Origin of the sequence: Streptomyces sp. NPDC057307, from assembly GCF_042667665.1 — a bacterium.
Taxonomy (GTDB): Bacteria; Actinomycetota; Actinomycetes; order Streptomycetales; family Streptomycetaceae; genus Streptomyces.
Map to the genome: position 1 here is coordinate 1 of NZ_JBHUZM010000053.1, position 45982 is coordinate 45982.

General features: G+C 71.2%; 37 protein-coding genes. 22 read left to right on the top strand and 15 right to left on the bottom strand.

Translation table 11 applies throughout. The annotated features are described in order from the left end of the window. Positions 1-119 precede the first annotated feature (119 nt). From ACFUN8_RS19570 to ACFUN8_RS19595, 6 genes are all read left to right on the top strand, one after another. Positions 120-500 (top strand): PPOX class F420-dependent oxidoreductase, encoded by a 381-nt coding sequence (locus ACFUN8_RS19570; protein WP_383638860.1) that lies wholly within the window; start codon positions 120-122, stop codon positions 498-500. Positions 501-726: 226 nt separating this feature from the next. Continuing rightward, positions 727-2346 (top strand): hypothetical protein, encoded by a 1620-nt coding sequence (locus tag ACFUN8_RS19575; protein ID WP_383638863.1) that lies wholly within the window; start codon positions 727-729, stop codon positions 2344-2346. Positions 2347-2588: 242 nt separating this feature from the next. Further along, positions 2589-3431: a nitrilase-related carbon-nitrogen hydrolase gene (locus ACFUN8_RS19580; RefSeq protein WP_383638866.1), complete on the top strand. Its 843-nt coding sequence runs from the start codon at positions 2589-2591 to the stop codon at positions 3429-3431. A gap of 80 nt (positions 3432-3511) precedes the next feature. Beyond that, complete coding sequence (locus ACFUN8_RS19585) at positions 3512-4798, top strand: aspartate aminotransferase family protein (protein WP_383638963.1); 1287 nt, start codon at positions 3512-3514, stop codon at positions 4796-4798. Between the two features lie 145 nt (positions 4799-4943). Beyond that, complete coding sequence (gene hydA / locus ACFUN8_RS19590; protein ID WP_383638869.1) at positions 4944-6347, top strand: dihydropyrimidinase; 1404 nt, start codon at positions 4944-4946, stop codon at positions 6345-6347. 20 nt (positions 6348-6367) lie between these two features. Continuing rightward, the gene (locus ACFUN8_RS19595) at positions 6368-7369 is read left to right on the top strand and encodes a TIGR03842 family LLM class F420-dependent oxidoreductase (protein ID WP_383638872.1); all 1002 of its coding nucleotides are present in this window, start codon (positions 6368-6370) and stop codon (positions 7367-7369) included. Between the two features lie 12 nt (positions 7370-7381). Here the strand turns inward: ACFUN8_RS19595 and ACFUN8_RS19600 are convergent, their stop codons facing one another. Both ACFUN8_RS19600 and ACFUN8_RS19605 read right to left on the bottom strand, forming a co-directional pair. Beyond that, positions 7382-8206: a class I SAM-dependent methyltransferase gene (locus tag ACFUN8_RS19600; protein WP_383638875.1), complete on the bottom strand. Its 825-nt coding sequence runs from the start codon at positions 8204-8206 to the stop codon at positions 7382-7384. Continuing rightward, positions 8203-9210 carry a carboxymuconolactone decarboxylase family protein gene (locus tag ACFUN8_RS19605; RefSeq protein WP_383638878.1) on the bottom strand — a complete coding sequence of 336 codons (1008 nt, stop codon included), beginning with the start codon at positions 9208-9210 and terminating at the stop codon, positions 8203-8205. Before ACFUN8_RS19605 ends, ACFUN8_RS19600 begins: the two co-directional genes overlap by 4 nt. Before the next feature lie 167 nt (positions 9211-9377). Here ACFUN8_RS19605 and ACFUN8_RS19610 point away from each other — a divergent pair, with 167 nt between their 5' ends. Continuing rightward, entirely contained in the window at positions 9378-10523 is a 1146-nt protein-coding gene (locus ACFUN8_RS19610) for a sensor histidine kinase (protein ID WP_383638880.1), read from the top strand. Then, entirely contained in the window at positions 10520-11230 is a 711-nt protein-coding gene (locus ACFUN8_RS19615) for a response regulator (protein WP_383638883.1), read from the top strand. Before ACFUN8_RS19610 ends, ACFUN8_RS19615 begins: the two co-directional genes overlap by 4 nt. 271 nt (positions 11231-11501) lie before the next feature. On the opposite strand, the gene ACFUN8_RS19620 is transcribed toward ACFUN8_RS19615, so the two are convergent. From ACFUN8_RS19620 to ACFUN8_RS19630, 3 genes are all read right to left on the bottom strand, one after another. Then, positions 11502-12554, bottom strand: a complete 1053-nt coding sequence (locus tag ACFUN8_RS19620) for a biotin/lipoate A/B protein ligase family protein (protein ID WP_383638886.1) — start codon at positions 12552-12554, stop codon at positions 11502-11504. A 125-nt stretch (positions 12555-12679) separates the two neighbouring features. Beyond that, positions 12680-13348, bottom strand: coding sequence for a permease prefix domain 1-containing protein (locus tag ACFUN8_RS19625; RefSeq protein WP_383638889.1), 669 nt, complete (start codon positions 13346-13348; stop codon positions 12680-12682). 14 nt (positions 13349-13362) lie between these two features. Continuing rightward, the gene (locus ACFUN8_RS19630) at positions 13363-13716 is read right to left on the bottom strand and encodes a PadR family transcriptional regulator (protein WP_382566873.1); all 354 of its coding nucleotides are present in this window, start codon (positions 13714-13716) and stop codon (positions 13363-13365) included. Positions 13717-13801: 85 nt separating this feature from the next. Between ACFUN8_RS19630 and ACFUN8_RS19635 the strand changes: the two genes are divergently transcribed. Then, on the top strand, positions 13802-14263 hold the full coding sequence (locus ACFUN8_RS19635) for a hypothetical protein (protein ID WP_383638892.1): 462 nt from the start codon (positions 13802-13804) through the stop codon (positions 14261-14263). An 896-nt stretch (positions 14264-15159) separates the two neighbouring features. Here the strand turns inward: ACFUN8_RS19635 and ACFUN8_RS19640 are convergent. From ACFUN8_RS19640 to ACFUN8_RS19660, 5 genes are all read right to left on the bottom strand, one after another. After that, positions 15160-15843: an SGNH/GDSL hydrolase family protein gene (locus ACFUN8_RS19640; RefSeq protein ID WP_383638895.1), complete on the bottom strand. Its 684-nt coding sequence runs from the start codon at positions 15841-15843 to the stop codon at positions 15160-15162. Positions 15844-15968: 125 nt separating this feature from the next. Then, positions 15969-17288: a glycoside hydrolase family 71/99-like protein gene (locus ACFUN8_RS19645; RefSeq protein ID WP_383638898.1), complete on the bottom strand. Its 1320-nt coding sequence runs from the start codon at positions 17286-17288 to the stop codon at positions 15969-15971. Between the two features lie 128 nt (positions 17289-17416). Next, positions 17417-18160, bottom strand: coding sequence for a GDSL-type esterase/lipase family protein (locus ACFUN8_RS19650; protein WP_383638901.1), 744 nt, complete (start codon positions 18158-18160; stop codon positions 17417-17419). Between the two features lie 348 nt (positions 18161-18508). Beyond that, the gene (locus ACFUN8_RS19655) at positions 18509-20479 is read right to left on the bottom strand and encodes a heparinase II/III family protein (RefSeq protein WP_383638904.1); all 1971 of its coding nucleotides are present in this window, start codon (positions 20477-20479) and stop codon (positions 18509-18511) included. A gap of 72 nt (positions 20480-20551) precedes the next feature. Next, positions 20552-22774: an ROK family protein gene (locus tag ACFUN8_RS19660; RefSeq protein WP_383638906.1), complete on the bottom strand. Its 2223-nt coding sequence runs from the start codon at positions 22772-22774 to the stop codon at positions 20552-20554. Between the two features lie 288 nt (positions 22775-23062). Between ACFUN8_RS19660 and ACFUN8_RS19665 the strand changes: the two genes are divergently transcribed. From ACFUN8_RS19665 to ACFUN8_RS19690, 6 genes are all read left to right on the top strand, one after another. Further along, positions 23063-24031, top strand: a complete 969-nt coding sequence (locus ACFUN8_RS19665) for an ABC transporter permease (protein WP_383638909.1) — start codon at positions 23063-23065, stop codon at positions 24029-24031. Then, positions 24028-24957, top strand: a complete 930-nt coding sequence (locus ACFUN8_RS19670) for a carbohydrate ABC transporter permease (RefSeq protein WP_383638912.1) — start codon at positions 24028-24030, stop codon at positions 24955-24957. Before ACFUN8_RS19665 ends, ACFUN8_RS19670 begins: the two co-directional genes overlap by 4 nt. A gap of 59 nt (positions 24958-25016) precedes the next feature. Continuing rightward, a complete protein-coding gene (locus ACFUN8_RS19675; protein ID WP_383638915.1) occupies positions 25017-26642 on the top strand; it encodes an ABC transporter substrate-binding protein in 1626 nt (541 codons plus the stop codon). Positions 26643-26735: 93 nt separating this feature from the next. Beyond that, the gene (locus ACFUN8_RS19680) at positions 26736-29855 is read left to right on the top strand and encodes an alpha-mannosidase (RefSeq protein ID WP_383638918.1); all 3120 of its coding nucleotides are present in this window, start codon (positions 26736-26738) and stop codon (positions 29853-29855) included. An 819-nt stretch (positions 29856-30674) separates the two neighbouring features. After that, positions 30675-31082: a phenolic acid decarboxylase gene (locus ACFUN8_RS19685; RefSeq protein ID WP_383638921.1), complete on the top strand. Its 408-nt coding sequence runs from the start codon at positions 30675-30677 to the stop codon at positions 31080-31082. Positions 31083-31215: 133 nt separating this feature from the next. Then, positions 31216-31974, top strand: coding sequence for an alpha/beta fold hydrolase (locus ACFUN8_RS19690; RefSeq protein WP_383638924.1), 759 nt, complete (start codon positions 31216-31218; stop codon positions 31972-31974). A gap of 336 nt (positions 31975-32310) precedes the next feature. Here ACFUN8_RS19690 and ACFUN8_RS19695 read toward each other — a convergent pair whose 3' ends face one another. Beyond that, a complete protein-coding gene (locus tag ACFUN8_RS19695) occupies positions 32311-32664 on the bottom strand; it encodes a hypothetical protein (protein WP_383638927.1) in 354 nt (117 codons plus the stop codon). Positions 32665-33639: 975 nt separating this feature from the next. Further along, positions 33640-33831, bottom strand: coding sequence for a hypothetical protein (locus ACFUN8_RS19700; protein WP_383638930.1), 192 nt, complete (start codon positions 33829-33831; stop codon positions 33640-33642). A gap of 278 nt (positions 33832-34109) precedes the next feature. Here ACFUN8_RS19700 and ACFUN8_RS19705 point away from each other — a divergent pair, with 278 nt between their 5' ends. The 6 genes from ACFUN8_RS19705 to ACFUN8_RS19730 all read left to right on the top strand — a co-directional run bounded on the left by ACFUN8_RS19705 (position 34110) and on the right by ACFUN8_RS19730 (position 41710). Further along, positions 34110-35921 carry a gamma-glutamyltransferase family protein gene (locus ACFUN8_RS19705; protein WP_383638933.1) on the top strand — a complete coding sequence of 604 codons (1812 nt, stop codon included), beginning with the start codon at positions 34110-34112 and terminating at the stop codon, positions 35919-35921. Positions 35922-36087: 166 nt separating this feature from the next. After that, a complete protein-coding gene (locus tag ACFUN8_RS19710; RefSeq protein ID WP_383638936.1) occupies positions 36088-36978 on the top strand; it encodes an inositol monophosphatase family protein in 891 nt (296 codons plus the stop codon). A 108-nt stretch (positions 36979-37086) separates the two neighbouring features. Next, on the top strand, positions 37087-38505 hold the full coding sequence (locus ACFUN8_RS19715; RefSeq protein ID WP_383638939.1) for a phytoene desaturase family protein: 1419 nt from the start codon (positions 37087-37089) through the stop codon (positions 38503-38505). Between the two features lie 270 nt (positions 38506-38775). After that, complete coding sequence (locus ACFUN8_RS19720) at positions 38776-39597, top strand: alpha/beta fold hydrolase (RefSeq protein WP_383638942.1); 822 nt, start codon at positions 38776-38778, stop codon at positions 39595-39597. Positions 39598-39693: 96 nt separating this feature from the next. Continuing rightward, positions 39694-41178, top strand: a complete 1485-nt coding sequence (locus ACFUN8_RS19725; RefSeq protein ID WP_383638945.1) for an AlkA N-terminal domain-containing protein — start codon at positions 39694-39696, stop codon at positions 41176-41178. A 13-nt stretch (positions 41179-41191) separates the two neighbouring features. Next, positions 41192-41710 (top strand): methylated-DNA--[protein]-cysteine S-methyltransferase, encoded by a 519-nt coding sequence (locus ACFUN8_RS19730; protein ID WP_383638948.1) that lies wholly within the window; start codon positions 41192-41194, stop codon positions 41708-41710. A 21-nt stretch (positions 41711-41731) separates the two neighbouring features. On the opposite strand, the gene ACFUN8_RS19735 is transcribed toward ACFUN8_RS19730, so the two are convergent. The 3 genes from ACFUN8_RS19735 to ACFUN8_RS19745 all read right to left on the bottom strand — a co-directional run bounded on the left by ACFUN8_RS19735 (position 41732) and on the right by ACFUN8_RS19745 (position 44506). Next, the gene (locus tag ACFUN8_RS19735; RefSeq protein ID WP_383638951.1) at positions 41732-42457 is read right to left on the bottom strand and encodes an NAD-dependent deacetylase; all 726 of its coding nucleotides are present in this window, start codon (positions 42455-42457) and stop codon (positions 41732-41734) included. 81 nt (positions 42458-42538) lie between these two features. Beyond that, complete coding sequence (locus tag ACFUN8_RS19740) at positions 42539-43819, bottom strand: hypothetical protein (RefSeq protein WP_383638954.1); 1281 nt, start codon at positions 43817-43819, stop codon at positions 42539-42541. A 189-nt stretch (positions 43820-44008) separates the two neighbouring features. After that, positions 44009-44506, bottom strand: a complete 498-nt coding sequence (locus ACFUN8_RS19745; protein ID WP_383638957.1) for an NUDIX domain-containing protein — start codon at positions 44504-44506, stop codon at positions 44009-44011. A gap of 177 nt (positions 44507-44683) precedes the next feature. Here ACFUN8_RS19745 and ACFUN8_RS19750 point away from each other — a divergent pair, with 177 nt between their 5' ends. Beyond that, complete coding sequence (locus ACFUN8_RS19750; RefSeq protein ID WP_383638960.1) at positions 44684-45838, top strand: glycerate kinase; 1155 nt, start codon at positions 44684-44686, stop codon at positions 45836-45838. The last annotated feature ends 144 nt before the right edge of the window (positions 45839-45982 follow it).

The following is a 45982-nucleotide window of genomic DNA, read 5'->3' on the forward strand; positions in this document are numbered from 1 at the left end:
GCCCCCGAGTTCCCGGGGCGGCGCCGGACGCGCGTTACGGCGGCCCACGCGGGGCTTCCGGGGCCCGGCCGACGCGGTCGCGGCGGCCGCGGTTCCGGTCGCGGCGTATGGTCGCGGACATGACTCTCGACGCCCTCGGACGCAGCCGCTACGTCAGCCTCACCACCTACCGCAAGGACGGCAGCGGGGTCGACACCCCGGTCTGGCACGCCGTGGACAACGGCGAGTTGTACATCTGGACCCGCAGCGACTCCTGGAAGGTCAAGCGGATCCGTAACAACAGCCATGTCGTCGTGACCGCGTGCGACGTGCGCGGGCGCATCGCGCCGGGCGCGGCGAGCGCCGAGGGGACGGCCCGGCTGCTGGAGGGCGACGAGATCAAGGGGATCAGCAAGCTCCTGGCCCGCAAGTACACCTGGCAGTTCTGGTTCGTCGAGAAGCCGGCCGCGCTCGTACGGCGCGGCAAGCGCGTGCACACCGGAATCGTGGTGACTTTCTGACGCCTTGTCGGCGCGCCGACTTGTGAAACAACCTTGACCTGTAACCAGTTCTTTTCCTGGGAAACGTGACGTCGGCCACTCGCTGAAGCCATACTTGAGTGATCGCACCGCACCGTGCGCGACAATCCCGCGTAGCCGTCACGTAACACGGCTGCGGTTTCATGCCGGCGGGCCGGACGGTTCCCTTACGGCAGTGCGCAGCAGGGCAGGGGCGGGAAAGACAGCGATGACAAGGCATGAACTTCCGGCGGAGATCGGGGCTTTCGCGCGGTACTTCCGTGGGATGACGGCGCTCCTCGACCCGGACGGCGGCTGGTACGCGGTGTTCAGGCAGCGCGATCCCGAAGGACTCCGGGCCTGTCTCGACGGCGCCGAGGTGCCGCCCTGGGACGTGGTCGAGTCCCTGCTCCACGATCTCGCGGCGAGCCACGAGAACCGGCCCGTCGACCGGGAGACCGCCCGCGCGAGCAGACTGCACGCCGCGTCCGCCGCCGCGCACGACCGGCTCCCGGGCGGCCTCGACGCGCTCCGTGAGCGGCTGCGGCTGATGCAGCACGAACAGGCCACGGCCGCGGGCCGCGCCGACGAGGTGATGCGCCGTCTCAGGCTGGTCGCCGAGGGCTCGCCCGAGGCGGACCAACTGGAGTACGACCTGGCCTGGGTCCGCGACGACTACGCGCGCGCCACGGCCCGCTGCACCGAGCTGCGCGAACGCCTCGCGGTCGTCGCCGAGCCGTCGAACGCGCCCGCCTCGCACTCCACCCACGGCGCGCACGGCGCACCCACCCCGCGCTCGTCCTCGCCGGCGCACGCCGCGCCGGAGGCGAGACCCACGGCCGCCGACGGGTGGTACCGCGCCGAGGAGCCGGTGGCCGACGACCAGTCGGTTTTCGGCCGTTCTGACGGCGGCCGGCCTACCGCGCCCGACGAGTGGTTCCGGCCGGAGCCCGGCCGGGGCGGCGAGCCCCGCTCCGGCGACGGCGGCGACCGCGGACGCGACTCCGAGGGCTGGGGCGGCCCGGACAGCCGCCGGGGCACCGGGGACCCGGGCAACCCGGGCGACACGGGCTCCAACCCCGCCGTACGCCAGGACGATTCACAGGAAATGGCGCAGGTGCCCGGCCAGCGCCGCAAGCAGCGCAAGCAGCGGGGCGCGCGCTACGCCTTCACCGACGCCACCGATCCGTCGGCGGCCACGCCCATCACCCCGCCCGCCGCCACCGCGGCACCGCGCGGCGCCCGCTTCGGCGGCGCGCAGGGCTCCGGCAAGGCCCGCGACGGGGACTCCGAGGGCGGTATGACCCGGCAGCAGTCGGAGGCGCGCCGCGCCGCGCTGGACACCGTGGCCGTGCTCGTACGGCTGCGAGCGGCCGGTCGCAGCGGCGAGGCGCACGTGGTGCTCTACGAGGCGGCGGCCGGACCCGCCGAGCAACTGCCGTTCCTCGCCGCCGAACTGCACCGCGCCGAGCTGGGCGCCGACTGGGCGTCGGTGCTGTGGGAGGTGTCGTCCCTGCCACCCGACAGACTCGCCGCGGCGGCGGGCGCGCTCGCCATGGCCGGCCGTGACGCGGACTGCGGTGTACTGCTGCGCCAGGGCATATCCCGCTCCGCCGAGGACATCGGCGAGGTGGTCTCCGCCCTCGGCGACGCGGGCCGCGCCCAGGAGGTCCAGGCGCTGCTCGGGGCCTTCGTCCGGGCCCGTACGCCCGAGGACGCGGCGCGGATCGCGGCGGTCGACCCGCCGCGGCTGGTCCCGCTGCTGCTGGAGGCGGCCCGGGGTGTCTCCACCACCAACGAGCGCGATCTGGCCCGTGCGCTGCGGAGCGCGGGCATCGGCGGCGGCTGACCCGGGCGACGCCGGTTCCCGGCCGCTCCACGGTGCTCTGTGGACCGGCCGGGTGCGAATCATGATCGACTCTGCGGCTTAACAGCGATGGTCTTGCCCCCGTGGGACGGCGGGCTTAGGTTCTCCTCCTACGCACCGTGTCTACGGGCGTAGAAAGTGCTCGGAAAGCACCCGGGAAGCACTGGGGACGACCTCGTGACCAGCCCGGGAAAACGCTCGACCTTCCGCCGAAGGAGCAGCTCGTGGCCAGAGTCGTACGCGCCGCACTCGTCCAGGCGACCTGGACCGGCGACACCGAATCCATGATCGCCAAGCATGAGGAGCACGCCCGCGAGGCGGCCCGGCAAGGCGCCCAGGTCATCGGTTTCCAGGAGGTGTTCAACGCCCCCTACTTCTGCCAGGTGCAGGAGCCCGAGCACTACCGGTGGGCCGAGGCGGTCCCCGACGGGCCCACCGTGACCCGGATGCGGGACCTCGCGCGCGAGACCGGAATGGTCGTCGTCGTCCCGGTCTTCGAGGTCGAGCAGTCCGGGTTCTACTACAACACCGCGGCCGTGATCGACGCCGACGGTTCGTACCTCGGCAAGTACCGCAAGCACCACATCCCGCAGGTCAAGGGCTTCTGGGAGAAGTACTACTTCAAGCCGGGCAACGCCGGCTGGCCCGTCTTCGACACCGCCGTCGGCAAGATCGGCGTGTACATCTGCTACGACCGGCACTTCCCGGAGGGCTGGCGCCAACTCGGCCTGAACGGCGCCGAACTGGTCTACAACCCGTCGGCCACCTCGCGCGGCCTCTCCAGCTACCTGTGGCAGCTGGAACAGCCCGCCGCCGCCGTCGCCAACGAGTACTTCGTCGCCGCGATCAACCGCGTCGGCCAGGAGGAGTACGGCGACAACGACTTCTACGGGACGTCGTACTTCGTCGACCCGCGCGGCCAGTTCGTCGGCGACACCGCGAGCGACAAGGCGGAGGAACTGGTCGTCAGGGACCTGGACTTCGGGCTCATCGAAGAGGTGCGCCAGCAGTGGGCGTTCTACCGGGACCGCCGCCCCGACGCGTACGAGGGGCTGGTGCAGCCGTGACCGAGGCGCCCGCGAACCCGGCCGCGGTTCCCGCCGCCGGCCCGTCCCACGACGACTCGTCCCCCGCCGGCCCGGTCCGGCTGCCCGCCACCGACCTGCACGGCCGGCACCGCGCCGTCCTGCCCGACTGGCTGGCCCTCTACTACCGGCGGCCCATCGAACTCACCCACGGCGAGGGCCGCCACGTCTGGGACGCCGACGGCAACCGCTACCTCGACTTCTTCGGCGGCATCCTCACCACCATGACCGCCCACGCCCTCCCCGAGGTCACCAAGGCGGTGAGCGAGCAGGCCGGGCGGATCATCCACTCGTCCACGCTCTACCTCAACCGCCCGATGGTCGAGTTCGCCGAGCGCGTCGCCAACCTCTCCGGCATCCCCGACGCCCGGGTCTTCGTCACCACCTCCGGCACCGAGGCCAACGACACGGCCCTGCTGCTCGCCACCGCGTACCGCCGCTCCAACCAGATCCTGGCCATGCGCAACAGCTACCACGGCCGGTCCTTCTCCGCCGTCTCGATCACCGGCAACAGCGGCTGGTCCCCGACGAGCCTCTCGCCGCTCCAGACGCTGTACGTGCACGGCGGCGTCCGCACCCGGGGCCCGTACGCGCACCTGTCCGACGCGGACTTCATCGCCGCGTGCGTCGCCGACCTGGAGGACCTGCTCGGGCACACCCGCGCGCCCGCCGCGCTGATCGCCGAACCGATCCAGGGCGTCGGCGGCTTCACCTCACCGCCGGACGGTCTGTACGCCGCGTTCCGCGAAGTGCTCGACCGGCACGGCATCCTGTGGATCAGCGACGAGGTGCAGACCGGCTGGGGCCGTACCGGCGACCACTTCTGGGGCTGGCAGGCGCACGCCCGGAACGGTCCGCCGGACATCCTCACCTTCGCCAAGGGCATCGGCAACGGCATGTCCATCGGCGGTGTCGTCGCCCGCGCCGAGATCATGAACTGCCTGGACACCAACTCCATCTCGACCTTCGGCGGCAGCCCCGTCACGATGGCGGCGGGCGTCGCCAACCTCGCGTACCTCCTGGAGCACGACCTCCCCGGCAACGCGCGCCGGGTCGGCGGCCTGCTGATCGAGCGGCTGCGCGCGGTGGGGGCGACCGTCCCCGCCGTACGGGAAGTGCGCGGACGCGGCCTGATGATCGGCATCGAGCTGGTGAAGCCCGGCACCGACGAGGCGAACCCGGAGGCAGCGGCTGCGGTGACCGAGGCGGCGCGGGAGGGCGGCCTGCTGATCGGCAAGGGCGGCGGCCACGACACCAGCGTCCTGCGCATCGCCCCACCGCTCTCCCTCACGGTCGCCGAGGCCGAGGAGGGCGCGGCGATCCTCGAACGCGCCCTGAACAGCGTCTAGTTCGTGATGCGCCGGACGGGTGGCCGGAGCGGGCCCGTCCGGCGGCGGAGGACAGCACCACGCCAGGTCCCCTCGGCGCCCGGTCCGCGCCGAGCCCGCGCACTGCCCGCTCAGCCACGTCGAGTCATGTCACGGAGCCCATGCCATGAGTAATCGCACGCTCGTCCGGGGCGGCCTGGTCATCACCGCCGCCGACGAAGTCCACGCCGACGTACTGACCGAGGACGGCCGGATCGTCGCCCTCGCCTCCAACGGCTCCGACGTGGCGCAAAGTTGGACCGCCGACCGGGTCATCGACGCCACCGGCAAGTACGTCATCCCCGGCGGCGTCGACGGCCATACGCACATGGAGATGCCGTTCGGCGGGACGTTCGCCGCCGACACCTTCGAGACCGGGACCCGCGCCGCCGCCTGGGGCGGCACCACGACCATCGTGGACTTCGCCATCCAGTCGCCCGGCCAGGCACTGCGCGAAGGGCTCGACGCCTGGTACGCGAAGGCGGACGGCAACTGCGCCATCGACTACGGCTTTCACATGATCCTCGCCGACGTCAACGAGGACTCCCTGAAGGAGATGGACCTCCTCGTCCAGGAGGGCATCACCTCCTTCAAGCTGTTCATGGCCTACCCCGGCGTGTTCTACAGCGACGACGGCAAGATCCTGCGCGCCATGCAACGCGCCTCCCACAACGGGGGGTTGATCATGATGCACGCCGAGAACGGCATCGCGATCGACGTCCTCGTCGAACAGGCCCTGGCCGCCGGACGCACCGATCCGCGCTACCACGGAGAGGTACGCAAGGTCCTGCTGGAGGCCGAGGCGACACACCGCGCGATCCAGCTCGCGCGCGTCGCCGAAGCGCCGCTGTACGTCGTGCACGTCTCCGCCGAGGAAGCCGTCGCCGAGCTGGCGGCCGCCCGCGACAAGGGACTTCCCGTCTTCGGCGAGACCTGCCCGCAGTACCTCTTCCTGTCCACCGACAATCTCGCCGAACCGGACTTCGAGGGCGCCAAGTACGTCTGCTCGACCCCGCTGCGGCCCCGTGAGCACCAGGCCGCCCTCTGGCGCGGGCTGCGCACCAACGACCTCCAGGTCGTCTCCACCGACCACTGCCCGTTCTGCTTCACCGGGCAGAAGGAGATGGGCCGCGGCGACTTCTCCAAGATCCCCAACGGGCTGCCGGGTGTGGAACACCGGATGGACCTCCTCCACCAGGCCGTCGTGGACGGCCACATCACCCGGCGCCGCTGGATCGAGATCGCCTGCGCGACCCCGGCCCGGATGTTCGGCCTCTACCCCAAGAAGGGCACCATCGCGCCGGGCGCCGACGCCGACATCGTCATCTACGACCCGCACGCCCAGCAGACCCTGTCCGCCGAGACGCACCACATGGACGTCGACTACTCGGTGTACGAGGGGAAGCGCATCACCGGACAGGTCGAGACCGTCCTGTCGCGCGGTGAACTCGTCATCGACGGCCGGAAGTACACCGGCCGTGCGGGGCACGGCAGTTACACCCCCCGCGCCACCTGTCAGTACCTCACCTGAAAGTTGGGAGTGGCCCGGCCATGGACTTCGGACTTGTCCTGCAGACCGACCCGCCGGCGTCGGCGGTCGTCGGCCTCATGCGGCGCGCCGAGCGCAACGGCTTCCGTTACGGCTGGACCTTCGACTCCGCCGTGCTGTGGCAGGAGCCGTTCGTCATCTACAGCCGCATCCTGGAGCACACCACCAAGCTGATCGTCGGGCCGATGGTGACCAACCCGGGCACCAGGACCTGGGAGGTGACCGCGTCCACCTTCGCCACGCTCAACGAGATGTACGGCAACCGCACCGTGTGCGGCATCGGCCGCGGCGACTCCGCCATGCGGGTCGCCGGCCGCGCGCCCAACACCCTCGCGCGGCTCGGTGAGGCCATCGACGTCATCCGTGAACTCGCCGAGGGCCGCGAGGCGTTGGTCGACGGCAAGCCGCTCCGGCTGCCCTGGGTGCGGGACGGGAAGCTGCCGGTGTGGATGGCCGCGTACGGGCCGAAGGCCCTGGCGATGGCCGGCGCGCAGGCGGACGGCTTCATCCTCCAGCTCGCCGATCCGTATCTCACCGAGACCATGGTCAACGCCGTCCGGACGGCCGCGTCCGACGCCGGACGCGACCCGGACTCCGTCACCATCTGCGTCGCCGCCCCCGCCTACGTCGGCGACGACCTCGACCACGCGCGCGACCAGTGCCGGTGGTTCGGCGGCATGGTCGGCAACCACGTCGCCGATCTGGTCAGCCGCTACGGCGAACACTCCGACCTGGTGCCCGACGCCCTCACCACGTACATCAAGCAGCGCGAGGGCTACGACTACAGCCATCACGGCCGCGCCGGGAACCCGTCCACGGACTTCGTCCCCGACGACATCGTGGACCGCTTCTGCCTGCTCGGCCCGGCGGAGGCGCACATCGAGAAGCTGCGGACGCTCAAGGCCCTGGGCGTCGACCAGTTCGCCGTCTACAACATGCACGACGCGAAGGAAACGACGATCGACACGTACGGCTCCGAGATCATCCCCGCGCTGAACAGCTGAGCCGGGTCCCTCTCAAGGGCGCCGGGCGGTGACGATCCACACCCCGGCGCCCAGGAGCACCCCCCGCTCCGACTCGTACGGCCGCAGTACCGCCGCCATCTCCTCACGCGTTTGGTCGGGCACGGTCAGCCCCGGCGTCCGCGAGAGATAGAAGTCGACGGCGTCCGGGGCGTCGCGCCCCCAACAGGCGGGTCGCGTCACGGCGTTCACGGCCACGTCCGCGAACCCCGCCCCGGACAGCACCTCCCGGATCCGGGACGGCTCCGAGAGCGACGCCATCGCGGCGGCCAACTCGCCCTGGATCGGGCGGTCCTGGCCCGCCAGTGCGGCCAGTCGGCCGAGCGCGGCCCGCTCCTCGCCGTCCGGCGCCCCCGGGCGCGGACAGAGGAGGGCGAGCCGGCCACCGGGACGTACACCGCGCGCGATGTTGGTGAAGGCCACGACATGGTCGGCGAAGAACATCACGCCGCCCCGGCTGATCACCACGTCGTACGCCCCCGCCGGGAACGGGTACAGCTGCGCGTCCCCCAACACATAGCCGACGTGCGGCAGTTCACCGCCGTCGGTCAGCGACCGGGCACGGTCGAGCAGGGGCGCCGAGATGTCGACACCCGTGACCTGCCCCCGCGCGGCGTGACGGCCGGCCGACCGGGTCGTCCGGCCGCTGCCGCACCCCACGTCCAGGACGCGGTCCCGCTCGCAGATCGCCGCCGCGCCGAAGAGAGCGTCGTCGAAGTCGGCCAGCATCGTGTCGTAACGGCTGTGGTGCTCCGCCCAGTGGGCGCCGACGGGACCGTTCCAGGCGTCGGCCACCGCCGTGGATCCGGCGGCGCTCACACGGACTCCCCGACACCGGCCGGCACGGGGGCGGAGCCGGTGAGGGCCGACTCGACGCGCTCGACCGCGCACATCGCGCCGAAGGCGACCAGATGGACCAGACAGTGATCGGTGCGCGGCGGGACGAGCCACGCCGCCACGTCCTCGTCCGTGACGCGGTACGGGGCGAGGGCCGCCAGCAACGCGAGCCGGGCGCCCGGCCGTTCGTCCCGGCCCGGCAGGTCGCCGCCGGTCAGCGGGAGCGGGGTGACGCCGTCCCAGGAGGCCACCGTCTCCCGTACGTAGGCCGCGTCCTCGTCGCTCAGCAGACCCGCGCCCAGGTGCGCCGCCGTACGCAGCGCGCCGAAGGCCGTGCCGACCGGACTGTCGCCCGCCCACGCGGGAGCCGGGCCCGCCGTCTCCAGCAGGGGCAGGCTGTCGCCGGGAGGCAGCGCGCGGCGGACCGTACGGGACAGGCCCGCGTCGGCCATGTCGCGCAGGATCTGCCCCTTCTGTTCGCCGCCGGGCAGCATGTTCTCGGTCAGCAGCGCCGACACGACGCGGTTGATGAAATGGAAGGCGAGACCCGTCCCGATGTACTCGTGCGTGTGCTCCGCGGGGAACGGCCGCCCGGTGTCCATCCGCCTCCCCCAGGCCAGCAGCCGACGGTGCCCCGGATCGGCCGGCTCCTCGCCGCGCGCGACGGTCTCGGCGAGGCCGTGCTCGCCCGTCGCGTGCAGCAGCACGGTGTGCGCGTCCACGCAGAACGGACAGCGGTTGGCGAGTGACACCCCGGCGGCCACCACCTCCTTGTCCACACGGGACCCCACGCCCGCCAGCAGCGACTCGCGGAGCACGGCCCACGTCGCCGTCAGGAGCGGGGGAGCGGCCGACAGGACGACGAAGGTCGGCGCGGCCTCGAAGCCGAGGTCGGTGGCGAGCCGCGCGTAGACCTCGGCGGTGACGCCGGTCGCGGACTTCGGCGGCTCCGGTGTGGTGTGGCGAAACATTCGCGTCTGAGTCATGGGGCCGATGATCTCCGTGGTCACCGCCCCGGGGCGTCGTACCGCCGATGACATTCGGGCCTGCGCCCGCCGTGCCGTGCCGGGCGGCGACTACTGCGCGGGGAGTAGTGCGGAAGCAGTCGCCGGGGACGACGCGCGGTCCGCCGCGCGCTGGCTACAGTGCCGCCATGGGGGGCGAATCGAAGGGCTCGGCGGCCGGCCGCCGGGCGTGGCTGCTGGATGCGGCGCTGGCGGCCTTGACCTGCGCCGTGGTGCTGGTCGCGGCCGTGGTCGCCGACAGCCCCGGCCCCGACCCGCTCGACGGGCTGTTGATCCTGGTGGGCTGTCTGACGCTGGCCGCGCACCGGCGCGCGCCGGTCGCCGTGCTGCTCGTGACGACGCTCTGCATGCTGGCGTACGTCCTGCACGGGCAGCCCGGCTCCTGGGCCGCCTTCCCGGTACTCGCGGCCGTCCACGCCTCGGCGCGCAGCGGGCGCAGGCCGCTCGGCATCGCGGCGAGCGCGGTCTTCCTCGCCGTGTTCTTCGCCGTCGACCCGCTCGCCGACGACATCGTGGAGCGGACCGTGCTGCTGGTCGGCTGGTTCCTCTCGGCGGGCGTCACCGGACTCGTCGACAAGAACTGGCAGGCTTATCTGCGGCAGACGGAGGAGCGGGCGCGCGAGGCCGAACGCACCCGTGAGGAAGCCGCGTTGCGCAGGGCCGGTGAGGAACGGCTGCGGATCGCCCGCGAGTTGCACGACTCCCTCACCCACTCCATCTCGATCGTCAAGCTGCAGGCGGGAGTCGCGGTGCATCTCGCGCGCAAGCGCGGCGACGAGGTGCCCGAGGCGCTGCTCGCCATCCAGGAGGCGAGCGGCGAGGCCATGCGTGAGCTGCGGTCGACGCTCGAAGTCCTCCGTACGGATGTCGTGGCGGCGGGCACGGGCCTGGACCGGCTGGACGAACTCGTGGAACGGGCCAGGGCGGCGGGCATCGCCGTGGCCGTCTCGGTCACGTACACGGACAAGGCCCCCGGGCCGCTGCCGCAGGCCGTCGACCGGACCGCGTACCGCATCGTCCAGGAGGCCCTCACCAATGTGGCCCGGCACGCGGACCGGGCGAAGACGGAGGTACGGCTGACCCACCGGGCGTGCCACCTGCTGGTCGAGATCGAGGACGAGGGTCCCGCCGCGCCCGGCGATCCGGTCGCGGAGGGCACCGGTCTGACCGGCATGCGCGAGCGCGTCGCGGCGCTGGGCGGCCGGCTGCACGCGGCGCCGGGCGCGGGCGGCGGATTCACCGTACGGGCCGAACTCCCCCTGGAGAGCGCGTGATCGGGGATCCGGAGGCGGGGTCGGAGCCGGAGTCGGAGTCGGTCCGAGTCGTGGTGGTGGACGACCAGGCCCTGATGCGGGCCGGGTTCCGCGCGCTGCTCGACGCCGAGGAGGGCATCGAGGTGGTCGGGGAGGCCGCCGACGGGCGGCGGGGGCTGGACCTGGTGCGGCGGTGTGTCCCGGACGTGGCGCTCATCGACGTACAGATGCCGGTGATGACCGGCATCGAGACCACCCGGCACATCGCGGCCGACCCCGCCCTGGCGGGCGTCCATGTCGTCATCCTCACCAACTACGGTCTGGACGAGTACGTCTTCGACGCGCTGCGGGCCGGGGCCGCCGGGTTCCTGCTCAAGGACACGGAGCCGGTCGAACTGCTCCAGGCGGTCCGCGTCGCGGCGCGCGGGGACGCGCTGCTGTCGCCGTCCGTCACGCGTCGGCTGATCGGGGAGTTCGTGTCCCGGCCGCCGGACCGCTCGACCGCGCCGGGCCTGGAGACGCTGACACGGCGGGAGCGCGAGGTGACGGGGCTGGCGGCGCGCGGACTGACGAACGAGGAGATCGCCGCGCACATGGTCGTCAGCCCCTTCACGGCGAAGACCCACATCAGCCGGGCGATGACGAAGCTGGGCGCCCGGGACCGGGCCCAACTGGTGGTGTTCGCCTACGAGTCGGGGCTGGTGACACCGCGGGGGACGGGCGGCTGAGGTCGCGGTCCGCAGGTTGACGGCCCGGTCTCCACGGGCCGCGCCTGTCGGCCGGGGACTTCGGCCGGGGACGGAGCGCCGAGGCTCGCGCGGCGGTGAAGGACGCGACCGTCGCCCAGGGCCGTTGGTCACTCCGCCACCCGGTGCGTGGGGGGCGGACGGCCCGGAGCGGGGGCGGGCGTCCGCAGTGGTCTGCCGGGCGCGGCGGGCGCCGCCGCCCCCATGCCTGCCGGGCCACCCGGCCGTCCGGCCGGGCTCGGCCGCCGCGCGGTCACGGCACCCGGGCCGTCCATTCCGCCGTACCGAACTTCGTCTCCGCCAGCTCACGCGCCCGAGCCATCTCCTCGTCCGTGACCTTGCCCTCGTCAAGGCCGTACCGCCCCCGGAAGGACGCGATCATCCGCTCGATGACGGCCTCGCGCGGCAGGCCCGTCTGGCGGCGCAGCGGGTCCACCCGCTTCTTCGCGCTGCGCGTGCCCTTGTCGGAGAGCTTCTCCCTGCCGATACGCAGGACTTCGAGCATCTTGTCGGCGTCGATGTCGTACGCCATCGTCACGTGGTGCAGTACGGCGCCGCCGCCCACCACCCGCTTCTGCGCGGCGCCCGCGATCTTGCCCGCCTCGGTGGCGATGTCGTTGAGCGGCTGGTACCAGGCGTTGATCCCCATGTCGCCCAGCGCGCCGAGCACCCAGTCGTCGAGATAGGCGTAGCTGTCGGCGAACGTCAGGCCCTGCACGAGGGCGTCGGGGACGGACAGCGAGTACGTGATGGTGTTGCCGGGCTCGATGAACATGGCGCCGCCGCCCGAGATCCGCCGTACGACGGTGACGCCGTGCCGCTCGGCGGCGGCCGGGTCCACCTCGTTGCGCAGCGACTGGAAGCTGCCGATCACCACGGCGGGGGAGGCCCACTCCCAGACGCGCAGGGTGGGCGGGCGGCGGCCCGCCGCGACCTCGGTCGTCAGGACCTCGTCCAGCGCCATGTGGAGCGCGGGCGGCTGCGGCTCCATGTGGATGAGCTGCCAGTCGTAGTCCGTCCAGTCGGTGGCGTGCGCCAGCGCGCGTCGTACGGCGATGGCGACGCCCTCGCTCGTCAGCCCGTACATCTGCGTACCGGGCGGGAGCGCCGTCTGGATACGGGCGGCGAGACCGACCGCGTCGAGATCGGCGGGCGCGCCTTCGAGTGCCCGGTCGATGGCGTGGATCGCCTCGTCCGGTTCCAGGAAGAAGTCCCCGGCGACCCGGACGTCACGCAGCAGGCCGTCCCGCGCGTCCAGATCCACGACGACGAGCTTGCCGCCCGGCACCTTGTACTCACCGTGCACCGCTGTGCCTCCGCTTCTTCCGCGTTCGCCGCGCGTCACGTCACTCTCCGCGTCACGTCACCACGAACGCGAGTCCGGTGAGTGCAACACGCCCGCCCGGGGGGATCATCCCGGGGCCGCGCCTCCTACGCCCCGGCGGGCAGGCGCGCGCAGCGGCGGCAGGCGCGGGCGGAGGACGCCACCATGCCGTGGGAGAGGGCGGTGACCATGGCCGCGAGGGTGACCAGCGGCCAGTTCGTGGTCAGCGGTGACAGCACGGCGAGCGCGAGCGTGGCGACCACCATCGCCACACCGGCCGTCGTGCCCGCCCAGGCCACGGCCAGCGGCAGCCGCTCCGGTGTCCGCAGCCTGCGCGCCAGCGCGCCCGTGGCGGCGAGGGCCGCAGCCGCGAGCAGGGTGGCGACCGACGCGACGGCCGCCAGTTGGACGGCGACCAGCTGCGCCGTCTGCTGGAGCTGCCAGCCCTGGCCCGAGGTCCAGATCAGATGCCAGCAGGCGATCAGGAACGGGACGGTCAGGGTGACGGACAGCGCGGTCCGCCGGGTCTGCGCGATGGTCAACTCCCGCTGGCAGCTGGGCACCAGCTCCTCGGGTGTGCCGAACTCCCGCACGGCCAGACGGGTGGCCCGGTCCGGGGGCACGCCGGCGCGGGTGTGGGCCTCCACCGTGTCGGTCAGGCCGTCCCGTATCTCCTGGACCATCCGGGACTTGGCCCGGACGGGCCCGTGCAGCGCGGCGGACAGGACGGCGACGTAGTCCGCGACGGGATCGTCGGCCGGGTGCGTGGTGCTCATATCCTTCGTCTCGCTCATGTCGCGGGCCGGGGCGTCGGGGCGGCTGTGGCGGCCGGGTTCAGGACCGAGCCGATCGCCGTCGTGAACTCGTGCCACGCCGTCCGTTCGCTCTCCAGGGTGCCGCGCCCCGCGTCGGTCAGCCGGTAGCAGCGCCGCCGCCGCTCGCCGACGGACTCCCAGCTGCTGCCGAGCAGCCCCAGCCGCTCAAGTCTGTTCAGGGCCGGATAGATCGTGCCCGTACGGAGCTGGAGCGCGCCGTCGCTCCGCTGCTGCACCGCCGCGATGATCGCGTAGCCGTGCAGCGGACCGGGTTCGAGCACGGCCAGCAACAGTCCGTCCAGGTGCCCACGCACCGCGTCTGCCTTCATGAGTAGACAGCCTACCTATAGAACGCATTGGCGTGGTACCTATTGGCAGCCAACTTATTCATGCATCTCCCCGAAGGGGCCCGCGGTGACCAAGCTGCTGCTCTCCATCCATGTCCTCGCCTCGATCCTGGTGGTCGGGCCGATCGCCGTGGCGGCGTCGTTGTTCCCGCGCTACGCGCGCAAGGCGGCCGAGGAGGACGGAGGCTCCGCCGGCGCCGTGGCGCTGCTCCACCGGATCTGCAGCGCCTACGCGATCGTCGGAGTCGCGGTCCCGGTCTTCGGGATCGCGACCGGCAAGCAGCTCGGCGTCCTCACCGACGCCTGGCTGATCACGTCGATGGTGCTGACGACGATCGCCGCCGCGATCCTGGCGCTGGCGATCCTGCCCGGCCAGGAACGCGTGATCGAGGCGTCAGCGGCGGGGGAGGTCACCGACATAGGACGCTCCGCCGCCCGGCTGGCCGGGCTCACCGGTGTCTTCAACCTGCTCTGGGCGGTCGTCGTGGTCCTGATGATCGTGCGCCCGGGTTCAACGACCGGCGCGTGATCCGCCGGAACCCGGACGCGCCCCCGCGAAGAGGGGCGCGCGGCGGTCGACAACCGGCCGGGGAGAGCGGACCGAGGGGCGCCTGCGTGTGGATGCGTCGCGACGGGGCGACGAGTGGGCACTCGTGGCCGCGGCTTGGCGGCACGGATGCGGAGGCTCCGCTGACGAGGTTGTGGTGGAACCTCATCGGCCGGTCGCACGAGGAAATCGAGGCATCGCGTAAGGACTGGATGGAGGGCCCCGTTCACCCGCGCGGTGCGAGGACCGATTTTTTTGCGTGCCGCTGCGATGGTTGGCGTACAAACCGGTCGACGGTGTAGCCGGGCACGGTGTATGGCGCCCTGCGAGCAGAAGACCGCCGTCCGGGCCACATCGCACTTGTCCTCGCCCGCCTGTTGGCCGTGCCGAGGGCTACCTCTTCGATGACGTCGCCCGTGCTGCCGGAGCGCCGGCCGGCCTCGCCGACGACCGGCACGGCCAGACCGTCCGGGCGTACGACAGCAAGGGCTCCTCCGTAGCGGGCCTGTGATCCCCCCCCGCTCGGGCGGGGATACGCCGGTCCGACCGGGACCGCCACCCCTGGCCGGACTGAGACACGAGCGCCTCCGACAGGCCACTTTGTTGCCCGAGCGGAGGTTCATACTTTCCGCCTGGTTCGGACTTCATCAGGGTGTTTCTGCCTGTTCCCGCCCGCTGTTGGCCACGCGGCCAACCGCCGGGGCGACCCGGCGACCCGGCCGGTCGTGGAGGTGCCCGGGACCGTGGGGCGGGATAGGGGTGCGGCGCGGCGCCTCGACGGACACGCTCGCGGTGGGGCTGGGCGACGGGGCGGGCTGCCGGGCGCGTGTCACGGAGTTCCGTCCGTCGCGGGCCGGTCGCCGGGTAGGTTGGCGGCCTCACCGCGAGTCTGCGTACCCCGGGTGTTCCGGGCAGGATTCAGAGGTTCGCGCGAGCGCCGCCGGGACGCGGTGGAGGGCGTCGTACCAGACCAGAGCCATCCTTTCGTGGCCTGCTCGGCTCGGGTGGACGGCGTCGCCGAGGTCGGCCGTGGTCATCGCGTCGTTCATGTCGACGAGATGGACCTGAGGGCCCTTCCGAGCCACGACGGTGGGGATGGCCTTGTTGTAGGACCGAAGGCGCCGCTCGTGGACGGGGTTGTGCTGGGGTGGGACGGTGGCTACAAGGAGTTCGCAGTGCGGTTGGGCCGCGAGAATGTGGTCGATCAACTGGGACAGGCGCTGGGGAGCGTTGTCGATGTCGTAGTTCTGGTTCATGTCATTGGTACCGATGAGCAGCAGGATGATGTGCGGGTCGGTGTCCCGCAGCCAGGTGTTGATGTTGGCGTCGAGCTGGTCGATGCGCCAGCCGGGATGTCCCTCGTGGGCGCGTGTTCCCAGTTCGGCGGGGCCGTTGGTCTGGGACCCGACAAAGGTGATGTGGTGTCCGTCGACCGTCAGCCGTTGCCACAGGGCGACCCGGTAGCCGCCGGGGTAGGTGGTGTAGCCGTCGGTGATCGAGTCACCGAGGGGCATGATGCGCAGGCTGCGCCCGGTGATCGGTGCGTACGTCGTCGTGTCCATGTGGGCTCCGCTGGTGCGCAGTTGTAGTGGATCGGGGAGCGGACGAGCTTCGAAGCAAGGGCCGGGCGGGTGACCGGCGGACAGTTCGGTCACCCGCCCGGTGCGATGCCGGGTGGTGCGGCAGCTCAGCCGACGGGCGGGATCGGCACGGTAGCGCTGATGGGGGCTGAACCGTTGATCATCTTGGTGGCCGCTCCCGCCAGGCGCAGATAGAAGTTGGACGACAGATGCTTGCCGTCGGCATCGAGGGTGAGGAAGTACTGGTTGGTGGGGATCATCGAGCTGTCGGTCGCGGCCGGTGCGATGGCCGTGGCCTCGTCGTACTCGTCGAACATGGCGATGAACGCGTTCTTGGCGCCGCAACGGGCGGTGGCTACGGCCTGCTGCCACATGAAGTCACCAGATTTGCGCGGGATTTCGTTGCGCGGCGATCCCTCCTTCCAGTTCGACCAGGCGAACCCCGGGTAGATGACTGGCTGGTACTCCTGGCCGTTCGCCTTGAGCTTGGCCATGTCGTCGTTGAAGAGCTGCTGGTTGACCGTGGGATTGCCGACGTTCCACGGGGACAGCATGTCCAGGGCGGCGTACACGGGGCCGTACCCCGGCTTGGCATTGGCGTCCGTACGCCACCCCCTGGGGACGCCGCCGATGACGTAGGCGCCCTTGCTCTTGAACCAGTTGATGAGCTGGAGCGAGCTGGCGACGGTGCCGGGCCGGTTGGTGAAGCCGAGGCCCCACAGGTGGACGACCGGCTTGCCGCCTTCCCTCGTGTAGGAGGGCGAGTTGGTCAGACCCAGCGTGCCGTTGATGGTGTTGGTCCAGTCGTTCTGGAGCGCGGAGACCATGTTGGCGTCGGTCAGGCCGCTGAGGTCGTACTCGATGTAGAAGCCGCGGCCGTACTTCTGGGCCGCGTCGCGGGCCTTCGCGTGAATGTCGTTGCGCTGCTTGAGACGCGGCTGGCCGACGGCGGTGACATCGCTGCCGAATCGCTGGAGAGCGGCGCCGTCGATGCCGTACTGCTGCATCCAGTGGAAGTGCTGCTCTATGACCGCTGTCGCATACGAGCTGAACAGCTGGGCCGGCCTGCCGTTGCCGAGCTTGGCGTAGCCGGTCTGTGTCAGCGCACCTGCCGGGTAGGCCGAGGTGTCCGGATACAGCTCGAAGGTCTGGTTGCCGGGGGAGGGAGCGCTGCCCTGGGACCAGTGGGTCCAGTTGTTGATCGGGGAGCCGTCGCCGGCGCAGACGAACCAGCCCTGGTAGCCCACATAGACCTTGCCCTTGACGGCGGAGGCCGCCTTGATCGTCTTGAGGGCCGCGGCGGGGTTCGTGGTCGCTGCGCCCGCTGGGGAGAGGTTGCCGGCACCGGCCCACGCGGCTGCGGCGCCGACGCCGAGCGCGCCCGCGCCTCGCAGTACTTTCCGTCGGCTGTGCTTGGGGTGGGACATGGGGGGCTCCTTCGACTTCGTGGATGTGGATACGGAGGGAGATGCGGATCGGTCGTGTCCGGGCCGGCGGTACGGAACTGTCGGCGAACTGGCTTCGGCCCGGGGAGTGTTCTGCGGGAGTGGCGCGTTCAGCGCGTCGGGGCGGTCACGCGCCGTGGCGCGGTCAGGGAGGCGGGTACCGAGCGCAGCGCGCCGTACCAGACGGCGGCCATCTTGCCGTGGCCGGCCTGGGTGGGGTGGATCCCGTCGGCGAGGTCGGCCGTGGTCAGGGCGTCGTACACCTTCACCAGGTGGACGCGGCTGCCCTTGCCGGCGAGGATCCCGGGGATGGCGGCGTTGTAGTTCCTGACCCTGCCTTCGAGGGTGGAGTTGGACTGCGGTGGGATGGTTGCCACAAACAGTTCGCAGCGCGGCTTGGCGGCACGGATGTGGTCGATGAGGACGGACAGGCGCTGTGGCGCGTTGGCGATGTCGTAGTTCTGGTTGAGGTCGTTGGTGCCGATGAGGAGCAGGATGGTGCGCGGATCACTCTGCTCCAGCCAGGTGTTGATGTTGGCGTCGAGCTGGTCGATGCGCCAGCCGGAGTGACCCTCGTGGTCATGGTCGCCGAGTTCGGCGGGTCCGTTGGACTTGGATCCCACGAAGTCCACGGTGTGGCCGCCGGCGGCCAGGCGCTGCCACAGGCTGACGCGGTAGCCACCGGGGTAGGGAGTGAACCCGTCGGTGATCGAGTCGCCGAGGGGCATGATGCGCACGCCGTCGTTGGATTCCCCGGGCACGTCGGCGAAGGCGGGGGCACCGCCCAGCGCCACGTCGGCGGCCACGACGGCGCCGCCGAGGATGACCACACGTCTGGACATTCTTCTGTGCATGGGAACTCCTGTGGACTCAGCCGGAATCGGGGGATGAGTGCGTGCCGCAGCTCACATACGTGGGGGGCGTCCTGGGCATCGGGAGCCGGGTGCCAGGAAAGGTCTTGCTCTGCGTTACGTCAATACGTGCGGCGTGTTCGACCGATGGGGAACGAGGCGGTGGAAACCTTGTAACTTTCCGCGGGCGATCGGCCCGTTTCGCCGTCTGAACTGGCACAGCTTGACTGCCCGGCCCATCGGCGGCGCGCCGCGGTGAAGAGGAAGGTCCGATGAGGACGGACCGCAACTACTTTTGCAGTGGCACTGGTGTGCTGCCGACAACGGGTGCGCGGGCGAGCTCAATGCCGCTCATGTTCCGGTGGGCATCGGCCGGGCCGTGAGGCGATGCCGGCCCCGGGCCGCAGACTGATGGGCCGTGAGAATCAGCCGGTGCAGCGTGGTTCCCCACACGCGGGCGAAAGCGGGGTCGGTGAGGGGGACGGTCTCCGCCCCGGCGGTGAAGGCGGAAGAGTCCCAGGTGATCAGCAAGGATCGCCCGTCCGGCGGAGTGATGGTCGCTCGTCCCTGTGGCTGGAGTGACAACTCTCCGCTCACCAGCAGGTGCAGAGCGAGTGAGCGAGGGGCGGCTGCGAAGCCCCAGACATCGTCGATCTCGACACGTTCGTCATCGGTGCGCCGGAGCCGGATGCTGCGTCGCCAGGTGATCGGTCGGACCTGCGGAGGGTAGGCGGCGGCGAGATCGCAGATGAACGTGTCGGCGTCATCGGTGCGCGAGACGGTGGCGCCGGTGGCCCGGAAGGAGGAACCCGGTGGCTGGCCGTGGCCGCCGACTACGGGCACGTTGTGGTATTCGCTGGTCATGGACCAGATCCCGTAGCGGTTCTCGCCGAATGTCTCCTTGCGGTACGTGCCCACGCCGGCGTCGACGATCAGCGGACGACCGTCGAGGGCGACGATGAAGGTGCCGACGTCGTTGTGGTTGTGACTCTCGTCGTTGTGGCCGCCCTTGGCCGCCGCGAGCAGGCCACGCGTGGTGCCGGGCGTGCCGCGGGCCACCATTACCTGGGTCTCCGGCAGCCATGAGTGGGCGGGCAGTGGAAACGCGCGGGGCGCCGCGGTGTTCCACCGCCGGTCGAACAGGGCGTCCACGGTGCGGCGTAGGTCGAAGATGCCGTCCGCGGTGGGCAGGGCCGGGTCGGCCTGGGCCCGCAGGGCACGCGCGTGCGCGCTGACCTCGGGCTGGTCGGTGCGTACGCCGTAGCGGTGGAGCACGGCGGGCGCGTGTTCGCGTGGACGGGCGGGTCCGTCCGCGAAGTTGACGGCCCAGCCGTCACCGATCCAGGTGGCGACGGGATAACGGGCCATGGCCCGGATCAGTGGATGGCCGAAGACTCCAGCGTCGGTGCCGAGCAGGGATGTGAGTGTCTCCAGGCATTCGAAGAGGCTGGCGCCGGCGCGCCACCAGTAGTGCGGGCCTTCGTCGCAGCCGCCGTCGCGCGGGTGGGCCGCGAGGTAGTTCTCCAAGCCCCGCACGATGCGGCAGATCAGGGCCACGCGACGCTCGGTGTCCTCTTCGGTGAGGGCGGTGGCCAGCAGCAACTCGGAGTGGATCCAAGGGTTCCAGTTGTTGAGTTTGGCGGTGGAGCCGTCGAACCAGCCCCACTCGGCGCGCTCCAGGTAGGGGCGCAGGACACGGGCGGCGACTTCGCGGCGCAGGCGGCGGCGCACCAGCGGATCGAGTCGGTCGAGTTCATCGCCCGTGATCGCGTCGGTCAGCGCCAGCAGCACGGCGGTTCCGGAGGCGCCGAGGTCCAGGGTGGGGCGCCGTGGGTCGGGAAGCCGGCCGCGCTCGGCACCCAGCACCCGGAAATCGTGGGCGGGCCAGGCCCAGGAGGTTTCCTCGCACAGAGTCCATACCCCGTCCATCACTTCGTCCAGGAAGGCGTTCCGCCGGGAGTCGGTGTCGGGACACAGGGCGACGGCGAGTACGGCCCAGGAGAGCCGGTTCCGTCGGGCAAAGGCCGGATTCTGGTAGTCCCAGCGGTCGCCGTCGCGGGCGAAGCGGGCATACAGGGAAGCGGGCAGGCCCGGCCAGGGCCGGCCGAGCGAGGCGGCGGCCTCCTCCAGGACCCGCGCCCTCGTCCGAGTGTCGATCGCTTCCCAGGCGCCGCGGTCCGTCGAGGCGGCCACCGGGCTCCAGTGGCCGAGTTGAGGCATACGCGAGAGCACGGTGGACGGTGGGAACAGGCGGGTCAGGGACGGATAGCTGTCGCTGTCGGTCGGCAGCGCGGGTATCGGTGCGGGCTGGTGTGGAGTCATCTTGATCCTCGGGCGGGTGTGAGATCGCTGGTCGTGCGGCGCGGGTGCGGCGCGGGTGCGGCGCGGGTGTGGTCAGGTGGTGGTGCCGCTGTGGGTACGCAGTCGTGGTGCGAAGGCCGAGTTGAAGACGCTGGCCGCGGCGCCGACCGCGGCGGCGGAGCCGCTGAGTATCGAGTAGGTGACTCGCACGGGGCGCACACGGCGAGCGACCGGGAAGCGGTTCACGGCAGTCGAGATCTCGGTCAGGTACAGCTCGGCCACGCCGGGCGGGACGGCGGGCCCGCCGACGATCATCAAGTCGGTGTCGTACAGGTCGGTCATGGCGACGGCGCCGCGTGCCACCACGCGCGCCACGTCCTGGATCGCGCCGACGGCCCGCTGGTCGCCGTCGGCGGCTGCCGAGCAGACGGCGTCGTACGTGACGCCGCCGTCCGGTGCGTTCATTCCGGCAGCGGTCGCACGGGCGACGACAGCCGACATCGGGGCGCATTCGGGCACCATCTGCGGGCCGCCGTCCGAGGTCACCAGGCCGAGGGAGTAGGCGGTCAACTCGCCGAATTCGCCCGCGTTTCCCGAGGCGCCGCGGAAGATGTCGCCGTTGAGGAAGGCGCCGCTGCCGGCCCCGGCCCCGAGGTACAGGTAGACGAAGTCGGTGCTGGACTCACCCGCGCCGAGCCACTGCTCGCCGATGGTGGCCGCGGTGGCGTCCTTCTCAAGGATCACCGGCAGTTTCAGTATCCGGCTGAGTTCGGCCCGCACCGGCACGTCGCTCCACTCCGCCCACAGCGGTGGGTCGATGAGAATTCCTTCGCGCACGTCCAGCGGGCCGGGGGCGGCGACACCGACGCCCAGCAGCTTCTGGCCCAAGGGGCCGGCCGCGTCGACGGTCCGGGCGGTCGTCCGCTCGATCCAGTCCAGGCAGGACTTCGGGTCGCTGCGCGCGGTCACCGGGAGGACATGACGTGTTCGGGTGCCGCCGCACAGATCGAGCAGAACGAGGGTGATCATCTCGGGGTCGAGATGAATGCCGACGGCGCAGGCCGCATCCGGGCGCAGCCGCAGTGGTACGCGTGGCTTCCCCGTGGCGGTGGGGCGCCGCTTCTCCTCCACGAGGATGCCGGTCGTGATCAGGTTGCGGGTGATGCGCGAGATCGCCTGGGGGGTGAGCCCGGTGCGCTCGGCGATGTCGATCCGGCTGAGCGAGCCGGCGACCCTGACACACTCGATGACGAGCTTTTCGTTGAACGACCCCAGCGCCGGCTGGTCAAAGGCCCGGTGCCCGTTGCGTCGGCGTACGGCGTTCGCGTCCTCCAGGTCGCCGCGTACCCACCAAAAGGGCTGGTCCGAAGGGCGCCTGGCCTGCTCACGGGCCGCGTCGGCCAGCGAGTCGAGTGCGACGCGGGCGAGTTGTGGCTGATGGCCCAGTTCGAGCTGTGCCATCAGGCACACCGTGGCGGCCCAGCCCATCGAGGCGGTCGCCGGATGCCGCACCGTGCCCGCGGGCAGCCCGGTCGGCCCGCCGGTGGCGCCCCAGGTGATCAGGTGCAGCCGTCGTCCTGCCCAGCGCGCGGCGAGCCGTGCCGGCAGCAGGGGACCGGACGCGGTCCGGGGGGTCCCGTCCGCGCCGCGTGGGGCCTGATCGCTCAGAGAACGGGGAGTCCGAGGCCCTTGGCCAGTGCCGTCCTCGGGCTGCACCCGGCGCATCACCGCGCTCAGACCCGCGTAGCGCATCCGCCGCTCCTCGGCCGTGGCGGGCCGTGTCCGCGGTGCGCCGGGACGGTCGGCCTCGGCGATCACGACGAAGGCGGCGCCGTCCGTGCGCGCCCAGGCGGCGAGCAATTCCAGCCGACGGCAGTTGAGCGGGGGGTCGAGCGGGAGGACGGCGGGGACGTCAGCCGCGCCGTGACGGATCTGCCAGCGCTGCCACACCCGGCCCAGCGCGGTGTGTGAGAGTCCGAGGTGATCGGCGAGCGCACGGGCCGACCAGGCGTGCTGCGGTGGCGAGGGCCCTGCCAAAGTGGCGGCGATGACATCCGACTCGTCGATGCGTACGGGCCGGCCGCTGCGCGGCCGGTGTTCGAGCCCGGCCAGTCCGTGGGTCGCGTAACGCTGCCGCCACACCGTCACCGTCGGTCGCGAGACACCTAGTTCTCTCGCGCTGTCTGAAACCGATACCTCGTCGGCCGCGTGCTGAACGATCGCTAGCCGGGTTGCCCGGTCCTCCCGGCCTGCCGCCCAAGCACGCAATTCGGCCAGTTCCTCATCGGTGAAAGACATCTTGGTCGGCTTTGGCATGGTCGTTCCTCAACACCCCGGTTGTAAAAGTACTTAGTGGCCGTTCCGCGAATATGTAAGGCCAGTTAATGAATAGCTTCCCCGTCGTTACCGCCTAAGCGGCGACCAGGAAGAACGCGCTTTCTGTGTGTCCTATCAGTACACCTGCGATGAACGCCTTGCAACGGCCCGCAGAGAACCTTCGGCGTCATGAGCATTGACGACGCACAATCCACGAGACTTACATGAGGTCCGCTGGCCCAGGGCAGGGCTCAGGCGCTCGCCTTGCGGGAAGGACACACACACGACATGACGATGGTTGACCGGCCGATAGATAAGCCAGCTACTGGGGGAAAACCTCGCGATCGCAGCAGTGGCGGCCCGCCGCGTCGACGCAACAAGGCGCTTTTCTGGTTCGCGCTGCCCGGGACCGCCCTGCTGCTGCTATTCCACTACGTGCCGCTCCTGGGCAACATCATCGCGTTCCAGGACTATCAGCCCTTCACGGGCATCAATCACAGCCCGTGGTCGGGGTTCGGCAACTTCGAGATCCTCTTCAACGGTGACCCCGCGTTCGTGCACGCACTGGTCAACACGCTAGAGCTGACCTTGATCCAGGTGGTGTTCGTCTTCCCGCTGCCGATCCTGCTCGCGCTGCTTCTCAACAGCCTGGTCAGTGAACGGATCAAGCGGATCGTGCAGAACGTGCTCTACCTGCCACATTTCCTGTCATGGGTGGTCATTGTCGCGATCTTCCAGCAGATGCTCGGCAACGCCGGCCTGGTGAACGTCTTCCTCCAGGCCCATGACATGGGCACCTGGAGCATCATCGGCAACCCCGACCTGTTCAAGGAACTACTGACCTCGCAGGTGATCTGGAAGGACACCGGCTGGGCCACCATCCTCTTCCTCGCGGCCCTCTCCCGCGTCGACACCGACCTGTACGAGGCCGCCGCCGTCGACGGGGCGAGCCCGCTGCGCCAGACCTGGCACGTCACCCTGCCGGCGCTGCGCGGCCTGGTGATCCTCCTGTTCATCCTCCGCCTCGGCGACGCGCTGAGCGTCGGCTTCGAACAGATTCTCCTCCAGCAGACCGGCCTGGACAGGAGCACCACGGAAGTCCTGGACACCTACGTCTACAACAACGGTCTCATCGCCGGGCAGTGGGGGGTCAGCGCCGCGGTCGGGCTGGTCAAGGGCATGGTCGGGGTGGCCCTCGTGCTGGGTGCGAACAAGGTCGCCCATCTCTTCGGCGAGGAAGGCATCTACCGCAAATGACCACTCTCACCTCGGGGCGCCGCAGGCCGGCCCGTACGTACAGCGCGATCCCCGGGCAGGCGCCCAGCAGGCCCCTGTGGCGCACGGCCAAGTCCCTGATCCTGCTGGTGTGTGTGGCCCTGGTGGCCATCCCGTTCCTGGCGGTGCTGTCCACCTCGCTCGCGGACGCGGGACAGATCAATACGACCGGCGGCTTCGTCCTCTGGCCCGACCACCCCACGCTCGCCTCCTACCGCGCCCTGCTCGGCGGCGGGCTGGTCTCCCGGGCAATGCTCGTCAGCGTCGGCATCACCGTCGTCGGGACGGCTGTCAGCCTGGCGGCTTCGATCGGCCTCGCCTACGGCCTGAGCCGCCGCGAGAGCTTCGGGCAGCGACCGATCCTGCTACTCCTCGTCCTGTCCCTGCTCTTCGTGCCCGGCGTCATCCCCAGCTACCTCCTGGTCAAGCAACTCGGCCTGATCGACAGCTACTGGGCGCTGATCCTGCCCACCGCGGTGAACGCCTTCAACGTCATCGTCCTGCGCTCGTTCTTCACCAGCCTGCCCACCGAACTCATCGACGCCGCCCGCATCGACGGCGCGAGCGAGTGGCGCATCCTGACCCGCATCGTCATGCCGCTGTCCAAGGCGGCCATCGCGGTCATCGGCCTGTTCTACGCGGTCTCGTACTGGAACGCCTTCTTCAACGCGCTCGTGTACATCAACCAGTCCGCGAAATGGCCCCTCCAACTCGTATTGCAGACCTACGTGGTGAACAACGCGGCGCTCGGCCAGGGACAGACCGCCGACCCCGCCGCCGCGCTCCCGCCCACCGTCGCCCTCCAGGCGGCCATCCTCGTCCTGTCCATCCTGCCGGTCATCGTCGTCTTCCCCTTTCTGCAACGGCACCTGACCAAGGGCGTGATGCTCGGCGCGGTGAAGGGCTGACCACCGCGCACCGCAACATCCCCCTTCGAACCGACCGCACAGAAAAGAGAGGCACCCCCATGAGTGCGCACCTCACCCGCAGGAACGTACTGCTGGCAGGGCTCGCCACTGCCGCGGTACCCGGCCTCGCGGCCTGCGGCGACGGTGTCGCCGCTCGACCGCTCGCGCAGAACGGCAACGTACGGCTGCCGGACCACATCCCCTACCGGGGAGCGTTGCCGGACCTGCCGGCGAGCAAGGCCGGAGTGCTCGGCGGCTACTTCCACTACCCCAAGCGCCCCGTGGCGGCGGCGCCCGACGGTCCGCCCGCCAAGGGCCCGGCGATCAATGTCATGACGCTGACCTACACCCCCGTACCACCGCCGGTGTCGAAGAACCCGATGTGGCGGCAGCTCAACGAAAGCCTTGGCACCGACCTCGACTTCGAGATCGTGCCGGCGGCGAACTACCCGGTGAAGTTCGCCCTGACCATCGCGGGCGGCAATCTGCCCGACGCCATGCTCGTCCTGCCCGTCGCGCCGCAGCAACCAGCCATGCTCAACGCGCTGTTCGAGGACCTGGCGCCCCATTTGTCCGGCAGTGCCGTACATCGCTACCCCTACCTGGCGAACATCCCCAGCAGCTCCTGGCAGCCCATGGTCCTCGCGGGCGGGCTGTACGGGCTGCCGATGCCCCGCGCCAACAGCGGCTCCGCGATGATGTACCGGGCCGACATCCTCAAGCGGAAGGATCTCGACCCGGAGCCGAAGTCGTTCAAGGATTTTTTGCAGCTGTGCAAGGACGTCTCCGACCCCAAGCACGCGAAGTACGCCGTCGGTGACCCCCGCACCACTCTCTTCTTCGTCCTGGAGATGCTGCACGGGGCGAACTACTGGCGTCAGCGCGGTGGCCGGTTCACCTGGTTCCTGGAGGAGAGCGACATCCTCCACCAGGCTCTCGACGCGGTACGGCAGCTCGTGAAGGCACAAACACTGCACCCCGACGGATTCACCACCCTCGGCAAGTTCAAGGACTGGTTCGGAAACGGTCAGATCGCGATCAACTTCGACGGCCTGACCGCCTGGAATCAGAACCTCACCCAGTACGGCGCCACCGACAAGAACTTCGACGTCGACGCCATGCTCGCGCCGGGCTTCGACGGCGGCAGGGGAACCCATTGGGCGGGGCCGACCAACTTCGCGATGCTCTGCCTCAAGAAGGCCCCCGAGCAACGCATCGAACAGTTGCTGCGCGCCTTCAATCTCATGGCCTCACCGTTCGGCACCGACCACTATCTGCTGCGTAAATACGGGGTGGAGGGGCACGACTTCGCCTTCAAGGGCCCCGACCCCGTGCTCAACCCGGTCGGCGCCCTGGACACCGGCCTGCCCACCAACTTCGTCACCGACGCCCCGCAGGCCACCTACTACCCGCCGGACGCCGAGCCGGTACGCCGCCAGCACAGATTCCAACAGCGGGCCGTCGACATACTTGTGCCCGACGACTCCTACGGCCTCTACTCCGAGACCAACGTGACGTACGGACAGACCGCCCGCGAGGAGATCATCGAGGGCCCCCTGAAGGGCTACATGCGCGGCAATGCCGGATGGGGCGACGTCCAGGACGCCGTGCAGAACTGGCGCCGGACCATCGGCGACAAGATGCGCCGCGAGTTCGAACAGCACTGGGCGAGCGTGCACGGATAGATCCGCCGGGCCGGCGCCGCCCGGACGAGCCACGATTCCGACCACCTCGGACCCAGCCACGATTCCGGACCACCTCGGACAAGGATCCACACTGTGCACGACGACCGCCGGTTCACCGAAGACCGCGTCCGCAAGCTGCTGGGGCGGGTCCTGCGCCCCGCCCTCTACAGCGCCGCCCACCCTCTCACTCTCGCTGCCTGGAACGTCGTGGGTGAGCCGGTGCCGTTCAGCGACGCCCTGGAAGCCGCCTACGAACCGATGCGGATCGGCGACACCTGGGGCCGGCCCTGGGGGACCACGTGGCTCAGGGCGACCGCCGACATCCCGGCCGAGTGGGCTGGGCGACGGGTCGAGGCCGTCTTCGACCTCGGATTCGACCTCGACCGTGGCCCCGGCGGGCAGGCCGAGGGGTTCGTCTACCGCGAGGGCTCACCCGTCCAGGGCCTGCACCCGTACAACCGCACTGTGCTGCTCGGTGACGCCGCCACCGGTGGCGAGAAAATCGACCTGCTGGTGGAGATGGCCGCCAACCCGAACATCTCCGGCAGCCAGGCGCGCGGCACCCACTTCGGCTCCCGGGACACCGCGGGTGAGGCCCATCTGTACCAGCTCAGGCAGGCCGAGCTCGCCGTACGGGACGAGAACGTCTGGCACCTCATCCATGACATCGAGGTTCTCGACGAGCTGATGCGGGAGCTCCCCGAGGGTTCCTCGCGACGTCACGAGATCCTGCACGCCCTGCGCCGGGCCGCCGACATCCTCAACCCGAAGGATGTTGCCGCCACGGCGGCCGCAGGGCGCGGGCAACTGGCGGACGTGCTCTCCCGGCCCGCCCACGCCTCCGCCCACACCGTCGCCGCCGTGGGCCACGCGCACATCGACTCCGCCTGGCTGTGGCCGGTGCGCGAGACCATCCGCAAGTGCGCACGCACGTTCACCAACATGACCACGCTCGCCGCGGAGTATCCGGAGCTGGTATTCGCCTGCTCCTCCGCGCAGCAGTACGCGTGGATCAAGGAACGGCACCCGGAGATCTTCGAGCGCATCAAGCAGGCCGTCGCCGCCGGCAACTGGGCCCCGGTCGGCGGCATGTGGGTGGAGGCGGACGGCAACCTTCCCGGCGGCGAGGCCCTCGCCCGTCAACTGGTCTACGGGCGCCGGTTCTTCGCCGAGGAGTTCGGCATCGACCAGCACGGTGTGTGGCTCCCCGACTCCTTCGGCTACAGCGCCGCCTATCCGCAACTTGCCAGGCTGGCCGGCGCCGAATGGTTCCTCACCCAGAAGCTGTCCTGGAACGAGACCAACCGGCTGCCCCACCACACCTTCGCCTGGGAAGGAATCGACGGCACCCGTGTCTTCACCCACTTCCCACCCGTCGACTCCTACGTCGCGGAACTGACCGCCGCCGAACTCGCCCACGCCGAGCGTAACTTCGCGGACAAGGGAGTCGCGACCCGGTCGCTCGTCCCGTTCGGTTACGGCGACGGGGGCGGCGGCCCCACCCGCTCCATGCTGGAGCGGGCGCGCAGACTGGCCGACCTGGAGGGCTCGCCCCGGGTCGAGGTCGGGACACCGGACGACTTCTTCACGGCGGCCCGCGCCGAGTACGACCCCCTGCCGGTCTGGCGTGGCGAGCTGTACCTGGAGAACCACCGCGGCACCTACACCAGTCAGGCGCGCACCAAGCGCGGCAACCGCCGCTCCGAGGCGCTGCTTCGCGAGGCCGAGCTGTGGGCAGCCACCGCCTCGGTGCGCGCCGGGGCCCCGTATCCGTACGAACGCCTGGAGTCTTTGTGGCAAAGGGTGTTGCTCAACCAGTTCCACGACATCCTTCCGGGCACGTCGATCGCCTGGGTGCACCAACAGGCCGAAGAGGTGTACGGCGCGGTGCGTGACGAACTCACGGAGATCATCGAGACCGCGGTGCGCAGCCTCGGGCAGGCGCCTGCCCGTACCTTCCTCAACGCCGGGCCGTACGACCGCCACGAGGTCACTGCCCTGGCAGCAGAGCCCGGCACCGCCGAGCGGTCCGACTTCCCTGGCGGGCAACGGCTGGCCGACGGGCGCCTCGCGGTGCTGGCGGACGTCCCCGCCCTCGGCTCCGGCCACGCCCTGACCGCGCCCACCAAGCCCGTCACGGCGCGGGCCGACGGCGACGGATTCGTCCTGCACAACGGTGCGCTGACCGTGCGGGTCGATGGCGACGGTCTCGTCACGTCGGTGTACGACCACGCCGCCGACCGCGAGGCGATCGCCCCCGGCACCGTCGGCAACCTCCTCCAACTCCACGCGGACGACCCGAACGTGTGGTCCGCGTGGAACATCGACCCCTACTACCGCGGCACCGTGCACGACGTGCGTGAGGCGGACGCGGTGACGCTTGAGGACAGCGGGCCACTGCTCGCCCGCGTCCGCGTCGAGCGCCGCTTCGGCAGCTCCGTCCTCGTCCAGCACCTGGAACTCGCCGCCGACAGCAAACAGCTCACCGTGCGCACGGACATCGACTGGCAGGAACGGGACACGCTCCTCAAGGCCGCCTGGCCGCTCGACGTCCACGCCGAACACGAGAGCGCGGAGATCCAGTTCGGGCACGTACGACGCCCCACGCACGAGAACACCAGCTGGGACGCGGCACGCTTCGAGCTGTGGGCCCACCGATGGGTCCATGTCGGTGAACGTCACTGGGGAGCCGCGGTCCTGAACGACTCCACCTACGGCCACGACATCGCCCGCGACACCCGGGAGGACGGCGGCACCACCACAACCTTGCGTCTGTCTCTGCTGCGTTCCCCGCACAGCCCCGACCCGGAGGCCGACCGCGGGCGGCACACCTTCACGTACGCGCTGCTCGCGGGCGCAGGGATCGAGGAGGCGATCGCCGGAGGATACGCGCTGAACCTGCCGCTCAGGCCCGCCTCCGCCTCGATGGCCGCGCTGCTCGGCGTGGACAACCCCGATGTTGTGGTCGAGGCGGTGAAGCTGGCCGACGACCGCAGCGGCGACATTGTGGTCCGTCTGTACGAAGGGTGCGGCGGAGCGGCGACGGCCACGCTCACGGCGCGCTTCGCCCTCACCGGCGTCAGCGACTGTGACCTGCTGGAAGTCCCGCAGCGGGAACTGCCGTTGTCGGCGGACGACGGGTCCACACCCCTTCGGCTACGGCCCTTCCAGATCCGCACCCTGCGGCTGCGGCGGAGGCGGCAGGGCGGATAGTGCGACCTCGCCCGGCAGCGCGGGCCCGCCCGTCGCTGCCGGGTCCCATGGCCCGGACCCAGACTGCCCACCACCCCTGGCCTCTCGCGGCAACAGGAGAGCACCCCTCACGCGCGACGACCGGAAGCTGGTCGAAGCACGCCTGGAGCGCGTCCTCAACGAGCGCCTCCGACCCGCCGTCCCTCCGCACGACACCCCTGCGTGCGGAGATCTGGTTCACCGACGGCGACCCGTCCCCGTGGCCGAGGGACCGACCGTGCCCACGCGGCCCATCTCACCCGGCACACCCTGGGGGACGAGCTGGTTCGAGGTCACGGGCACCGCGCCCGCCGCCTGGGCAGGGCAAACCGTCGCAGCCGTCCTCGACCTCGGTCTCTCTTTCCCCCCCGCACTCCCGGCTTGAGCAGTCACCTTCGAGCCGCGCCTCTGGCACCGCCAGAAGCGTGTCACCCAGCTGGAGCAGCTCACGTGGGCAGATGGCGTTCCGGATGGCGTCGGCGACGCCGCTCCCGCTCCTCGCCCGGTCAGGGTTCCGCCCCGCTGTACCTCGTCCACCAAGGGAAGTTGCGCTTCGCCGCCGTGACCACGGAGATCTTCCGCCCTCGGAGTGGCACCTGCGATCGTGGGCCGGCTGCCCTCATCCTTGCAGCTACTGCTGACCCGCATGCGGGGCCACTGACGCCGCGGATGCCTCCGAATGATCCTGACCGCCGAATTCCGGGCAGGTGCCGCCCCGCGCGATCCGTGGCGGCAGGCCCCGGACCAGATGTTCGCTTCACCGGCGGCGGCGCCCGCCGACGTTCTCAGAAAGGAAAGAAGATGCTGCAGACCATTCTCGGTGCGACCCTGCGCTGGTATCAGCCCAACGGATGGATTTTCGATCCGGTGCACATGAGTCCGGACACCATTGACTACACCGTTGTGAGCGGGCCACATACGGGCCGTCATGCCGTACAGCAAACGTACTACCACCGCGTCGCGCCGGGCATCGAACTCACCTCCTGGTACGAGGAGGTAGGCACGGTGGTGAACATCATCTGGTATCTGGAGTCGCAGACAAGCCACCGGTTCGCTGCCCTACCCGCGTGGGCGGCCGACGACTTTTCGGTCCTGGTCGGGGACAACCGAGACCCCCAGTACCTCGACGGGGTCGGCGAGCTGGCGGCGACCAGGCCCGACGGCCCCCGTCACTTGCTGTCTGACGACGGCTACTTCGAACTGCTGTGAGTACCTGCTCGCTGCTACTCGCACGAGACGAATCCTTTCCACCGCCGACGGCTCCGCACGCTCCTGCCGATGTGCGACTCGGCCGCCGGTACGCCGACGCTCCTCCGCACGTGGCTCGGCCGGCAGCCGCCGGATGAACCTCTCTTACGACGTCTGCGGTGACGGTCACGCCTTGGTGCTGCTGCATTCGTCGGTGTGCGACCGTCGTATGTGGGACCCGCAGCTACGAGCGCTGCGTGACGCGGGGTACCGCGTGGTGCGGTGCGACTTCCGGGGATACGGCCGCTCCCCGGTGGCAGACCAGCCGTACAGCGATGCGGCAGATGTCTGGGACCTTCTGGACCACCTTCGCCTCGAACGATGCGCCCTGATCGGGTCTTCCCACGGTGGCGAGGTCGCACTGGAGATGGCGGCGACCCGGCCGGAGCGGGTCTCTGCACTGATGCTGCTCTGCTCGGCGATGCCCGGACGCGTCCAGGGCCCCGAACTGCGGGCGTTCACCGAGCAGAAGAATGCGCTGCTGGCCGCCGACGACCTCGCCGGGGCTGTTGAACTCAGCGTCAAGACGTGGCTGGGCCCCGAGGGCGGCGAGGACGTTCGGGAACAGGTCCGGCGGATGCAGCGGCATGCGTTCGAGGCACAGGCGCGGGCCAAGTTCGCCTCGACCGGTACAGCGGTCGACCTGACGCGGATCACAGCCCCTTGCCTGGCCCTGTCGGGAGCGCATGATCTCGCGGACTTCCGGGAAATTGCCGCCGACGTACCTGCGTGGGTCGTCGGGGCCCGCCACCTTGAATTGCCCTGGGCAGGCCACCTTCCTAACTTGGAGCGCCCCTCGGGGGTGACCGACCTGCTGACCGCCTTCCTCGGGGAAACACTCCCTCCGCACTGAGGTGCCACTCCTGACGGGCGACCCGGTGGAGACTCGACGCCGCGCTGGCGAGAACCGTCACCGGTGCGGATCTGGGCGTGGTGTCGCAGCAGCCCGGTCCACGGGAGGCCCCGCTGGTCGAGGCCCTCAAGGACGCGTACCAACTCGCCCCGAAACCCAGGCACTTCTGTCGTACCGCGTGGGGGACTTTCCAGCATCCGGCCTCGGAACTCTTGCCCGGCACCGAGAGTCCGGGTTCGGATTCGTGCAGTTGATGTCGTTCACCCACGAAGGACGGGAGTCCGGGGTTGAGGGGTAGCGGTAGGGCGGTTGGCGCTGAGATCGGTCAAGGTCCGGCTACGCCCCCAGCGCGTTGACACGGTTCTCATACTCGCGGCGGGCCTTGCGCTGTGCCGGGATCGCCGAGGCGACGCGGGGGTCGGCAGCGGTCGAGGAGTTGGCGGTGGGGGCACCCTGGCGGCCGGCGGTGTGCGCGGGTAGGAGGTCGGCGCCTGCGGTACGGATGGCGCCGCGGTTCACATCGTGCTCGCGGGCCGGCGTGGTGATGGACCTGCCGTTCAGGTACGCCGTGCGTACGTCGTCGTTCTTCTGGGCTTTGACTGCGGGCCGGCGCCCGCCCTTGTTGCCCTTGGCCGCGGCGGCCCGCAGTTCCCGCTGGAGGTCGTCGGCGGCGGTGAGGGTCTGCACCATCAACTTCACGGTGGACAGCGGCTCTCCGGTGCGCAGGTGGCGGGCAAGGCGGAACAGGGCTTCTGCGTTGACTCGGTGACCTCCTCGGCTATCAGCAGCCGCGGGACCTCGGCGGGATCCCACTGCTGAGCTCGGGCGGTGGCCGGGACGTCGGGGGCCGCTTTGCGTATGTAGGGCAGGCGCATGCGGCGCATGAGCTTGTCGAGCTCCTCGGGTAGCGCCGGGGCCGGGGGAAACGTCATTGGGGAGTGAGCTCCATGAACACGACAGGCCCAGCCGTACCCCGCTCCTGGACAATGCACGCCCACTTCCTGACGGATCGCTACATCGATGAGGCGACCGTCGCCGGGCATGGCCAACGGCGGGGCGCCCGGGTGGGCCGACTGGAGTGCCGGGCGGCACCTGGAGCTGATGGACCGGTGGGGCATCGGTATCTCTGTCCTGTCGATCTCCTCCCCTGGCGTGTCCTTCGGTGACCCGGCCGCCAAGCGTTCGTTGGCCCGGCACCTCAACGAGAACGGGGCCGAACTCCGTCGTACCCACCCCGAGCGATTCGGCCACTTCGCCTCGTTGCCGCTGACAGACCCCGACGACGCTCTCGCCGAGGTGGAGTACGCGCTCGATCAGCTCGGTGCCGACCGTGTGACCGTCGAAAGCGACTCGGGAGTTCTTCCGCCGCGCGTTCGCCGGATCCGAGGACGCCACCAGGCCCCTGACCGAACAGATCGGACGGCTGTGGTTCGACATGGCCGGTACGCCGTTCCCGCACCAGATCCCCGGACTGGTCAGGGCGTTCGGCAGCGAGCGCGTGCTCTACAGGAGCGACTACTGCTGGACACCGCCGCCGTTCGTCGTGCCTCAGCTCGCCTCGTTGGAGAGTGCTCCGCAGCCCGCGGGGGACACCTGGCGCGCGCCGGCCGCCCGCAACGCGCGGCGGCTCGTCCCCCGCCTCGACGGCCGTTGCCTGACGTCCCGTCAGCGGGGGGCGGTCGTGAGCGGCAGCAGGACCTCGTCGACCAGCGCCTCGGTCTCCGGGCGTTGCGTCACGAGCCGGCGCAGCGCCCGGCCGTGTGGCTCGTCCAGCACCGCCGCGCAGTCCTTGAGCACTTCGATCAGGTCGGTGCGCAACGAGCCGGTGTTCGGTGCCAGGGGTACGCCGAAGCTCACGGCCGGGTCCGTGAGCGCGTGCGGCACCGACTCGGCCGCTCTGGCCGCTGAGTCCGGTCTGCCGCTGCCTCATCTGGCCACCGCTTTAATCCGTGCCGGCTGAAGCAGGTGCTGGAAGAAGGGGCGCGGAGCGGTCGATAGCCTTCTGGGGGAGCGGGAGAAGGCGGCCCCCGGCGCGGACTCCCCGGATTCTCCCCAGGACCCGCCCTGAGCGCCCCCCGTCCGGGCGGGAGACGCAGAACAGCCGGGAGACGTAAAACAGCAAGGTGAGAGGCCCCATGTTCACGACCCGACCGACCCTCCAGGGCACCTTCGGCATGGTGTCCTCCACCCACTGGCTCGCCTCGCAGTCGGCGATGGCCGTCCTGGAGGACGGCGGAAACGCCTACGACGCCGCCGTGGCCGCCGGGTTCGTCCTGCATGTGGTGGAGCCCCACCTCAACGGGCCGGCCGGGGATCTGCCGGTCATCCTCGCGCCCGTCGGCGGGGACGTCCAGGTGCTCTGCGGGCAGGGGCCCGCGCCCGCCGGGGCCACGATCGGGCACTACCGGTCCCTCGGACTCGAACTCGTCCCCGGCACCGGACCGCTCGCCGCCGCCGTGCCCGGTGCCTTCGACGCGTGGATGCTGCTGCTGCGCGACCACGGCACCAAGTCCCTCGCGCAGGTGCTGCGTTACGCCATCGGCTACGCCGAGGACGGCCACGCGCCCGTCGAGCGGGTCGGCCAGACCGTGGAGAGCGTGCGCGAACTGTTCGAGACGGAGTGGACCTCGTCCGCCGATGTCTATCTGCCCGCCGGCCGCGCCCCCGCGCCCGGCGAGCTGTTCCGCAACCCCGCCCTGGCCGCCACCTGGCGCCGTCTGACAGCCGAGGCCGAGGCGGCGGGCGGCGGCGACCGGGTCGCGGAGATCGACGCCGCGCGTGACATCTGGCGCACGGGATTCATCGCCGAGGCGCTGATACGCCAGTCCGACCGCCCCACCCTCGACACCAGCGGCTCCCACCACACCGGCACCCTGACGGCCGCCGACCTGGCCGGCTGGTCCGCGACGTACGAAGCACCCGCGACGTACGAGTGGAACGGCTGGACCCTCTGCAAGGCCGCCGGCTGGAGCCAGGGCCCCGCCTTCCTCCAGCAGCTCGCCCTGCTGCCGCCCGCGCCCGAGCTGCCGGCGTACGGCTCCGCGGAGTACGTCCACCTCCTTACCGAGGGCAGCAAGCTGGCCATGGCCGACCGGGAGGCATGGTACGGCGACGCCACCGACGTACCGCTCGCCACGCTCCTCTCGGAGCCGTACAACACCGCCCGGCGCGCACTGGTCGGGGACACCGCCTCCTACGAACTGCGTCCCGGCAGCCCCCACGGACGCGCCCCCGTCCTCAGCGCCCACGCCACCGCCGTCGCCGCCGGTGACGCCGGCTTCGACGCGCTCGCCCTCCCGGCGGCCGGCGCGGGCGAGCCGACCGTCGCCCGCGACGGCGCGACCCGTGGCGACACCTGCCACCTCGATGTCGTGGACCGCTGGGGCAACATGATCGCCGCGACACCGAGCGGCGGCTGGCTCCAGTCCAACCCGGTCGTGCCCGAACTCGGCTTCCCGCTCGGCACCCGCCTCCAGATGGCCTGGCTGGAGCCCGGACTGCCCAACTCCCTCACACCGGGCCGCAGGCCCCGCACCACGCTCACACCGTCCCTCGCCCTGCGCGACGGCACCCCCGTCCTGGCCTTCGGCACCCCCGGCGGCGACCAGCAGGACCAGTGGCAGCTCCACTTCTTCCTGGCCGTCGCGCTCCGCCCGCCGGTACGCGGCGGACTCGACCTCCAGGGCGCGATCGACGCGCCCAACTGGCACCACGACAGCTTCCCCAGCTCCTTCTACCCGCGCGGAATGCGACCGGGCAGCGTCACCGTGGAGCCCTCCATGGACGCGGCCGTAGTAGAAGGGCTGCGCCGCCGGGGCCACGACGTGACCGTCGGCGAACCCTGGTCGGAGGGGCGGCTCTGCGCGGTGGCCCGCGACCCGAGGACCGGCGTGCTGTCGGCCGCGGCCAATCCGCGCGGCATGCAGGGGTACGCGGTCGGCCGTTAGGCCCTGTCCCGGCGGATCCCGGGCCCCCGAAGGTCCGCCGGGCAGGACCTGGAAGCGTGGGCGCAGACGCCGCCGGAACCGTCGCGAGGGCTGGACGCCGAGCCGCCATCGAGTCGTCACCTCCGCTCCCACCTGCGTTGTCACACCCCTGTGGTTCTCTTGAGGAATGATCGATGACTTCCTGAACGGTGACCTTTCCCCGGTCGAGGCGGCGCTGCGCGACGCGGCGGCCGCCGAGATCATGCCGCGCTACCGGCAGCTCGCCGCCCACGAGATCGTCGAGAAATCCGGCCCCCACGACCTGGTGACCAGCGCCGACCGGGGCGCCGAGGAGCACCTGACCGCCGCGCTGACGGCGCTGCTGCCCGGCTCGGTGGTGGTCGGGGAGGAGGCGGTCCACGCCGACCCCGCCGTGACCGGGGCGCTGCGCGGCGACGCGCCCGTATGGATCGTCGACCCCGTCGACGGCACCCGGCAGTTCGTCCGGGGCGAGCCCGGTTTCTGCACGCTCGTCGCACTCGCCCAGGGTGGCGAGGTGCTGGCCTCCTGGACGTACGCGCCCGCGACGGACGAGATGGCCACCGCCGTACGAGGACGGGGCGCCCTGCTCGACGGCGTCCCCCTGAGCTGCGGCACGCCCGCGCCCGGCGCGGTGCTCGAAGTCGCCATGTCGCACCCGGACTTCACGACGCCCGAGGAGAAGCGGGCGCTGCTGGGGGTCCAGGACGCCGACGACATCGCCGCCCGGCCGTGCGGCTCGGCGGGGCTGGAGTATCTGGCCGTCGCGCGAGGCACGCTCGACGCCGTCGCCTTCAGCTGGGAGCTGGCCTGGGACCACGCGGCGGGCCTGCTGCTCGTCACGGAGGCGGGAGGCACACAGCTGACGCTCACCGGCGAACCCTTCCGCGTCGCGGGTGGTAACGCGCTGCCCTTCACGGCGGCGCGCGACGCGGCGACCGCGCGGCGGGTGCGGGAGCGCCTGCTGGCCGGCGCGCGGACAGCGGCGGAGACCCAGGCGGGAGCGGAGGCAGGAGCGGCGGCGGGCCCCGGGGCCTGAGAGAGCCGCCGTGAGCGGAGCGGCCGGTTCCGTCGCCCCGCCGACAGAGTGTCAGAGGCCAGGAATATCCTGGTTCCTCTGGCCATCGGCTGACGAAGGAGTCCGAAGGTGCCGTCGATGCTCGATGCCGTCGTCGTGGGGGCGGGACCCAACGGGCTGACCGCCGCGGTCGAGCTGGCCCGACGTGGATTCTCCGTCGCCGTGTTCGAGGCCAGGGACACCGTGGGCGGGGGAGCGCGGACCGAGGAACTGACCCTGCCCGGCTTCCGGCACGACCCCTGTTCCGCCGTGCACCCGCTGGGCGTGGGATCGCCCGCGTTCAACGACATGCCCCTCGCGCGGTTCGGCCTGGAGTGGCTGCATCCCGAGCTGCCGATGGCCCATCCCTGGGACGACGGCACGGCCGCCGTCCTGTCCCGCTCCGTCGCCGAGACCGCCGCCTCCTTCGGCCCGCGCGACGCCGGGGCGTACCGCCGGCTCGTCGCCCCCTTCCTCGGCAAGTGGGACACCTTCGCGCGGGACTTCATGACGCTGCCCCCCAGGGGCCTGCCGCACGACACCCTCACCCTCGCCCGCTTCGGACTCGCCGGGCTGCCGTCGGCGAATCTGCTGATGAGGCGCTTCCACGACGAGAAGGCCAAGGGGCTGTTCGCCGGTCTCGTCGCCCATGTCATCGCCCCGCTGAGCGGGATCGCGACCGGCGGGGTGGGCCTGATGTTCGCGCTCGCCGCGCACGAGAACGGCTGGCCGCTCCCGCGCGGCGGCTCCCAGTCCATCTCGGACGCGCTCGCGGCCTATCTGCGCGACCTCGGCGGCACGGTCCACACCGGATTCGAGGTCAAGAGGCTGGACGACCTGCCCCCGGCCCGCGCGTACGTCTTCGACACCTCACCGACCGCGCTCGCCCGTATCGCGGGCCTCGGCCGCGCGTACGACTCGTACAAGTACGGCCCCAGCGTCTTCAAGATCGACTACGCGCTGGACGGCCCGGTGCCCTGGACCGCGGAGGCCGCGCGCCGGGCCGGCACCGTCCAAGTGGGGCCCACGAGGCGGGAGATCAGCACGGCACTGGACCTGGCGTACGGGGGCAGCGCCCCGGCCACGCCGTTCCTGATCACCGCCCAGCCCAGCCTGGTCGACCCGTCGCGCGCCCCCGAGGGCAAGCAGGTCTTCTGGGCGTACGGCCATGTCCCGCACGCCTGGGACGGCGACCTCACCGACGCGATCGAGCGGCAGATCGAGCGCTTCGCGCCCGGTTTCCGGGACCGGGTCCTGGCCCGCGCGACGGCGGGCCCGCCGGAGCTGGCGGCCCGTAACGCCAACTATGTGGGCGGGGACATCGCCACCGGCTCCGTCGCCGGTCTGCGGCTGCTGGTGCGGCCCAAGCTCTCGCTGTCGCCGTACAGCACCCAGCACCCGGCGGTCTTCATCTGCTCGTCGGCGACCCCGCCGGGGCCCGGCGTGCACGGCATGTCCGGGCAGAACGCGGCGAAGGCGGTCTGGCGCAGGCTGCGCGCGAGCGCCTGACCGCCGAGTTCGTCGCCGACGCCCCGCCGGGAGCGTTCTCCCGGCGGGCGGGCCCCGCCGATTCCTGAGACGCTGGTTGGCGTCCGGGCGCCCCGGGCATCCGGCGTACCCGGCCGGGCCCACCCCCATAGCGACGCCGACGCCGAGCCGTGCACGGAGCACCTGCCCGCCGGGAGACGCCCCCGGACGCGCCCACCGGCCGCCCCGCCGCCCCCACGGGCCGCCCGCGAGGCGCGTGGCCGACCGCCGCCCAAGAAGGGATGGACCGCCATGAGCACATTCACCACCACCGACGGCACCGAGATCTTCTACAAGGACTGGGGCACGGGCCGCCCCGTGGTGTTCAGCCACGGCTGGCCGCTGAACGCCGACGCCTGGGACGGCCAGCTCCGAGTCGTCGCGGAGAACGGCTTCCGCGGCATCGCGCACGACCGCAGGGGCCACGGCCGCTCCGGCCAGCCCTGGCAGGGCAACGACATGGATACCTACGCCGACGACCTCGCGGGGCTGCTCGACGAGCTGGACATCCGCGACGCCGTCCTCGTCGGCCACTCCACGGGCGGCGGCGAGGTCGCCCGCTACATCGGCCGCCACGGGACCTCCCGCGTCTCCAAGGCGGTGCTCCTGAGCGCGGTGCCCCCACTGATGCTGCGGACCGACGCCAACCCCGACGGCCTGCCCCTCAGCGCCTTCGACGACATCCGCGCGGGCGTGGCCGCCAACCGCTCGCAGTTCTACCAGGACCTGTCCGACCTGTTCTACGGCTTTAACCGCCCCGGCGCCGCCGTGTCACAGGGCATGCGCGACGCGTTCTGGCTGTGGAGCATGCAGGTCGGCAGTAAGGCGGCGTACGACTGCGTGAAGCAGTTCTCCGAGACGGACTTCACGGAGGACCTGAAGCGGTTCGACATCCCCACGCTCGTCCTGCACGGCGACGAAGACCAGATCGTGCCCATCGTGGCCGCCGGCCCCAGGTCCGCCGAGCTGATCAAGGACGCCACGCTGAAGGTCTATCCGGGCGCCCCGCACGGTCTGTACGGCGACCACGAGCAGGAGTTCAACGCCGATCTGCTGGCCTTCGTCGGCGACTGAAGCGGTTCGGACCCGCCGAGGCGTACGCGCAGGCAGCGCAAGGTTGATGTCGGATTCCCGCCAGCCCCGCCACCCCATGTGACGGATGCTTGACGCATGCACACCGACACCGAGCGCTGCTTGCGCGCCGTCCGCTCCAAGGACGCGCGATTCGACGGATGGTTCTTCACAGCCGTCCTGACCACCGGTATCTACTGCCGTCCGAGCTGCCCGGTCGTGCCCCCCAAGGCCGAGAACATGGTCTTCCACCCGAGCGCGGCCGCCTGCCAGCAGGCCGGATTCCGCGCCTGCAAACGCTGCCGGCCCGACACCAGCCCCGGCTCGCCCGAGTGGAACGCCCGCGCCGACTCCGTCGCCCGCGCCATGCGTCTGATCCAGGACGGGATCGTCGACCGCGAGGGCGTCACCGGACTCGCCGGGCGGCTCGGCTACTCGGAGCGGCAGATCGAGCGCCAGCTGCTCGCCGAACTCGGCGCGGGCCCGCTCGCGCTGGCGCGCGCCCAGCGGGCCCAGACCGCCCGGCTGCTCATCGAGACGACCGCGCTGCCGATGGCGGAGGTCGCCTTCGCCGCCGGTTTCTCGTCGATCCGCACCTTCAACGACACCGTCCGCGAGGTGTTCGCCCTCGCCCCGACCGAGCTGCGGGCACGCGGCGCCCGGCGGCCGGACAACGCCGCCCCCGGCCCCCGGACTCCCGGAGTGATCTCTCTGCGGCTGCCCTTCCGCGCACCGCTCACCCCCGACAACCTCTTCGGACACCTGGCGGCGACGGCGGTCCCGGGCGTCGAGGAGTGGCGGGACGGCGCGTACCGGCGCACGCTCTCCCTTCCGTACGGACACGGCATCGTCGCCCTCACACCGAAGCCCGACCACATCGGCTGCCGGCTCGCGCTGACCGACCCGCGCGACCTCACCGTCGCCATCAGCCGCTGCCGCCGCATGCTCGACCTGGACGCCGACCCGGTGGCCGTGGACGAGCAGTTGCGCACCGACCCGCTGCTCGCCCCGCTGGTCGACAAGGCGCCGGGCCGGCGGGTGCCGGGCACCGCCGACGCCGCCGAGTTCGCCGTACGCGCGGTGCTCGGCCAGCAGGTCTCCACCGCCGCCGCGCGTACGCACGCCGCCCGGCTCGTCACCGCGTACGGCACACCCGTGGACGACCCCGAGGGCGGCCTCACCCATCTCTTCCCCACCCCCGACGCGCTGGCCGGGCTGGACCCCGAGGCCCTCGCACTGCCGCGCAGCCGCCGCACCACGCTCACGACCCTGGTCGCCGCACTGGCCGACGGCACACTGCCGCTCGGCACGGACAGCGACTGGGACGAGGCCAGGGCCCGGCTCCACGCGCTGCCCGGATTCGGTCCGTGGACCGTCGAGGCGATCGCGATGCGCGCGCTCGGCGACCCGGACGCCTTCCTGCCGACCGACCTCGGTATCCGCCGCGCCGCGCGGGCGCTCGGGCTGCCGTCGACACCCGCCGCGCTCACGGCGCGCGCCGCCGGCTGGCGGCCCTGGCGCGCGTACGCCGTGCAGTATCTCTGGGCCACCGAGGACCACGCCATCAACGTCCTTCCCGCGTAAAGGAGTTCACCGCATGACCAGCAGATCGCACACCGTGGTCGACAGTCCGTACGGGCCGCTGACACTCGTGGCCACCGACGGAGTGCTGAGCGCGCTCTACATGACCGAGCAGCGCCACCGCCCGTCGCAGGAGACCTTCGGCGAGGTGGACGCCCGCCCGTTCGGCGGCGTGATCGACCAGCTCGACGAGTACTTCGCGGGCGAGCGCACCGAGTTCGACCTGCCGCTGCGGCTGCACGGCACACCGTTCCAGCGGAGCGTCTGGGAGCAGCTGCGGGCGATCCCGTACGGCGAGACCCGCAGTTACGGTCAACTGGCCGACGCGCTCGGCAAGTCGGGGGCGTCGCGCGCGGTCGGACTCGCCAACGGCAGGAACCCGGTGGGCATCATCGTGCCGTGCCACCGGGTGATCGGCTCGACGGGCAGCCTCACCGGATACGGCGGCGGGCTGGACCGCAAGCAGCGCCTGCTGGTGTTCGAGGGCGCGGCACGGCCGGACGCCGGGAGCAGCGGCGCGGGCACCCTGTTCTGACCGGCGCGGGCCCGCGCCTCCTCACTCCTCGTCGAACCGCTTGAGCAGCGTGGGCAGCGCCGTGCCGATCGGCTCGCGGATGATCTCGTCGGCCTGCCCGTCGTACGGCGTCGGCTCGGCGTTCACCACGATGAACCGCGCCCCGTGCTCGGCCGCGATCCCCGCCAGCGAGGCGGCGGGCTGCACCTGGAGGGTCGTACCGACGGCGATGAAGACCTCGCACGCCTTGGCGATCGTGAGGGCCTGCCCGAGAACCTCCGGGTCGAGCCGTTCGCCGAACATCACCGTCGCCGACTTGAGGACGGCGCCGCACACGGTGCACGGCGGGTCCTCCTCGCCCGCCTCGACCCGGGCCAGCGCCTCCTCCATCGTGGAGCGCGCGCCGCATCCGGTGCAGACCACCGCCCGCGCCGTGCCGTGCAGTTCGAGCACCTTACGGGCGGGCATCCCGCCGAGCTGATGGAGCCCGTCGACGTTCTGCGTGATCACCCGGACCGCGCCGCCGCCCGCGCGGTCGAGTTCGGCGACGGCGCGGTGCGCGACGTTCGGCTCGGCACGGAAGGTCGGGCTGTCCCGGCGCATCCGCCACGAGCGGCGGCGGACGTCCGGGTCGCCCATGTACGCGTCGTACGTGACGAGCTTCTCGGCCCCGGGGTCGCGCCGCCACAGGCCGTTGGGACCGCGGTAGTCGGGAATGCCGGAATCGGTGGAGATCCCGGCGCCGCTGAGGATCGCGACGAGAGTCATGCCGCGAGGGTATGCGGCGGCGCCGGGACGGGCGACCCAATAGCCGTCAGCCGTCAGCCGTCAGCCGTCAGTGGTCGACGGTCAGCGGTGATGGTTGTGCTTGTCGTGGAGATGGCCGAGATGACCGGGGTGCGGCGCGTGGCCGACGTAGTCGGAGGGTTCGGTCGTGCCGTCGTCGGTGATGGTGGTGACCGGGGTGAAGGGCGTCGGCACCTCGCCCGTCCAGCGGTTCAGCACCGCCTTGCCCGTCTGCTTGGTGACGCCGTCCTCCACGACCGTGCCCGCCTCGGCGAGGTAGTAGCGGCCGTCGTCGAGCGACACCAGCCCGTACTGGCCGGTCGACTCCCAGCCGTACGTACCGGATGCCGGGTGGTGCAGCCCCCGCTTGAGGAGCGGCAGCAGCCGGCCGCGTTCGGGCTGCGGCTGGCCGCTGACCGGGCCCGAGACCGGATGCCTCGAACCGTCGAGGACGAAGAGCGAGTAGTTCGGGAACTGCGTCTTGGTGCCCTTGTACGCGGCCAGCAGCCAGTTGCCGGTGTGCGCGTCGTAGTCGAGGTTCTGTACGCCGTAGGTGGTGTTGCCGGTGTAGCTGAAGTACTTGCCGTCGGGCGAACCGGGGCCGCTGGTGTGCGGATCGGCCTCGGTGAGCGGGCGCTCGTACTTCTTCCAGCGCCGGACGTCGTACTGGAGCAGGACCTGGTTGTCGTTGTCCTGCCGGGCGGTGTTGGCGTAGACGCCGTACGCGACGGTGAGCAGTTGGGTGTGCCGCGTGCCGCGCTTGTCGTCGAAGCCGGGGCCGAACGCCACGCCGTCGATGCCGCTGCAGCCGTAGCGGTGGTCGGCGGTCTTCGCGGTGTCGCCGTCGAAGACGCCGTTCCCGTCCATGTCGGCCGTGTAGTCGTCCACGACCTCCTGGAGGTGGACGGTGGAGACGACGCCGGTCGTCTGGGCGTCCATGCCCATCTCGGTGATCCGGTCACCGTCGAAGATCGCGATGTAGAAAGCCTTGGCGGCCTTGTACTCCAGGGAGCCGTAGACCCTGCCGTCCTTGGTGTTGAAGTCCAGGTCGCCGAGGTGCCCGGTGAAGCCGGTGACGGAGCCGACGGGCTTGCCGGTGAGGTCGGTCTTGACGAGGAGGTTGGTGAACGAGAAGTACACGAAGCCCTTGCGGCGGTCGACGGCCATGCCCTGGACATGGCCCGACTTCCAGGCGCCGCCGTCCACGGTCGTCGGGAGCCCGGGGCGCTTGGCCGCCGCACCCGCCTCCGCCGCCCCCGCCTCCGCCGTGGCGGTTCCCGCGCCCGCCGCCACAACCGCCGTGGTGAGCAGGGCTGTCAGCCAGCCGCGAATCTGACGTCGCATGTTCCCTCCGGTGTCCTGGGCCTGGGATTCTGGATCATGCTGCAGGGCGCTCGTGCACGGCGGGCCAACGCGAGGTGAATCGGCGTCAGCCGGGGACGGACCACCGGGCGGCGCGTACATGACATATGAGAGCAGCTCCGGTCGCACCCGTCACCACCGCGCACACAAGGATCAAGTGGTTCAAGCGGATCACGCGACCCGGCGGCCGTTCTCCAACTCCACGGCCCCGGTGCCGGCTTCGAGCGCGTCGAGCCCCACGAGGATGCGGGACCCGAGCGACCCGATCACCAGCTCGGGAATCTTGTGACGGTCCACCAGCCGCCAGGAGAGCAACTCCTCCTCCTGGAGCCGGATCTCACCGAGCCGCTCCTCGTCCAGGACTCCGCCGTCGTACAGATACGCGACGATGGCCGGCCGGTCCGGTGCCTGTGACCAGTCCACCGCGAGCAGCCGCCCCAACTCGACGTCCAGCCCGATCTCTTCGAGCGTCTCGCGCCGCGCCGCCTGACGCGGCGTCTCACCCTGGTCCGATTCGACGGTCCCGCCGGGCAGCGCCCAGCCCGGCCGGTAGCTGGGTTCGACGATCAGCACCCGCCCCTCCTCGTCCCGGAAGAGAGCGGCGGCGCCGGAGAGCACACGGGGGAGCCCGGCGATGTAGGCGAGGTAGTCAGCGTCGCGAGAGGTCACGCGGAAAGCCTAGATCAGAGGCCCCTTCGGGGCGGTGAGACCGTTCCCATGTCTATGGGAGGTTTGTCCAATTTTTTAACGGTCCTGGTGGCGGGCCGGTGCCCATGGGCAGGAGGACGCCCGGCCGGATAGGGTCGGTGCGGCGCGACTGCCTGTTCGAAAGCAAGGGATGACAAGGTGACGGACGGAGCAGTAACCGAGGCCGCGCACGTGCTCGTCGCGGCGGACAAGTTCAAGGGCTCGCTCACGGCCGTAGAGGTCGCCGAGCGGGTGACGGCCGGGCTGCGCCTGGTCGCCCCCGACGTGACGGTCGAGGCACTGCCCGTCGCCGACGGCGGCGACGGCACCGTCGCCGCGGCGGTGGCGGCCGGATTCGAACGGCGAGAGGTGCGGGTCACCGGACCGCTCGGTGACGAACTGACCGCGGCGTACGCGCTGCGCGACGGCACGGCCGTCGTGGAAATGGCCGAGGCGTCGGGCCTCCAGCATCTGCCCGACGGTGTCTTCGCCCCCCTCACGGCCGGTACGTACGGCTCCGGCGAACTGCTGCGCGCCGCGCTCGACGCGGGCGCGCGCACCATCGTCTTCGGCGTCGGCGGCAGCGCCAGCACGGACGGCGGCGCGGGCATGCTGGCCGCGCTCGGCGGACGCTTCCTGGACGCGGACGGACAGCCGGTTGGCCCCGGCGGCGGCGGACTGCGCGATCTCGCGACGGTCGACCTGTCCGGGCTCGACCCCCGTATCGCCGATACGGACATCGTCCTCGCCAGCGACGTCGACAACCCACTGACCGGGCCGAAGGGCGCCCCGGCGATCTACGGGCCGCAGAAGGGCGCGTCCCCCGAGGACGTCGACACCCTCGACGCGGCTCTCGCGCACTACGCGCGCGTGCTGGAGAAGACGATCGGCGCCAAGGCGGCCGAGTCCGCGCTCTCACCCGGCGCCGGGGCGGCGGGCGGTATCGGGTACGGCGCGCTCGTCGGCCTCGCCGCGAGCTTCCGGCCCGGCATCGAGGTCATGCTCGACGTGCTCGGCTTCGGCCCCGCGCTGTCCCGCGCCACGCTCGTCATCACCGGCGAGGGCTCGCTCGACGAGCAGACGCTGCACGGCAAGGCCCCGGCGGGCGTCGCGGCGGCGGCCCGCGCGCGCGACATCGAGGTCATCGCGGTCTGCGGCCGGCTGGCGCTGCGCCCGGAGGCCCTGGGCCGCGCGGGCATCCGCCGCGCGTACGCCCTGACGGACCTGGAACCGGACCCGGCACGCTGCATGGCGGAGGCGGGGCCCCTGCTGGAACGGATGTCGGCGGACATCGCGCGCGACTTCCTGACCTGACCTGACCTGACCTGACGTGACGTGACGCGGGTCCCGTTCCGCATCGGACGGGGCCCGGTCACGCGACTCGCGGGCCGCGTTCGTCCTCGATCGCCGGACGGGCTTCGTGCTGTGTCCTCAATCGCCGGACGGGCTGAATGCCCG

What these genes read in the sequence shown, in the direction of transcription:
- ACFUN8_RS19605 (WP_383638878.1), bottom strand. Translation starts at nt 9,210, where the DNA reads ATGACTCAGACGCGAATGTTTCGCCACACCACACCGGAGCCGCCGAAG.
- ACFUN8_RS19575 (WP_383638863.1), top strand. Translation starts at nt 727, where the DNA reads ATGACAAGGCATGAACTTCCGGCGGAGATCGGGGCTTTCGCGCGGTAC.
- ACFUN8_RS19720 (WP_383638942.1), top strand. Translation starts at nt 38,776, where the DNA reads ATGAGCACATTCACCACCACCGACGGCACCGAGATCTTCTACAAGGAC.
- ACFUN8_RS19725 (WP_383638945.1), top strand. Translation starts at nt 39,694, where the DNA reads ATGCACACCGACACCGAGCGCTGCTTGCGCGCCGTCCGCTCCAAGGAC.
- ACFUN8_RS19710 (WP_383638936.1), top strand. Translation starts at nt 36,088, where the DNA reads ATGATCGATGACTTCCTGAACGGTGACCTTTCCCCGGTCGAGGCGGCG.
- ACFUN8_RS19675 (WP_383638915.1), top strand. Translation starts at nt 25,017, where the DNA reads ATGAGTGCGCACCTCACCCGCAGGAACGTACTGCTGGCAGGGCTCGCC.
- ACFUN8_RS19660 (WP_383638906.1), bottom strand. Translation starts at nt 22,774, where the DNA reads ATGCCAAAGCCGACCAAGATGTCTTTCACCGATGAGGAACTGGCCGAA.
- ACFUN8_RS19695 (WP_383638927.1), bottom strand. Translation starts at nt 32,664, where the DNA reads ATGGTGCAGACCCTCACCGCCGCCGACGACCTCCAGCGGGAACTGCGG.
- ACFUN8_RS19735 (WP_383638951.1), bottom strand. Translation starts at nt 42,457, where the DNA reads ATGACTCTCGTCGCGATCCTCAGCGGCGCCGGGATCTCCACCGATTCC.
- ACFUN8_RS19625 (WP_383638889.1), bottom strand. Translation starts at nt 13,348, where the DNA reads ATGAGCACCACGCACCCGGCCGACGATCCCGTCGCGGACTACGTCGCC.
- hydA (WP_383638869.1), top strand. Translation starts at nt 4,944, where the DNA reads ATGAGTAATCGCACGCTCGTCCGGGGCGGCCTGGTCATCACCGCCGCC.
- ACFUN8_RS19650 (WP_383638901.1), bottom strand. Translation starts at nt 18,160, where the DNA reads ATGCACAGAAGAATGTCCAGACGTGTGGTCATCCTCGGCGGCGCCGTC.
- ACFUN8_RS19630 (WP_382566873.1), bottom strand. Translation starts at nt 13,716, where the DNA reads ATGAAGGCAGACGCGGTGCGTGGGCACCTGGACGGACTGTTGCTGGCC.
- ACFUN8_RS19645 (WP_383638898.1), bottom strand. Translation starts at nt 17,288, where the DNA reads ATGTCCCACCCCAAGCACAGCCGACGGAAAGTACTGCGAGGCGCGGGC.
- ACFUN8_RS19670 (WP_383638912.1), top strand. Translation starts at nt 24,028, where the DNA reads ATGACCACTCTCACCTCGGGGCGCCGCAGGCCGGCCCGTACGTACAGC.
- ACFUN8_RS19740 (WP_383638954.1), bottom strand. Translation starts at nt 43,819, where the DNA reads ATGCGACGTCAGATTCGCGGCTGGCTGACAGCCCTGCTCACCACGGCG.
- ACFUN8_RS19595 (WP_383638872.1), top strand. Translation starts at nt 6,368, where the DNA reads ATGGACTTCGGACTTGTCCTGCAGACCGACCCGCCGGCGTCGGCGGTC.
- ACFUN8_RS19705 (WP_383638933.1), top strand. Translation starts at nt 34,110, where the DNA reads ATGTTCACGACCCGACCGACCCTCCAGGGCACCTTCGGCATGGTGTCC.
- ACFUN8_RS19570 (WP_383638860.1), top strand. Translation starts at nt 120, where the DNA reads ATGACTCTCGACGCCCTCGGACGCAGCCGCTACGTCAGCCTCACCACC.
- ACFUN8_RS19655 (WP_383638904.1), bottom strand. Translation starts at nt 20,479, where the DNA reads ATGACTCCACACCAGCCCGCACCGATACCCGCGCTGCCGACCGACAGC.
- ACFUN8_RS19665 (WP_383638909.1), top strand. Translation starts at nt 23,063, where the DNA reads ATGACGATGGTTGACCGGCCGATAGATAAGCCAGCTACTGGGGGAAAA.
- ACFUN8_RS19690 (WP_383638924.1), top strand. Translation starts at nt 31,216, where the DNA reads ATGAACCTCTCTTACGACGTCTGCGGTGACGGTCACGCCTTGGTGCTG.
- ACFUN8_RS19610 (WP_383638880.1), top strand. Translation starts at nt 9,378, where the DNA reads ATGGGGGGCGAATCGAAGGGCTCGGCGGCCGGCCGCCGGGCGTGGCTG.
- ACFUN8_RS19730 (WP_383638948.1), top strand. Translation starts at nt 41,192, where the DNA reads ATGACCAGCAGATCGCACACCGTGGTCGACAGTCCGTACGGGCCGCTG.
- ACFUN8_RS19685 (WP_383638921.1), top strand. Translation starts at nt 30,675, where the DNA reads ATGCTGCAGACCATTCTCGGTGCGACCCTGCGCTGGTATCAGCCCAAC.
- ACFUN8_RS19640 (WP_383638895.1), bottom strand. Translation starts at nt 15,843, where the DNA reads ATGGACACGACGACGTACGCACCGATCACCGGGCGCAGCCTGCGCATC.